Genomic DNA, 57,671 nt, shown 5'->3' with positions numbered 1-57,671 from the left:
TGTTGAGACTCGCCGGCCTGGAAGGAGGCACAGGTGGAGTCCAGGGATTCGATCCGTGCGCCCCGCGATAACGCTGGTAGATATCCGCCACGATGCCCCGGATTTCTTTCTCCGGAAAACCCGGTTCCGAGTAGCGGCGCAGGCATTCGGACTCCACCTCATACTCCGCAAAACCGGCACTGTTCAGCGCCGAAGCCAACTTCACCAAATAGCTGTGGCGGCCTCCGTCCATAAAAGAGTTATCCGATTCGAAACGGTCGATATAATTCGACAACGTCGTCTTTACCGGTTGCCCCGTCACATGTGCGGAAGGTCGGGCTGCCGGAGCTGCCTGTTGCTTTTCAGCCTTCAGTTCTTCGACAGGGATATGCACCACGCGCGATTCCTCTTTATAGAAAGCCTCCGGATCGTAACCCGCAAAGCAGCCGCGGTTGGCGTCCTTGCCCGAAATGTCCACTTTCACGCCCGGAAGGTCGTGTTCGATCATCCGGCTCACATACCCGAATGCCGACTGATGGTCCGCCAAAGAGCTATCCACCAGCACAAACAGTTTGTCACCCGTACCCGAAGGACTGACATGTCCCGCTTTCACATAATCGAGAGCCTCCGCCTGATGCAGAAAATCAAGCGCCGACCCCGGCACATCGTCCAGGTCGATCGGCACACACTGGCTGTAACGTACCATGTGCTCCAATTTACGGCCACCTTCCATCACGCCGCCCGCCACCAGCAGGGGCAGACGCTTCTTCGTGCTCTCGGCATGTTCCGCATCGTGGGCTGCCAAATAGCCGCGCAAACGTTCGACGGCAGCCTTGTGCTTTCCGTTCTTTACTCCGGCAAGGTAATCATCCAAAAAGATGGTTGCGCAGACCGCTGTCTTGAATGCCGATTCAAAGAATGAGCATTCCACTTGTTGTTTTTTCAATTCACTCATGAAACAAATTTTTAATGACACCTGATCAGGGTTCTCCCAAATGGTCTATCAATACGGAGACCTGCTTCGGCGTATACAATTTCTGAAACTTTACCCATCCTGCGGCTTCGAGCTTCGCTTTCAGCCCGCGGGAAGTGCGTATCCATTCCCACATACGTTTATAGGCAATCACCGGTGTCTGACCCGGAAAATACAATTGGGCAAATTCCGTTACCCCATACGCTCTCCCCCAGGGAGACATTTCTCTTTTTTTACCGTCCATACTGTTTTATTTTTTAGACAATTAAGTGACTACAATATACGTATAATATCCATACGTTATCCTCCGAAAGACAACTATTTACAGAAAAAGAAATACATACTGATCATTCCCTACCATCCGGCAGCTTCCGGTGAGAAACAAAGCATATATTATCTTTGTAATGTAGTTCAAAGAGAGCTACTTATTACACTAACCCTTAAACATTTAAAAGTATGTCAGTAAAGTACAAGCTGGTCCAGAAAAAGGACCTTACAAAAGGAGCGGCAGCGGATGCCAAGCGGTATTATGCCTCGGCTCCGGTCAGCGGCACAATGGATTTCGATTCGATCTGTGACGTGGTAGCCGATCGTTCGACGGCGAGCGACGGCGATGTTTCACTGGTGGTGCGCGGGCTGCTGCGTGCCATGGAAGAATCGCTGCTGCGCAACGAGGTCGTACAGTTGGGCAGGCTGGGGAATTTCCGCCTCTCGATCGGCAGCTCGGGAACGGTTGCAGAAAAGGATTTTCAGGCAAGCATGATCCGCAAGCCGAAGATCATCTTCACACCGGGCACGAAATTGCGGGCGATGATCGAAAAGGTCAGCCTCGAACGCATCGGCAAGGAACCGGAACAATCCGGAAGCGACGGGGAAGATGACCGTCCGGTCATTGAGTAACCTTTCTTTAAATCATTCACTTATAAACTTAAAAAAAGATGTCCAAATTCAAACGAATCATCGAATTTATTCTTGCATTGCTGAACTTTTTGTTTCACTTTAAACCATCGACAGATGATGAAGCAACTACCGTCACTCAAACCTATCCTAGCCCTGCTGCTCCGCCTGGCAAGGAAAGGGATCACACTCTATTTACACCTGTCCCTTAGGATCAGGCTGAAGTTATCGTAAGGGCGGTGGGATAAAACCCGCCCTTACCAAATTCATCAATTGTCAATTAAATCGCCACTCTTCCAGACAAAAATAGTATCTTTGTAAGGTCGAGATTAAAGAATCATATATGGAACCATTTATACATCTACACGTCCATACCCAGTATTCCCTGTTGGATGGGCAAGCCTCTATCGATGCTTTGATAGACAAGGCACAGAAAGACGGCATGAACGCGATTGCAGTGACCGATCACGGGAATATGTTCGGTATAAAAGAGTTCTTCAATAAAGTTTCCAAGAAGAACGGTAAGCCGCTCGGAGCTATCAAGGATCTTGAAAAGGAACTGAAGACGCTGAAGGCGAAAGAAGAACTTACGGCTGACGAACAGGCTCGGATAGAAGCAATCCCGGGATTGATAGAAGCTGAAAAGAAAAAGATATTCAAGCCCATCATCGGATGCGAGTGTTATTGTGCCCGCAACGGACGGCATAACAAGTCAACCAAGGAAGACCGTAGCGGTTACCACCTGATCGTGCTGGCTAAAAACCTGCGGGGATATAAAAACCTGATCAAGATGGTCTCCATCTCATGGACCGAAGGCTTCTATGGCCGTCCGCGTATCGACCACGAACTGCTGGAAAAATATCACGAAGACCTGATCGTCTGTTCCGCCTGTCTCGGAGGTGAGATTCCACAGCATATCATGCATGACCGGATAGACAAGGCGGAAGAATCGATCCTCTGGTTCAAGAACCTGTTCGGCGAAGACTATTACCTGGAAATGCAACGGCACGAGACACACGATCCGAATGCCGACTGCACCACGTATCCCAAACAGCAGGAAGTGAACAAGGTCTTGATCGAACTGGCTCACAAACACAATATCAAGCTGATCGCCACCAACGATGTGCATTTCGTCAACCAGGAAGATGCCGAGGCACACGACCGCCTGATCTGCCTCAGTACCGGCAAAGACCTCGACGACCCGACCCGTATGCGCTATTCCAAACAGGAATGGATGAAAACGACCGCCGAGATGAACGCCATCTTTGCCGATATTCCCGAAGTACTCAGCAATACGCTTGAGATAGCCGACAAAGTAGACTTCTACTCCATCGACAGCGGTCCTATCATGCCGACATTTGCCATACCTGAAGAATTCGGAACCGAAGAATCCTACCGCGCCAAGCTGACCGAACAGGATCTGTTCGAAGAGTTTACACGCGACGAGAACGGCAAAGTCGTCCTGAGCGAAGAAGATGCCAAAGATAAGATCAAGAAGCTGGGCGGATACGACAAACTCTACCGTATCAAGCTGGAAGCCGACTATCTGAAGAAACTGACCTACGACGGAGCCAGAGAATGCTATGGCGAAGATCTGTCGGAAGAAGTCAGGGAACGTCTGGATTTCGAGTTGCACATTATGAAGACAATGGGGTTCCCCGGATACTTCCTTATTGTGCAGGACTTTATTAAAGCAGCCCGCGAAGAACTGGGCGTATCGGTAGGTCCCGGACGTGGTTCGGCTGCCGGTTCGGCTGTGGCCTACTGCCTGGGGATCACCAAGATCGACCCGATCAAGTACGACCTGCTGTTCGAACGTTTCCTGAACCCCGACCGTATCTCCCTCCCCGATATCGATACCGACTTCGATGATGACGGACGCGGCGAGGTATTGCGCTGGGTAACGGAAAAATACGGAGCCGACCGCGTAGCACATATCATTACATACGGTACGATGGCAACCAAATCAGCCATCAAGGACGTTGCCCGCGTACAGAAACTTCCGCTTTCCGAATCGAACCGGCTGGCGAAGCTGGTACCGGACAAGATACCGGACATGAAAAAGTTCAAGCTGAAAGATGCGATCAACTATGTGCCCGAGCTGAAAGAAGCCGCCACCGGTAATGATCCGCTGGCACGCGATACATTAAAATATGCACAGATGCTGGAAGGCAACGTGCGTAACACGGGCGTGCATGCCTGCGGCGTTATCATCGGGCGTTACGATATTTCCGATGTCGTTCCGGTAAGTACGGCGAAAGACAAGGAAACCGGCGAAGAAATGCTGGTGACCCAATATGAAGGATCGGTGATCGAAGAGACCGGACTGATCAAGATGGACTTCCTGGGACTGAAAACGTTGTCAATCATCAAGGAAGCCATCGAAAACATACGGCTGACTACCGGTGAGGAGCTTGATATCGACCATATCAGCCTGGAGGATCCACCCACCTACAAGTTATACTGCGAAGGAAAAACAACCGGAACATTCCAGTTCGAATCCGCCGGTATGCAGAAATACCTGAAAGAATTGCAGCCGTCGAAATTCGAAGACCTGATTGCCATGAATGCCCTGTATCGCCCAGGCCCTATGGATTATATCCCTTCTTTCATTGCCCGTAAACAGGGAAAGGAAGAAATCAAATACGATATACCGGTGATGGAACGTTACCTGAAAGATACATACGGTATCACCGTCTATCAGGAACAGGTCATGCTTCTGTCACGTTTGCTGGCCAACTTTACCCGTGGTGAAAGTGATGCCCTCCGTAAAGCGATGGGTAAGAAACTGATTGAAAAGATGAACCACCTGAAATCGAAGTTCATGGCTGGTGGACAAGCAAACGGTTATAAACCGGAAACGCTGGAAAAGATTTGGGGAGACTGGGAAAAGTTCGCGTCGTATGCTTTCAATAAGAGTCACGCCACCTGCTATTCGTGGGTCGCTTACCAGACAGCTTTCCTGAAAGCGAACTATCCTTCGGAATACATGGCTGCCGTACTGAGCCGAAGTTTGTCGAATATCGTGGATATCACGAAGTTCATGGACGAATGCAAGGCGATGGGTATCCAGGTATTAGGCCCGGATGTGAACGAGTCGATCCTGAAATTCAGCGTAGACAAGGACAAGAACATCCGCTTCGGGCTGGGAGCCGTCAAAGGTGTCGGAGAATCGGCTGTACAGAATATTATCGAAGAGCGGAAGAAGAACGGTCCGTACAAAAACATTTTCGATTTTGTGGAGCGGGTGAACCTGACCGCCTGTAACAAGAAGAATATCGAATCGCTGGCTTTGGCGGGTGCATTCGACAACTTCGGCATACAACGCGAACAGTTCTTCGGGGAGACAGGGAAAGGGGAACTTTTCCTGGATACGCTGGTACGCTATGGCAACAAATACCAGATGGACAAGAGCACGGCAGCCAATTCATTGTTCGGCAGCGACGACCTTTCGATTGCCATCGCCAAACCGGAAATTCCGGTATGCCAGCGCTGGAGCGACCTGGAGCGCCTGAACAAAGAAAAGGAACTGGTCGGCATTTATCTTTCCGCCCACCCGCTGGATGAATACCGTATCGTGCTGACGTATGTATGCAACACGGGTATGGCAGAACTCAGCGACCGGGAAAGTCTGAAAGGGCGCGAGATACTGCTGGGCGGCATCGTCACCGATTTCCGGGAAGGGATGACCAAGACGGGCAAGCCTTACGGGGTAGTCAAGATAGAGGACTTTACCGGTAGCGGCGAGATCGCCTTGTTCGGCAACAACTATATAGAGTACAGCAAATACTGTAAACTGGGTATGTACCTGCTTATCACCGCCCGCGTGGAACCACGCCGCTGGAATGAGAACGAGCTCGATTTTAATATCGGCTCGATCCGCCTGTTGCAGGACGAGAAAGACAAGCTGATCGAGAAGATCAGCATTACCCTGCCGATACATGACCTTGACGAACCTACAGTCAATGAATTATCGGTGCTGATCAAGAACAATCCGGGTCAGAGCCTGTTATATTTCAGAGTAGTGGACGGAGAACACAATATCGCACAGAATTTCTTCTCACAGAATATCCGGTTGAACGTGACAAGCAAGCTGGTTGAATTCCTGCAGGAGAATGAGAATATTGATTTCAAAATTAACGGGTAAAGTTGTACGGTGCAGAAAGAATTAGTACTTTTGGCACCGCAAAAGGGAACAATTTAAATTAGATATACAATTATGGCACTAGAAGTTACAGATGCAAATTTTGAAGAGTTAGTAAACTCAGGTAAGCCTATGGTCCTTGACTTTTGGGCAGAATGGTGTGGTCCTTGCCGCATGGTCAGCCCGATCATCGATGAACTGGCAACCGAATATGAAGGACGCGTTACAATCGGTAAGATGGACGTAGACAACAACAACGACGTTGTCGGTCAGTTTGGAATCCGCAATATCCCGACCGTATTGTTCTTCAAGGACGGTAAGTTGGTAGACAAACAGGTAGGCGCAGCTCAGAAGCCTGTTTTTGTTGCTAAGATCGACGCTCTTTTATAATCATTTCATAGCGCGCAGCATTTCGCGCTTTCCCGGAGGGCCGGGTATTCTTTCAACGGAATACCCGGCCTTCTGCATCATACGGCGGACTACTCCTTTGGCACAATAGGTGGTAAGGATCCCTCCTTCCGACGTATGCGCATAGATTTTATCGAATATCTCCTGGCTCCACATCTCCGGCTGCTTGTCCGGGGCAAAGGCATCGAAATAGACGAGGTCGATGTCTTCGGGTAATTGGCAGGTATTGCTGTCCCCCTGTATCTTATGCAAAGTGAAACGGTCGGTAATCTTTGCCGCTTCATTCCAGGATGCGGCATGTAACGCGCCGAACCATTCTTTCTTTTCCGGACAGATCATGTCTCCGTAGTTCAATGCCCCGACCAATTCAGGGGCTAGCGGATAAAGCTCGACAGAGTAATAATTCACAGAACGGTTATTCTCTTCCGCATCCAGCAAGGTCAGGAAGGCATTCAACCCTGTCCCGAAACCGATTTCGAAGACGGTAATATCTTTTTTGGTCTGATGATGCAATCCGGCTTCAATAAAAACATGGCGCGACTCCTGTACCGCCCCGTTCACTGAGTGGTAGTGTTCGTCCATTTCCGGGATAAATAAAGTATGACTGCCGTCGGCTGTCTGCTGCAATTCGCGATTGATATGATTCTGTTCCACGATATATCTCTATTAATATTGCAAAGGTAGAGAAAATATTATCTTTGTAAAAAAATAGTCTGATGTACTGGAAATTCATTTGCTCCATCCTACTCTCCGTGATTTGTCCGCTGGTAATGACAGCACAAAAAACCTATTCCGTCAAAGGCATAGTAAAAGAAGCCGCCAGCGGGGAACCTATTCCCTACGCAACCGTGATCATATGGAATACGACACAGGGTACAGCCACCGACTCTGTCGGCCATTTTGAAATAACCGGAATCACGCCCGGCAGCTATCGCCTGCAAGCTTCGTTTCTGGGATATAAACCGACGGTAACGGCAGAATTCCGCGTCGCCAATAAAGACATCTTTTTCCCGATCGAGCTGGAACCTGCCAGCGAAAGCCTGCAGGAAGTGAGCGTCGTCGCCTCCCCGTTCCGTAAAACGGCTGAAAGTCCGCTCGGCTTGCGCGTCATAGGATTTAAAGAGATTGAAAAGAGTGCCGGCGGAAACCGGGATATATCACGCGTCGTCCAGTCTTTTCCCGGAGTGGCTTCGACGGCTGCATTCCGAAATGACTTGATGGTGAGAGGCGGGGGACCGTCAGAAAACCGTTTTTTCCTGGATGGGGTAGAAATTCCGAATATCAACCATTTCTCCACACAAGGGGCTTCAGGCGGACCGGTCGGGATCATTAATCCGGATTTCATACGTGAAGTGAATTTCTATTCGGCAGCTTTTCCGGCAGCCAGGGGAAACGCGCTGAGCTCCGTACTGGATTTCAAACTACAGGACGGGAATAAGGAAAAGTTCTCCTTACGCGGCGTATTGGGAGCTTCCGATATAGGGGTGTCAGTCAACGGACCTATGGGAGATAAAACGACTTACCAGGTATCCGTCAGGCGGTCATACCTGCAATTCCTGTTCGATATGATCGGGCTTCCTTTCCTGCCGACCTTCACGGACGCACAGTTCAAGATAAAACATTCTTTCAACAAGAAAAACGAACTGACATTTCTCGGTCTGGGAGCTATCGACGATATGAAACTGAATACCGGAATGAAAGACATGAGCGAGAAGAACCAGTATATCCTGGCTTACCTGCCGGTTGTCAAGCAAAAGACCTATACGCTGGGAGCCGTCTACAAGCATTATGCAGGAAAAAATATCTATTCGCTGATCGCCAGCCGCAGCCAGATGAACAACAAAAACATCAAATATCGTGATAATGACGAAAGTACGCCAGATAACCTGACGCTGAATTACCGTTCGGACGAGATCGAGAACAAATTCCGCAGTGAGAATATCTTCCGTCTCCCTTACATACAATTGCAGGTAGGCGGCAACGTCGACTACTCGGAATATACCAATCACACTTTTCAGAAACAATTTACGACCAATCCCTACGAGATTACCTACCGGACCGACCTGGGGATATGGAAATGGGGATTATATGCCACTGCCATCTATGAAAGCGACAATGAGCGTTTTACCGCATCATTGGGACTTCGTACGGATGCCAGCAATTATTCATCCGAAATGAATAACATGCTCGACCAATTGTCCCCGCGCCTGTCACTTTCCTACCGGATTGCCGGGGACGTTTACCTGAATGCCAATGCCGGACGTTATTACGAGCTTCCTCCTTACACCGTGATGGGTTTCAAAGACAATAACGGCAATTATATCAATAAGTCCAACGGCCTGCAATATATCCGCAGCGACCAGGCGGGTCTCGGACTGGAATACCGCCCTTCTTCTTATCTGAAATTCACGGCTGAGGGATTCTACAAGCATTATAATCGTTACCCGATGTCGGTCATCGACAGCATTCCGCTCGCCTCCAAAGGGACCGACTACGGTGTACTGGGAAATGAAGCCGTTACTTCCACAGCTACCGGACGCGCCTACGGGATGGAGCTGATGGGACGCTGGTACAATTATAAAGGGCTTACCTTCATCGCCTCCTATACGTATGTGAGAAGTGAATTTAAGGACGGCAGAAATACAGGCAAATACCTGCCTTCTGCCTGGGACAATAAGCACCTCTTCACATTCAGCGGGACGTATTCCCTCCCCCGTAACTGGGATATAGGAGCCAAACTCCGGGTAGTCGGCGGTGCTCCCTATACTCCTTACGACGTAGAAAAGAGCAGTTATGTGGAAGCGTGGGATGCCAGCGGTAGCCTTTACTACGATTACAGCCGCTTCAACAGCGAGCGCCTGAAACCGTTTACCCAGCTGGACCTGCGTGTGGACAAGACGTTTTACCTGAACAAAATCATGCTCGGCTTCTATATCGACCTGCAAAATGTACTTAATTCGAAATACAAAGAGCAGGATGTATACATAAAAACGGGAAAGATCGTAAATCCCGAAGCTCCCAGGGGTGAACAACGGTATGAACTGAAGCCTGTAGAACGTATGACTGGGACCTTATTACCCAGCATCGGCATCATGATTGAAATATGATACCCTTGATTTTCTTGCGTTTTTCTTTGCCATAGTTCTGCATACCTCACAAATAATGTCTATTTTTGTAGCCGGGATTAAGGACTGTAACAGATAAGGTATCAATGTTTAATACAACTTTAAGAAATAGAATACACCACATACGAATATTGTTTATACTTGTATGCTTATCGTTGACTATCCCATGTCATGCTGAAGAGGATACCCACCCCATTCTTATCATCAGCTCCTATAACCCGGACACCCGCAATACGACTCAGAACATCTCCGAATTTATGGAGGAATACAAACGTCTGGGGGGCACCGCACCGGTCATCATCGAAAACATGAACTGCAAAAGTTTGCCGGAGGCTCCTTTGTGGAAGAAAAAAATGGAAACCTTGCTGGAAAAATACAAGAACGAAAATACTCCGCAGATTATAGTTATCTTAGGGCAAGAAGGATGGGCTTCCTACCTCTCACAAGACCATCCGATTCTGATAGACATACCTGTCATATGCGGTATGGTCAGCAGCAATGCCGTCATACTGCCGGACTCCAGTACCAGGATGAGTGAATGGGAGCCGGAAAGCATAGATATCAAAAGTTATGCCGACAAAGGATATCATCTCACGGGATTTACCTATAATTACGATATAAAAAAGAACCTTAAACTGGCCCTGGACCTTTATCCTGCGACAAAACATTTCGCATTAATAACAGACAACAGCTACGGCGGTATCGCCCTGCAGGCACTGGTAAAAAAAGAGTTGAGAGAATTTCCGGAGCAAAGCCTGATCTTACTGGACGGACGAAAGAACAATATTTATACGATTGTCGAACAAATAAAAAAGCTACCCAAAGAAACTGTTATCTTGTTAGGTACATGGCGTGTAGATGTAAACGATGGCTATTATGTAGGTAATGCGACTTACACCATGATGTCCGGCAACCCGACTCTCCCGGCTTTCACTCTGACATCGATCGGACTCGGTCACTGGGCTATAGGAGGTTATATCCCTAAATACCGTCCGATAGGAAAAGATCTGGCCAGGCAGACTATCGATATCCAGACAAAAAAGGTACAGCTTACAGATATAGAGACGATAAATATACCTAACACCTACACTTTCGATGCCAAAAAGCTGAAAGAATTCAACATTGAAAAAGGTAGTTTACCCGATGATTCTATATTGATCAACACCGACGGGAATCTGTTCGTGAAGTACAGATTCGAGATTCTGTTGATCGTGGCCTGCGTATTATTGCTCTTCCTGGTCATGATCCTGTTCTTCCTGTTCAAAACCAACCGGCTGAAAGACAAACTGCTGGATATACAGAAAGACAATGTTATTATTATGAATAACATACAGTCTTCCATCCGCTTTATCAAACCGGATTACTCGGTGAAATGGGAAAACCAGATCAAAATGCCGTGCAGACCCCAATACGGTCCCACAAACTGTTGCCTGGTTAAAAACGGACAAAAGCCTTTCTGCGACGAATGTGCACTGATATCCGCCATGGAAAGTAAAAAGCCTTTCGAATTAACTAAACAATGTGCTCCGGGCGAATATACGCATGTATTTGCCAATCCGATCATAGACTCGAAAGACAATTTATTGGGTGTCGTATTCAAAAAAGAGAATGTCACCAGACAGAAACTGGCCGAAAACGAGCTGAGACTGGCAAAAGAGAAAGCGGAAGAATCCGACCACCTGAAATCGGCATTCCTTGCCAACATGAGCCATGAGATACGTACGCCTCTGAATGCGATCGTCGGTTTCTCCGGGTTGCTCGCCATGACTGACGAACTGGAAGAACGGGAAGAATATATCAGTATCATCAACAATAACAACGAGCTCCTGTTACAATTGATAAACGATATTCTCGACCTGGCAAAGATCGAGGCCAACACGCTTGAATTCGTCTACTCGGATGTCGACATCAATCAGTTGTTATGTGACATAGAACAAACATCGCGCCTGAAAGCAGCCGAGGGTGTAAAGGTTTCATTCACAGAAAAAATGTCGCATTGCATTATCAGGACCGACAAAAACCGCCTGTCGCAGGTTATGACCAACTTCATTAACAATGCGATCAAATTCACCAAAGAAGGAAGCATACGTTTCGGATACAAACATAAAGAAAACAAACTGAAATTCTTCGTAACCGATACGGGGTGCGGTATTGATAAAAGCATCAAGGACAGTGTCTTCCAACGTTTTGTCAAACTGGATAATTTCGCACAGGGGACAGGACTCGGGCTGTCTATCTGCCAGATGATCGTGCAGAAGCTGGAAGGAGAGATCGGTGTGGAATCGGAATTGGGAGAAGGATCGACTTTCTGGTTCACACTGCCTGATTCAGTGATCGAAGAGTCGCATATGGCGGTTCCCGGACCAGCCAGAATTGAAATACAGAGTAATGCTTCTACCGGCAGTGACAGTAAAAAGGCGACTTTGCTGATAGCCGAGGATAATGAAAGCAATTACATTTATATAAAAGCCATATTAAAAGAATACAACCTTATCCATGCGTGGAACGGGCAGGAAGCTGTAGAACTGTATAAGAAATATCATCCGGACATGATCCTGATGGACCTCAAAATGCCGCTCATGGACGGTTACCAGGCTACCCGGGAAATACGTGAGGACAACACGGTCATACCTATTATTGCTGTAACCGCTTTTGCATTTGCCGAAGATGAGCAACGCGTAAAGCAAAGCGGGTTCAATGATTATGTAGCCAAACCAATCAAGCCGGACAGCCTGAAACAGAAAATATCGGAACTTCTGTAGAGTTTTAGATAGAACGTGTACCGGGGAACTGCATAGTAAATGTCGTTCCTTTTTCCATCTCTGAAGTAACAGTAATATTTCCGCCATGCCGGTTCAATATTTGCCGGCAGACGCTCAATCCGATACCCGATCCTCCTTGTTTGGTAGTAAAGAAAGGTACAAATACCTTATCCAACGCTTCAGGAACAATACCGCTGCCATTATCTGTCACGGTAATTACCGGCATGCCGTCGCGTCTGAAAGCCTCTATGCGGATTTCAGGAAACTCATTGTCACAACAGGCTTCTACCGCGTTCTTTAACAAATTAATAAGGACTTGTTCGATCATGCTCCGATCGGCATACAACCGCAATTCGCTCGGGCGAATGGAGTAAACGACCTGTATGCCTTCTGCCGGAACCAGTTTCTGCAAGTCGCTGAACAAAGTCGATACCGGGAATATCTGCATGGTAGGAGTCGGGATGCGCGTCAACTTGCGGTAATTCTCCACAAAGTCGAGCAACCCTTTGCTACGACGGTGAATGGTTTGTATTGCCTGGAGCATAACTGCATAATCACGTTCATTCATTCCATTCAAAGTGGCCCGCTCGGTAACCGTTTCCGACAGGGAGATAATGGGAGCGATCGAGTTCATGATCTCATGCGTAAGCACACGGATCAGTTTCTGCCAGGCATCCGTTTCTGCCTCCGCTACCACTGCATTATAGAGCCGGGAACGGAATGCATTCAACGCCTCGTTCATCGAACGGGTCAGCTGGGCTTCGGCATCTCCCGAAGAAGGTACCGGGAAAGAAAGATTCAGGTCGCCGTAATGGATATTCGCTATCAGATGTTCCATCCGGCGGATTGCCTTCTGCTGGTCCAGGTACAGGGAAACAGCCAATATAATCAAGATAGCTCCCACCATAACCGATGTGAAGTAAAGACCTTTCAATAGCAAGAAAGCGACTGCCAGCGAAAGCAAGACAATCAGCAGGATCTTTATCGGGACGATATAACGTTTCATAGGCCCAGCTTATCCAGTTTCCGGTACAAGGCAAAACGAGTAATTCCCAATAATTCTGCAGCCCGCGTCACATTTCCTTCGGCACGCCGCAAAGCCCGTTCGATCGCTTCCTTCTCCAGGATACTCAGGTTAAGTTCTTCCAGGTCCGCAGTCTTGTTGGAGACCGTCGGCTGCAGCATAAAATTCTCCGGTCTCAGCATCGTACCGTCAGACAAAATCACAGCACGTTCGATCGCATGCTGCAACTCACGAACATTGCCGGGCCAGTTATAATTTTGCAACTTGCTCCGCGCGTCACGCGACAGTCCTCTGATCTCTTTCTTGTATTTCCGGGCATAACGTGCCAGGAAATAGTCAGCCAGCAGCTGGATATCATTACCACGTTCCCGCAATGGGGGAATATGCAGTTCGATCGTATTGATACGGTATAGTAAATCCTGGCGGAAAGTTCCCTGCCCTACCATCGCATGAATATTCATATTGGTTGCCGAGATCAGGCGGACATCGATAGAGATCGGACGGGTTGCACCCAAACGGGTGATCTGCTGTTTTTCTATGGCTGTCAGCAATTTGGCCTGCATGGGCATACTCAGGTTACCGATTTCATCGAGGAACAGTGTACCGCCGGTTGCCACCTCCATACGTCCCGGCTTATCGCGGCGGGCATCCGTAAAGGCTCCTTTCTCATATCCGAACAGTTCGCTTTCGAAAAGCTGTTCGGGAATACTCCCCAGGTCGATCCCGACAAAGACCTGGTTGTTACGCGGCGAATGATGATATAAAGCACGCGCCACAAGATCCTTGCCCGTGCCGTTCTCTCCCAGTATCAGGATATTCGCATCGGTATCGCGCAGCTTCTCTATGGTCGTGAATATCTCCTGCATGGCATTGCTTTCACCGATAATCTCAAACCCATCGTTTTCCGAGCTTTCAAGAGCAGCGACCTGACGCTTCAGCGACCGCACCTCGGTACGGCTCTCACGGAGTTTCAGGGCAGCGGACAAGGTGGCAAGCAACTTCTCTTTCTCCCAGGGTTTGGGTATAAAATCGGTAGCTCCGGCTTTGATGGCACGTACTGCCTTTTCGGTGTCTGCATAAGCGGTTATAAAAAGAACGACGGCGTCCGGATCAGTCTTTTTTATCTTCTCAAGCCAGAAGAAACCTTCCTGCCCACTGATAGCATCCCGCCGGAAATTCATATCCAGTAAAATAACATCGGGCACATAACTCTCCATAAAATGCTCGATCCGTTCCGGCTGTGTCGTTACACGTATCTGTTCGACATAAGGTTCCAACAACAGATTCAATGCAAAAAGCACATCTTCATTATCATCGATGATCAATATCTTCCCTTGTTTCATTCCTGTATCTGATTTGGTTGTAAAGATACGTATAAAAGTAGTTGCATGTGTGTGCGAATACGAACGTTTTTCGTGCGCTCACGCACTGTAAAAGAAGAAACATCCAACTATTACTTTCTACAAATCAGCAGATTACAAACATGGCATACTATTTGTATCCTATTTGGCATGAAACAGATAAAGAGTTACATAGTATCCATACTCCTTGCCGCACTGGCCACTTTCCCGGCTCACTCGCAGGATACACTACACCTGACCTTGTCAGAGACAGTACGCATCGCCCAGGAGCAATCTCCCCAGGCCATCGCCGCCCGCCATTCTTTCCGGGCTTCTTACTGGAACTGGCGTTCCTACCGGGCAAACATGTTGCCGAGTCTTACTTTCACCTCCGATCCTTCGCTGAACCGGTCGATCAGCTCGGTTACCTTGCCCGACGGAGGGGAAAGTTTCGTACATCGCAATCAGTTAATGATAGATGCCGGTTTAACGATCAACCAGAATATTCCGTTTACCGGGGGTAGCCTCTTCGTAAAAACCGCTTTACAACGGCTGGACCTGTTTTCAGAAAAAACCAGTTCATATAACAGTACACCGGTAGTAATAGGATATGAACAAAACCTGTTTGGATACAATCAGTTCAAGTGGGATCGAAAAGTCGAACCTATCCGCTATGCCGAATCCAAAAAGAATCTGGTGGAAACACTTGAACTGGTTGCCGCACAAGCAACCCAACAGTTCTTCCAACTGGCTACCGCACAAACTAACTGGGAGATCGCACAATACAACTATGCGAATGCCGACACCCTGTTCCAATATGCCAAAGGACGGTATAATATAGGTACAATCACAGAAAACGAAATGTTGCAACTGGAACTGAACCTGTTGACCGAACAGACCAATGTGATGAATGCCCGCATCGAAGTGGACGACTGCATCCAATCGCTACGTAGTTATCTGGGCATCAACAACGCCTCCGAACTAGTGGCCGATGTCAACGGAGAAATACCTCATTTCAGCGTTGAAGTAAAACAGGCATTGGAACTGGCCTACGCCAATAACCCCGAACCTGAATATCTGCAACGTCGCCGTCTGGAAAGTGAAAGCGCCGTGGCACAGGCAAAAGCCTCACGCGGTTTCAAAGCCGACCTTTATATGCAATTCGGTTTGACACAGACCAATGAAAAACTGAAAGAGGCCTATCGGAATCCGCTAGACCAGCAACTGGTCACCCTGGGTATACGCATCCCGATCCTCGACTGGGGTGTCGGTAAAGGAAAGGTAAAAGTAGCTCTCAGTAACCGAGACAAGACATACACGGAAGTAGAACAGTCACGCAACGATTTCGAACTGAACGTCATCAAGATGGTCAAACAGTTTAATCTGCAAGCTGATAAAGTGACCATCGCACAAAAGACAGATCAGACGGCTCAACGCAGAAACGATGTGGCACAAAAGTTATACATCCTCGGTAAATCAAGTATTCTCGACCTCAACGCTTCTATCAGCGAAAAAGATCGGGCACGACGAGAGTACATCTCTGCCTTATATAATTACTGGAGCCTCTATTACGGCCTGCGCAGCATGACCGGATACGACTTCGAGAAAAACAGAGAACTGACATTCGATTACGAACAATTAATGAAATAAGATAATGGATAAACCTATTGAAAAGAAACCCGTATATTACCGTTATCGCTGGCATATTGCCGGAGGTGCAGCCTTTATTATCCTTTTAGTGTACGTTTCTATCGTTGCCTCGGGAGGAAGGAAACTACGCACGGAAGCCGACAACCTCATCATCGGTGAAGCACTGGCGGATAAATTCCTCGAATATGTCGATGTGGAGGGTGTCGTCCAGCCCATTCTGACCATCCAGATAAATGCCCGGGAAGCCGGTAGTGTCGAGCGTATCGTTGCTGAAGAAGGAACGATGATGGATAAGGGCGACACCATCCTGGTCCTGAACAACCCGGACCTGATACGTACCATCGACGACCAGCGCGACGAATGGGAAAAACAATTGATCTCTTACCAGGAAAAAGAGATAGAGATGGAACAGAAAAGCCTGGATCTGCAGAAACAGACACTGCAAACGACCTACGAACTGAACCGCTTGAAAAAGAGCTTTGCCCTCGATGAAGAGGAGTTCCGTATGGGTGTGAAAAGCAAGGCACAACTGGAAGTACAGCGCGATGAATTTGAATATAAAACACAAAGTACGGCCCTGCAACTGGAAGGTCTCCGCCACGACAGTGCCGCTACGATCCTCCGCCGTGAACTGATGAAGAACGACCTGGAACGGGAACGAAAGAAGTTCGACCGTGCCCAGGAACGTATGGAGAACCTGATCGTCCGTGCCCCGCTGGCAGGACAGCTCAGTTTCGTTAAAGTAACTCCGGGACAGCAGGTACAAAGCACCGAAGCTATTGCCGAGATCAAGGTACTCGACCAGTTCAAGATTCATACTTCACTCAGTGAATATTATATCGACCGCATCACGACAGGTCTTCCTGCAACGATTACCTGGCAGGGAAAGAAGTATCCGCTGCGTATCACCAAAGTTGTACCGGAAGTAAAAGACCGTAATTTCGATGTCGACCTCGTCTTCACCGGCGAATCTCCCGATAATGTCCGTATCGGTAAGAGTTTCCGCGTACAGGTCGAACTGGGACAGCCGGAAGAGGCACTGGTCATCCCTCGGGGCGATTTCTTCCAGACTACCGGCGGCCAGTGGATCTATAAGCTGAATGAAGCCGGTACAAAAGCCCGCAAAGTAAATATCAGCATCGGACGCCAGAATCCGCAGCAGTATGAGATCACCGGCGGATTACAAGCAGGCGACAAGGTTATTGTCACCGGATATAGTACTTTTGGCGATGCAGAAGAATTGATCCTGAAATAAAAAAAGAAGAAAAGCAGATACCATGAAAATAATATTACTTGCCATACGCTCATTGAGCCGTTTCCGACTCTATACCCTAATTAACATCCTCGGATTGGCGATGAGCCTGGCATGTGTGATCATCTTATGCAGATACATCCACAGGGAGGTCAACACCGACCATTTTATCAAAGACCTGGACAGGGTTTATTATACCGTACTGGATCGTAATACTGACAAACAACCTTTTATTGCCAGCCGTTCAGACGAGGCACTCCCGGATATAGAGTCCGAGGCAGCCGTGGAAATAAGCAGTACGTTTATCCCTATGGCTCAAGACAGGATCAGCTATAATGACAAGAAATTCAATGTCAGGCTACTGGCAGTAGACAGCAACTATCTGAAAATAGTCACTTATTCCATCCTGAGGTCCAGTCGCAATACGTTATTCACCCAACCGGATGAGGCAGTACTGACCCGGGATTTTGCCCGAAAAGTATTTGGGGATACCGATCCGATAGGCAAAACGATCGTACATGCTTCCGGAAACATCGCGACCGTAACTGGTATCCTCGATGAACCGGGGACACACGTATCCTACCCGTTCGACCTGCTGGTATCAGCAGGGCTACAAGAGAACTGGAGAAGACTTAGTACCCAGCTGGTGCGCCTCAAACCCAACACGAATGCAGACGCGCTCAATAAACGGCTGGATCATTATACGGACGTACAATCCTGGAGATCAGGTATCCGCATGCAGCTATATTCGTTAAAGAAATTCTATTTCGACAAACAGATACGCTGTTACTACGACGCTTGCCAAAAAGGGAATCATTCCCATATCGTCATCCTATCGATCGTTGCCATGCTGTTGCTGATTGTCGGTGTATTCAATTTTGTGAATATTTATACCGTGTTGATGCTGAAACGTGCCCGGGAGTTCGGCATGAAGAAAGTATTCGGAGCAAACATCAGGCAGGTAGCCGTGCAGCTATACCTGGAGAATCTGTTTATGACTACCATCGCCCTTTTCATTGCCTGGATATTCATTGAACTGAGCCGGGATTTTGTCAACGGACTTTTAGGGATACCCTTCATCTCCAACATGTCATTCAGTATCCTGTTGTCATTAGGGATACTGTTCCTGCTGCCGGTCGTCACATCGGTCTATCCGTTCATACGTTACAATTATTCTGCGCCGATCACTTCGTTGCGTTCCATCAACCGGAGCGGAGGGTCTACCGTATCCCGTTCCATCTTTCTCGGGTTGCAATATACAATCACCATCACACTGATCGTCGTTTCCATCTTCTTTATCAAGCAGCTGAACTTCATGCTGAATGCAGACCTGGGATACCGGACGGAACACATCCTGAAAGCACAGCTCCTGCATTCACCCAATTCCGAAAAAGAGGCGGAAGAAGCCCGGCGGAAGGCTAAGTTAATCCACCAGAGAATAAGTACTTCCCCCCTATTCGATCCTTTTATATTCGGTGAACCGCCGTGCAGCGACACGCATTATACGACTCCCATCAAAGTGCCGGGAGGAGAATTCAAAGACATCGTCTGCAAAAGTGTTTCGGATGATTACTTCAAACTCTTCAATATCCAATTGAAGGACGGACGGTTATGGAACAAAGGAAACGAATCATACACGGACTGCAACGTCATTATCAATGAGACGGCACAAAAAGTGTTCAATATAAAAAGTCCGGACAATGCGGTTCTGGAAGCTGAGCGTCCTTTCATTTTCTCTTCGATGGAAGAGTTCAACAAAACCCCGAAATACAACGTAGTGGGCATCGTAAAAGATTTCAGTACCGGTCATTTGTCCAAAGCGACCTTGCCGATGATGTTTTATTATTATGAAGACGATCCCCGCCACCCCTTCATCGCTTATATTCCTGACGGGAAGGAACAGGAGGCTATTGCTTATCTGAAACAATTATATGAAGAGACGGAAGGGGATGAATTTGAGTATACTTTCGTGTCGGATGAGGTACGCAATATGTACGACAAGGATAAACAGGTCACGGGCATTTACACTGTTTTTGCGATCATTGCCATCCTTATTTCTTCGCTGGGATTATTCGGACTTTCCCTGTTCGACGTACAGCAACGTTATCAGGAAATCGCTATCCGCAAAGTGAACGGAGCAACTACATTCTCCATGATGAAGATGCTTCTGCTGAAATATTATATGCTATTGGGAATAGCCTTCCTGGTCGCGGCACCGATCGCCTGGCTGGCTATCAGCCGGTATCTGGAGGACTTCGCCCACAAAGCACCTGTTTCCTGGTGGATCTTTGCCGTCGCCCTGCTTATTACAGCCGGTATATCTTTGGCGACACTGATCTGGCAAATACGGAAAGCGGCACAGACCAATCCGGCTAAAGCAATGAAATCGGAATAAACGAACTTTACAATTTAATGACATGAAAATCATTCTGCTTGCCATACGCTCCTTGATGCGTTTCCGCTTATATACCGTTATCAATGTACTCGGTCTGGCATTAAGCCTCGCCTGCGTGATCATTATCAGCCGGTATGTTTATAGTGAAGCGACGACCGATCATTTCAATAAGAATCATGAACGGATGTTTCTGAGTGTACGCCACTGGGGAGACCAGAAACAGAAAGCTGTTCTTTTTACGACAGATAACGCACTTCTAAAGAAAAATTACGTCAACCCGCTGGATATTCCGGAGATAGAACAAAGAACCTCCTTTGTCTCCATCAGTAATACGGAAATTAAGGTAGATGAGAAACTATTCAAGGCACATATTCTCGCTACGGATACGTTCTTCCTTCGAATACTCGATTACCCGCTGATAGCTGGTAATCGCGAACAATTGTTAAGTACTCCTCAGGAAGCCGTCGTCACCCAGCAGTTCGCCCGAAGACTGTTCGGCAAAGAGAATCCGGTGGGCAAAAGCTTTGACTACAACGGAAATATACTAACCATCAAAGGCATTATCGGAGAAACGGAAACACAAAGCTCACTCCACTTCGACGTGCTTATATCCAAAGCACTGCAATGGCGTTGGCCGCCGGTCAACTACTTCAGCATCGCTCTTGCGCATCCCGGTGTCGACAGCAAGCAGATCAACGAGAAGCTAAAGGGAAACTTTCATAAGGCTGGTAGCAAATCTTTCTTCTTCCAGGTCATGCCTCTCGACAAGCTCTATATGGATAAAGCCATCGATAAAGGGCAGGATACATTCCGGCAAGGGAATGCCGACAGTGTGAAGATACTCACCTTCGTGGCCATACTCCTATTAGTCATCGGTGTGTTCAACTTCATCCATATCAGCTCAGTCGTCATCATCAAACGTGGGCGGGAACTGGGTATGAAGAAAGTGTTCGGGGCACGCCCCATGCAACTCTTCATCCAACTATATGCAGAGAATTGGGTACTGACCGCCATTGCGCTCTTCATCGGATGGGTGTTCATCGAAATCACGCAGCCGATACAGGTAAACCAGTTGGATATTATCGCCACAGTCGGTGCAACTTTCAATCTATTATTAACACTTGGGCTGCTGATCGGACTGCCATTACTCATTACGCTATACCCGTTTTTCAACTATAGCTACCGGCAAACCATCCGTTCACTGCAAGGAATCACACCCGGAAAAAACAAGATAGGCAGCCGCTCGCTCTTCCTGGTTGCTCAATACGTGATCACTTGTTGTCTGATTATCTCTTCCTTGTTCTTTATGAAGCAACTCGACTTCATGCTGAATGCCGACCTGGGATACCGTACACTGGATATTATAAAGGCCTGGTTCATGCGTCCCACTTCCCAAATGAGCTATGGAGAAGAGGACAAAAAACGTTCGGAAGCCGTGTCTTCCGCCATACGGGATGCCATCCAGGCATCTCCCCTCTTCCAATCATTCTCTTATGGGGAAAGCCCGTATGAGTTGGCAGACGATCCGTTCAGCAGGGTAAAGATGCGCGCTCTCGGAGGCGAATGGCACGAAGTGCTTCAAGTGAAGCTCTACAATAGTTTCTTTGATGTATATGAGATTCCGGTTTCAGCAGACCGGTATCCACAGAGTGAAAAAGAAGTGCTGATAAATGAAACTGCCAGGAAGCTATTCAGTCAGCAGGGACAAGCACCTACGGAACTGGAAACAGAGGGGTATGATGGTGTCAATTCATTGCTGATAAAGGGTTTCACTCCGGAATTTCAGGTAGTGCATCTCTCCCAGCATAACCAACCGATCGTTATGACTTTCAAAGATGTACAAAATGAACTGTTCTGGCCGGGGAAACTCATGGCATCTATTGTACCCGGACGCAGGCAGGAGGCAATTCAGTTCCTGAAAGAACTTCATGATAAGACGATCGGGGGAGAGTTCGAATATACTTTTGTTGAAGACGAGATCAGTGCCATGTATGAAAAGGACCGGCTGGTTGCCCGGATTTATTCGGTCTTTACGTTAATCTCCATCCTCATATCTTCTATGGGATTATTCAGCCTTTCTCTTTTTGATATTCAGCAGCGATATAAGGAGATAGCAATCCGCAAAGTAAACGGGGCGACGGTAGAAACGATCATAAATCTGTTATTACGAAAATATTACAGATTACTGGGATTGTCTTTCATCATCGCTACACCTCTTTCCTGGCTGGCTATCACGAAATATATGGAGAACTTTGCCAATAAAGCACCGTTATCCTGGTGGATTTTCGCTGTAGCCTTTCTTATCACCGCCTGCATATCTTTGCTCACGCTGATCTGGCAGATACGGAAAGCAGCACGGACAAATCCGGCGATATCTATCAAAACAGAATGACTTAAAAACAGCCCTATCAACACTGTAGTGCTACTCTTCCCCTAAAACGTAATAGAAAACAGCGCCTCCGCCTGGAACTTGCCGTAATCGATCGGCTGTATCAAGCGTACACCGGTGGTCAGAGGGAAGCTCATGCGGAATACATTCCAGTCGAATATCAGGTCGGTACCGAAAGAACTCTGTGTCGTCCAGTCGCGGCCCTTGGCTGCCTGGTTACGATTGAGGTCGTAAAACAGGTTGGCACGCAGACGGCGGATATACGCCAGTTGTCCGAGACTGAGGTCGGGAGAAAAGATAGAGAAAGCATAATCAGCCTTCAATGCAATCTGCTGACGGGTCTGATACATGAAATTATATCCGCGAGGTTTATCGATCAGATGTTTCGGCAAATACAAGACTTTATCATCCACACTCTGATACTGATATCCGGCACGCACCATCAATCCGTGATTGCGTAGAATACCAGGCCAGTAGGTCGTAAGCCGGGCGGCATACAGACTACCGTAATTTTCCTTGTTGAAAGGCGATTGCAGATATTGCAGACGCAACTGATATCCCCAACGGGGAAGAATATCGCGCAACGCTTTCTTCCGGTAACTGTAGAACAACACCTCCGGCAGGATATATTGGAAATTACTGTATGTACGGCTTTCATATTGCTGATACTTATCAGTGGTAAAAAAGTAAGCCACAGCCGGCTGAATCCCCCGAATATAATGATTACGTGTCAGATTGAAAGGAAGATAAACACGTGCCTCAGCCTCCAATAAAGTCCGCCTTACTGTTTTACCCTGTGCAAATACTTTGCCTTTCTCATCCGTCACCCAGCTAACATCAAACGCTTTTCCACCATAGTCGGCAGCTATGTCAATAACCGGAAACCAGCCTTTATACGTAAACGACAACTTTCCGTGATGCTCTCCCTTACGGTAATACCAACCCGCCTGCATAATAGCCGTATTCAACGTATTCTGTGACAAGACCATAACACCAGGTTTCACGATCGTACTCAAATCGTCCGCACCGGTATTCATTGCTTCCGCCACATCATAATAGAAAGGTGCCCAGCTATGCAGTTTAAACGTATGCAACCCTTTCCGGTAAGGACGCGGAGCAAACTCGACAGGAGCCAGCTCTGCCGAATCGAGATTGAACTGCTCCTGTTCCGTCAGAGAGGTAACCAGCGGAGAATGAAAAGGATCTCCCAAATCCGCCTTTTCCGCTTTCAGGCTATCGACCGGCAATGAACCGATACGGTATCCTTCTGCCTGGTAATCTGAATACAGCAACCGATCCTTTCCGGGAGAGAAAGTCGGGTCGAACGCCCCGAAGCGAGCAGAAGTCAGACGATAGACGGTTGTATCCGGCAGATTCAACGAATAAATATTGTTGGTTCCGTTTGCTCCCGACTCAAAATAGAGTTTGCCGTTATTCCAAAACGGAGCTGTGATGTTGACAGATGTAGTAGCCAACAGTTCACTCCATGCACCGGTTTGTGTATCCAGTTGCAGCAGGCTTATTCCGGTATCAGTAACAGCCACAGCAGTTATCCTTCCGCCATCGCCATAAGTCAGTTCTTTCAGAAAGGCATTATCGGGAACGGTGAAATAACGTTGTTCCTTCCCTGTCTCCAGGTCGACCAGCACCAACTGATTCTCGCCACTTACCGTAAAACGGGAGACGGCAGCCGTACGACTATCCTTATCGATAGCAGGAGCCAGATAACGCTGACGGGGAGTAAGCGTTGTCACCCGTCCGGTCTCCAGGTCATATTGTTTGATAACGGAATAATTCTCATGCGTCCAACGAAGGCCGGGCACGATCTCGGTCCAGTACAACCGTTTGCCAGCCAGGTTCAAACGGCTGTTGATCGTACCAAGATAACACAACCGTTTCTCTTTTCCATTCGTCACCGATACCAGCGAATTGATATCCTGTATCCCCGACTTAACGGCAACGATCGTCGAATCGTTCACTGCCTGCGGATAACGGTAAGAAGCATACATCTTCGGTTTCGGGGAAAGGAAAGCAGGAGTCACAGCCGCCGTATCCATCTTTTCCCATTCGTCTCGCAAGAAATCGAATGTTTCATTGTACAATCCGTCGATACTGATCCCTGCATGATGCTTGAAAGCATTACTGAACATAGGTATTGCGAAGAAACGGTCCACATAACGGGTAGTCGTCTTGTCCCATATATCCGCCCCGAAACGATGGCGGGCAAAAGAGGTCAGGTTGTATCCCAATGCATAATAATCGCCGGTATAATCCTTATAAGATCCTAGATACCATTTATCGAACGAATAATTCCTGCCTTCTCCCAACATCTGAGCACGGTAAGGCATACTAAATTCCGGCAACCGCCCTCTTCCCCCATTCGATAGGAAAGTCTCTGTCCCGACAGCATCTCCCTCCAGAAACCAGCTCGGCATAAAGAAAGCGGCTACTCCCGCAGCCTGCTCACCTATCACGTAATACAACGGTTTGAACCAGCCTCTCATCACCTTGCTTGTCTGAAGGACGTGACGCGATTCATGCAGCACCAGGTGTTTATCCCAGCTTACCCCATCCTGTTTGGAAGACGGTGTCGTGATCAGTTCCATACGGCGCGGTGCCCACGACACCAGTCCGTTGGACGACATATTAGCCGGGTGAAGAATCACCGGAAACTTTTTCTGCATACCGACACCTATCGTCTTCTGCAAATGCGGATAAGCATTCTCCAGATAAAGTGCATACTTATAAGCCATCGAATCATTTCCTTGCGGATAGACCAGATTGTAATGAGGCAACCGAACGATGTTCCATTTGAAACGTGCCGGATCAGCACCGTAATCCAGGAATTGTGCCTGCATGTTTAAACTAGTAAACAGACAGAAGATGACCAAACAGGCAAATCTCGATATCAATATTCGCATTATTTATAGAGTTACAGACCACAAAACTATAAAATATAACCAAGTAGCTTCACTTTTTCTACCGCAAAATTCTACCATCGTGCGCAAACGAACGCTATTCGTGCGGATACACACACCACTCCCAATAGCACACCCCGGATAACACTCACACTATTAACACATTATCCTTTTGGCACATCTTTTGTATTTTCAGTTACAATTATAATAAAGTATTCATGCTTAAACACTATGCATTGATTGCAACACGCAATCTTCTAAAATATAAAATCCAATCGATCGTCAGCATCATCGGTTTGGCGATGGGGTTCACCTGTTTTGCCCTGGCCACTCTATGGATCAGGCACGAAATGACCTACGAGAACTTTCACGAGGAAGCAGAACGCATTTTCCTGGTTCGTAACGAAGACAAAAACAGTAATGAGGGTTTGGCCACAGTCACCCCTTCCCCACTGGCAGCCTATCTGCAGGAAACATTTCCCGAAATAGAACAGGCCTGTAACGTGTCGGACAGTAAAATGGAATTCAAATACAAAGGGATCACTTATCTATCTTATCAGATCCAGATGGATTCCGCCTCCATGAAAATATTCCCGATCCGGTTGGTTAGTGGAAATGCCAATTTCCTTGTCAACGGCAGTAAAGAAATAGCCATCACAGAAGAGCTTGCCGAAAAACTATTCGGAAAAGAGAACCCGATAGGGAAAGAACTAAGCATATACGGTCAGGAAAGTCCCATTTGTGCAGTGGTCAAAGCCTGGGAGCCTCATACAAACATGCCTTTTGAAATAGTAAGAGCCAATTATACGATCCCGGTCTGGTACGCCTGCGGATGGACGACTTTTATCAAGCTAAGGAAAGAGACGGACATCAAGGCTTTCCGTAAAAAGATATATGAGCATACTATTGAAAAAGACAACGCCAAACTGGAACATTTCGTACTGACCCCGATCATACAGATGCGATACGACCATCCCATCCGGGAAGCGACCATCAAATTCAATCACATCCTGTTGTTTGCCTTATCGGGCGGTCTGGTCATCCTTTGTTCGCTGTTCAATTACCTGACTCTGTTCGTCAGCCGGATACGGATGCGCGGAAAGGAAATAGCCTTACGCAAAGTATGCGGCTCTTCAGATAAACATCTGATGGAGTTATTTTCTATAGAATATGTATTAACGCTATTGACTGCTATATTTATCGGGATGTTATTGATAGAATTGATACTACCCACTTTTCGGGAATTATCCGAAATAAAAACGACGACAAACGGAATCTACCTGGAAGCTATCGGCTATTCCCTTTTCGTAGCATCACTGTCGTTCCTTATTTCTCTGCTTCCTATCCATTATTTTCGCCGCCAATCGCTGAATGCAGCAATAAAAGGAACGGAAAAAGGGAAAGGGAAGAATTATTTCCAGAAATTCTTCCTGGTCTTACAGTTTATTATCAGTATCGGATTCATCTTCTGCACGCTTGTGATGATCAAACAGATACATTACTTATCACATACCGACCGTATAGTGGAACGGGGAGGAAGAGCCTCCATCACATTCAGTGCCAAATCGTCCGAAGCCAGCCTGCGGGAAGAACTAAAACAAATACCCATGATAACCGAAGTGCTTTCGGGTAATCACAACTCTTTTATACCTCAAAACGGAGCAAGCTATATTACGGTGAAAGAGTGGGATGATAAGCCTGCATCTGCCGATGAAGTACTTTTGGAGACAATTGCCAGCGGCGAAGGAATATGTAATTATTATAATCTGAAGCTACTGAAAGGCACTATGTTAAGGGATGACGACCGGAAAGAGAAAGTGATGATCAACGAAACGGCCGCCCGTCTGTTTGGCTGGGCAGATCCGATCGGAAAATCTTTCCTCAAAAGCGACTCTACCCGGGCACAGATTATCGGGGTAATACGCGATTTCTGTAAAGATTCGCCTACTATCCCCGTGAAACCGATGGTATTTACAGTACAAGAACTATTCTGGTCTATTAACTCCGGAGGCAATCTCCTTTTCATTTTCCGTGACGGACAATGGAAAGAATGCAAACAACGGATCGAGGCATTGATCAGGGAGAAATATCCGGATTTTACATTCTACAGATTATATAACACAGAAGAAGAGTTCAACAAATTCCTGCAATCGGAAAATGCTCTGATCAAATTACTCGACTTCGTTTCCATTGTCTGTATCCTTATCTCAGTTTTCGGGATATTCTCACTAGTCACTCTTAACTGCGAACAACGCCGGAAAGAGATCGCCATCCGTAAAGTGAACGGTGCAACAGTCGGAACCATCATCCATCTGTTCTTCAGAGAATATTTATTGCTACTTTGCGTAGCTGCAGCCATCGCATTCCCGGTCAGCTATCTGATCATGAAATCATGGCTGGAAAACTATGTTATACAAACAACTATTTCCTTCTGGATCTACCTGATATTATTTATATCTCTTGTCATGATCACAGTCACTTGCATATATTGGCGAATATGGAAGGCTGCAAGTAAAAATCCGGCAGAAGTTATTAAATTTGAATAATACAATATATATGAATATGATACAACACCATATCAAACTGGCCATACGTAACCTACTGAAATATAAGACGCAATCACTAATCAGTATCATCGGGTTAGCGGTTGGTGTCTGCTGTTTCGCCATCTGTTCCTATACGTTAAGAGTTGACTTAAACTGGAATCACAGCATCAAAGAGGTAGAAAGAATATGCATCGTTTTTACAGAAACAGAGAAAAGTACCCAGACAAGTTATTCACCTTTTGCCTCCGCTATGCTCGCAAAGGAGTATCCTGAAATAGAATCGGCTACCGCTTACAGCCAAGTACAACCCTACACGGAGAAGTTATGCGAAATCAGAAAGACGGATGGTACAGCCAATTATTTCAAAGAGTTGTTTGTCTTTGCCGACCATCATTTTCTTGACTTTTTCAATATACGGCTAATCAATGGAACCCCCAATGAAATAGATCAGACGCCCGATGCTATCCTAGTTACAGAGAAGACCGCCAATAGATTATTCGGAACAACGGATGTCATTGGTAAAACCTTCACCGATATTAATGATTTTGACGATACCCAAAAAGTATTTACCATCCGGGGAGTGATCGAAAACTTTCCAAAGCAAAGTGATCTGGAAAGATACAGCGGTATCGAACTGAATACAACAAATGAAGCAATCTGTTCTCCCGATAGATATATCTATTACGACGGGTTCAATTCATTCGTAAAAATCAAACCGGGTATAAATATCGACAAGCTAAACGAAAAGCTTAAAAAAAGCACGTTGAAATATCCTAAAAATAAAAATGAAATTGCAGAATCTATTGTTCAGTTAAAACCACTGACGAAGCGTAATACGCTCTACAAAAGAAATTTCTTTTCTGACTCAGGAACTATTTTCTTTATTATCGGACTGCTGGTACTACTGACAGCTCTCTTTAATTATGTACTGTTCATCATCGGACGGATGATGAACAGGATCAAGGAATGCGGCATCCGTCAAGTGAACGGAGCGACAAAGTGTTCTATATTCTATCTGCTTTTCATTGAAGCTTCCATCGCCTTTCTAATAGCCTGTACTTGTAGCTTCGCTATTGCAGAACTGGTCATTCCACATATTAACAGTCTTAATCCTGATTTTTCAATAGACAATAGTTACGTAGTACAACTTCTTACCCAATACAGCATTATCGGTTTGGGTGGTATTGCGCTTCTGTGTCTGATCGTTATTCATAATCTGGGTAAGATATCCCTTATACAAAGTCTGTTCAGTAATCAGATCATACGCCGCCATAGTGTTTTACGGAATATATTCATATCCATACAACTCGTTATCTGCTTCCTGTTCCTGGGAACGACCTGGTTTATCAAACAACAAAGCGATCTGATTGAATACCGGCTAACGAACGGACTGAGTGAAACCGACAAAACCTCAACATTCGACGTATCCCTCAACGGAGATAAGCTTACTCCCCACCGTCCGGAAATACTACAAAAATTACAGCAAGACCCAAAAGTCGAAATCGTTTGTCGTAACGGAATGGGATTTTCCGGAGCCTGGCAGTTGAGAGAAGGAAGTTTTTCGTGGGAAGGGATCAGTGATGAGGTAGCGAAAAGCACCATGGGCCATATCTATACCGATCCATCTTTCTTTGAACTTGTCAACCAAAAATTACGTGACGGGCGTTTATACAACTCAGAAGAAACAGACAAAGCAGTTGTCAACGAATCTTTTGCACGGTTATTCAATCGAAATCCTATCGGCATGCAAATAAATGTGAGATATTGGGGTACGGAAATGAGTAATTTCCAGGTGGTCGGAATCGTTTCAGATTTTATGAATAATCGGTATGAAATGAATACCCGCCCGGTTCTTCCCTGCATTTATATGCCATTCCCTGAAAACAGTATTAACATGAGCTGCTTAATAAAAATCAAGCCTGAATATAGGAAGGAATTTCCGGAGATCATGAAAGCCGAACTATCCAAATATGTCAATCAGGCCACTCCAACTTATATTTTCTCCATGAAAGATGATTCCGGTTTTTATGTGAGTAGAGAACAGAATATATTCAAACTGACAACCATATTTTCCATAATATCTATTATCATCAGCCTACTGGGAATATACGCATCGGTTACTTTATCTACCGACAGAAGGAAAAAGGAAGTAGCCATCCGTAAGATCAATGGAGCGACACCTGCTACAATTGTTCATATGTTTTGCAAAAGCAACCTGTTGCAATTGTTTGTTTCTGCATGCATTGCTTTTCCCATATTGATATTGTTACTAAAATCGTGGTTGGAAAGTTATGCTGAGAGAATCTCCATCGGTATTCTACCTTTTATCCTGATATTCCTGCTTATGGCAGCAATCGTTGCCTTCACGATAATATGGCAGCTTTGGAGAATAGCCCGGATCAACCCGGCAGAAGTTATTAAATCCGAATAAACAGAAATATTATGAATATGCTACGACATTATATCAAACTGGCGATACGCAACCTGATAAAATACAAATCGCAATCCGTTATCAGCATCATCGGACTGGCTATCGGTTTTACCTGTTTTGCCTTGTCTACCTTATGGATACGTTACGAGCAGACTTACGATACCTTTCATGACGGTGCCGATAGAATCTATTTCGTACGACCGGAATCATATATGTACAGCAGCGGTTTGTCGGAAATAAGTCCTTATCCGCTGGCTGGTTTCCTGAAAGCGACATTTCCAGAGGTAGAGGATGCTTGCAATATGCAGGCATGGTACACCTCCTTCAAATATAAAGGGAAAGAATACAAGTCTTTTAAGATAGGAGTCGATTCTGCAACCGTTCAGATGTTCAATATACAGATAGTAAGTGGCAGCAAGGATTTCATGATCCGGGATAACAACCAGGTAGCTATTACCGAACAACTCGCCAGTCGACTGTTCGGAAAAGAGGATCCTATCGGCAAAACACTCGATATCTATGGAGAGAAATCAATATGTGCAGTCGTTAAAGCTTGGGATACGCATAGCAATTTACCATTCGAACTACTCGAATCGAATGGGGCGGATAAGGAATGGAATGTCTCTTCCTGGCAGACATATATCAAACTACGGAAAGGAACGGATATAAAAGCATTTAGAAAAAAACTTCTGGAATATAAAACCAAACCGGACCAGACATTTTCCATCGATAAAATCGTATTGACTCCTATCACTTCTATGCGTTATGACCGCCCCAGCCGGCAGGAAACAGTCAAATATGAACATATTTTCCTCTTCGCTTCTGCCGGAGGATTGGTTATCTTATGTGCATTATTCAATTACCTGACTTTATTCATTACACGGATCCGGATGCGTAGCCGTGAAATAGCCTTACGGAAAGTCTGCGGTTCTTCGGACAGAAATCAGATGGTCTTGTTTGGAGTCGAATATTCGATCACGCTATTGTTGGCTCTATTTATAGGCCTCATCTTGATCGAATTGACTTTACCGACATTCCGGGAACTATCCGATATTAAGCTGGATAACCCGGATATATATCTGAAAGCTATCGAATATGCAGCAGTCGTAGCCGTCTTTTCATTCTTGTTATCATTATATCCGATTTACTATTTCAGGAAAAAGACATTGAATGCCATGTTAAAAGGTTCAACCGGAGGAAGAAATAAAAACATATTCCAGAAGATCAGTATGATTACACAGTTCATAATCAGTATCTGTTTTATATTCTGTGCTGTCATACTGATGAAACAGATTCATTATCTGAACAAGGCCGATTTCGGATTGGAACGGACGAACCGGGCTTTTATCTCCGTATATCCTGTAATAGACGGACTTAAAGAAGAGATAACAAAAATCCCGTTTATCACTGAAATATTCCCTGATAATATATCACCGATCTTTCCCCGTTACGGCCGTTCCTACCGGACAGTTGGGGAATGGGAAGGACGCCAGGATTCTACAGCCTCCGTCAATTTCGAGATGTTTGACTGCAACCAGGCGTATTTCAATTTTTATGGATTACAACTTCTCGAAGGTGCGATCCCTGCCGACGGCGACGATGTACATATATTAATCAATCAGGCCGGAATAAAATCTTTAAACATAGACCATCCCATCGGAAAGACAATAAAAAAGGGAGAAAGCAACTGGGTGATAGCCGGTGTTATTAAAGATTTCTATATTGCACCTCCGACGGTACCATGTAGTCCTATCGTTATGATATTTAAAAAAGAAACAGATTTTAGTTCCAACGGTTCAATCCTGTTCAAATATCAAGAAGGAAGCTGGAACAATTGTAAAGAGAGGTTGGAGACATTGGTCAAAAAATTAAATCCGAACGTCAGAAGTTGCCAGATCTGCAATATGGAAGAAGAATATGAGAAATTCCTTAAATCGGAAAACGCATTGCTGATGATGTTGGATTTCGTCACCCTGGTTTGTGTGTTGATCTCTCTGTTCGGTGTTTTCTCACTCGTCACCCTCGACTGTGAAAAACGCAGGAAGGAAATAGCCATACGCAAAGTGAACGGTGCAGAGACCAGTCATATCATGAAAGCATTCCTACTGAAATATATGTTCTTGTTACTGATAGCCTCTGCCATTGCATTCCCCATCGGTTACCTCATCATGAAACCCTGGATAGAAAGCTATGTCCTTCAAACAAATATCGATTTCTGGATTTATCCGGCAATATGGCTGTCACTGGCTTTACTCATTATCACATGTACCGGCTGGCGCATATGGAATGCGGCTAATCAGAATCCGGCGGAAGTGGTTAAATCTGAATAAGCGGAAATATGAAGATCATCTTATTAGCCATACGAACTCTCCTTCGATTCCGTCTTTATACGGCAATCAATATACTGGGCCTGGCATTCAGCCTGGCCTGTTGTATCCTGATATCCCGCTATATTTACGGAGAAATGACAACCGACCATTTTATTCCGGATGTAGACAGAGTCTGCTATACCGTCATGGAAGATGAAGTCTCTCACCAGAAAAGACTTTTCGGCCTGCTGCCGGAATATGGCTATGAGCCTAATCCGCTGGACGATCCGGCCGTGGAAATAGCATCTACCTTGTTTCAACTCTCGGCAGACCAAATCACGGTCGGCAACAAGCTATATAATGTATCTTCTCTGGCCACAGACACCAATTATCTGAAGATAGTGCCGGTCCCAATAATAAAAAGTACCGGAAAGAAGCTATTAAGCAATCCGAAAGACGCGGCAATCTCTGAAAACCTGGCGCAGTTATTATTCGGAGAAGAAGACCCGCTGGGCCGGCAAATCACCACCTCAATGGGCGAGATTGTAACTGTTTCAGCCATCCTAGGGCAGCCGGATACCCGCTTCTCCATGCCTTTCGACCTATTGATTTCAAACGAATCAGCCGACTACAGAAAACATATAGCCTCCCAGTCACTGCTCAGATTGCATAAAGGCAACTCAGTAGCATCCGTCAATAAGAAATACGGACTTTTCCATAAAATAGGCAACTACCACAACCGCGTGCGTATCAATCTCTATTCGTTGCAAGAGCTCTACTTCGACCGGCAGATTGTTACAAACCATAACCACCGGCTGACAGGAAACTATACACATATACTTATCCTGACCACAATCGACGTATTAATCATGCTGATAGGATTATTCAACTTCATCAATGTTTATACAGTATTAATCCAAAAGCGAGCACGTGAGTTTGGAATGAAAAAAGCATTCGGTGCAAACAGCCGGCAGGTAGCCGCTCAGCTATATGCGGAGAATATGTGCATGACTTGCATCGCCTTGTTTCTGGCATGGGTACTTATCGAGATTGGTACAATGATGGCTAATACGTATCTTACCATTCATATTCCTTCGCATGTATTATTTGATACAGGCCTTTCTGTGGGTATCCTGTTCGTATTGCCACTCATTACGGCTATATATCCTTTCTTCCAATATAATTATGCTTCGCCCATCACCTCTCTGAAGATGATTGGAAGATGCGGAGAGTCTACGGTATCCAGAAAGATATTCCTTTGCCTGCAATATATTATAACGCTGGCACTGACCGTTGTATCCATCTATGCTATCCGGCAACTGAATTCCATGCTGAACACAGATCCTGGATACAAAACGAATAATATCATAAAGATTTCATCCCCAGGAAATCCAATCGGCAGCGATATGTCTATGTGGAACAAATACAATCAGATCGCCCATCAGTTGGACAGAGAGATGGACAATAACCCGTCGCTCATCAAGCTTCACTGCTATTCACCCGGTCCAATCAGTCGTGTGGGTCAGACTATTTGGGCACATATCGCTGGAAAGGATTGGCAAAATATAGGGACCAAGGTCAGCAACGAAAACTTCTTCCGCATCCTGGGGATAGAAGCCATTGAGGGACGGCTATGGAACAACTCCGACGACGATATGGATCTGTCCATTGTCATCAATGAATCAGCGAAAAAACAACTGGGTATCACCGACATCAACACTACGCCAGTCATTCTAGATCATTTGCTGGTTTACAGTCCACAGACAAAAGAACAGCCGGCTCCCAGATATAAAGTGATTGGTGTTATCAAGAACATCTGTACGCAACATCTGTCTAAAGGATACGAACCGATAATTTACTTTTTATACAATAAAGGGTTCTCACAAGGCATGCTGGTTAGTCTCGTTCCGGAAAAGAAACAAGAAGCAATTGATTTTCTTCAGAAGATATACAGCGAGGCGTGTGGAAACGGACTTTCCTATACATTCTTGAAAGATGAAGTGCAGGCTATTTATAAAGAAGACAAGCAGTTGGTTGGTATTGCCTCTTTCTTTGCAGTTATAGCGATATTGATCTCGTCTATGGGGTTGTTCAGTTTATCATTGTTTGATATTCAGCAACGATTCCACGAAATATCCATCCGAAAGATAAACGGAGCAACGGCCGGAGCTATATGGCAGATACTGCTGGTTAAATACGGCCGGTTATATGGCATAGCCTGCCTAATCAGTTTACCTCTGTCGTGGCTAGCCATCACACTATACATGGTCGACTTTGTCTATAAAGTAAGTATAGCCTGGTGGATATTCGCGGCGGCTATACTTCTGACCGGCGGTATTTCATTCCTTACGCTGGTCTGGCAAATACAAAAGGCTGCCCGCACAAACCCAATAGACATCATACGCTCCGAATAACAATAAAACAATGTAGATATGAAACAGTTCTTATATTTACTCGCAGGCCTTTTATTCTTTGCTTCCTGCAATAAGCAGAAAAACAAAGATGGCATACATACTTATAAAGCCAGTACGAAGATTACAGCCAAATTATCCGGCGACGTTGTCTTCGCAGGCAACAGCACATATAATTATTATGACATAGCAATCACCGACGATTACTATGCCTTTCTCGACTATTACAGCGATACAATCCTGCAAGTGAGAAAGAAAAGTGATTTCTCACTACATCAGATCGGGCCTAGAGAGAGAAATACATTCTCTACGGCCTATCCCTCCTTTACCAAATATGATTATGTCAATCATAAAAACAGGATTTCTATCTGGGATAATGAGTCGTATCTGTTGAAGCGCATAGACCTGGATCAAAACCAGACCACTCCTATGATCTCCATAGATTCCATTCCTATGACAGATTTTGTCTCCTGGAATGCCAACACCAACTGTTGCATCACGTCCAAAGAATTGTACGCCGTATCATTCATTCCTGGCAAACCGCAGGTTTTCTTCTCATCCAACAAGATCACCGGAGAATATGCCGTGCCCGGCTATCCTCCAATCACTGTTCCTATTCCGGAAGGAGTGTTGAAGCAGGCATATAATAGTGATCTGGTTGTCAATGAAGAAAAAGGGGTGATTGTCGCCGCCCTGCGCTTCATCGATTGCATCAATTTCTATGATTTGAATTGCGATATGACATCTTCAATCTCCTTCGCCGACTATTATACCATACCAGTTGCCGATATAACAAACACCTATCTGGATGCCGAAAACAGTAAGAAATGCTTCATCGACATCTGCTGTTCGGACAAATACGTCTTCTGCCTGTTTGACGGCACAACAGACTTCACCGGCAACTCCATCATCTACGTATTCGACTGGCAAGGAAAGCAGAAAGCCGTATTGCAGGCTGACCGCAACCTGAGAAAGATTGCAATAGAGAAAGCGGGAGACTACTTGCTGGCTTTGTCTCCCGATGAAGAAGGAGGCAGGAATGTTATTAAATACAATCTAAAAGGTAAACTATAAAACGGAATAAACTTGTTATTAATGCTCATAGCCATGTTGAAACACTACATTGTCATAGCCCTACGAAATTTCATCAAGTACAAATTGCAGTCTATTGTCAGTATTGTCGGGCTGGCAATCGGTCTGGTCTGTTTTGCGTATGGGATCAACTGGCTGAAGTATGAGACTTCCTACGACGGATTTTATCCGCAATCGAAACAAATATACATGGTTTACGGAGTGGATAAGCAGACCGGTAAAAAGTCTGAACATCTCCCGCTGATATTGGCACGCCGGTTAAAACAGGATTTTCCGGAGATAAAAGAGACCACACAGATATACGGACTGTTCGGATCCGACTTCTACTATAACGGAGAACGCTTATCCGAACCTGAAGAAGTATTTATCGATGAATATTTTTTCTCGTTCTTCCCACGGAAAGTGATTTGCGGAAGACAAGACAAAATACTGCAATCTCTTAATGAAATAGCAGTAACCCGCTCCCTGGCTGTCAAACTTTTCGGATCACCGGAAAACGCATTGGATAAGATATTGAGCAACGGCTACAGGGAAAGTCTCAGGATCGTTTCCGTATTGGAAGACACGCCGAATAACTCCCTGTTGAAAGGGGATATATTCGAACTGGACTATTTCGACCGGGAAGGAGAAAGAAGCCGGTCCGAAGAAGAGCAATGGAGTTATATGAATGTGAAAGTATATCTGTTGCTGGATAAAAACACTCATATCGACAAATTCGAAAAGAAGATCACCGATTATACGACTGTCCATAAATATAATGAAACAATCTCGCTGAAACTGCTCCCTGTCACAGACATCCGGCATACATTCGGCAGTGAACTATCCTTCAACCTGACTTATATTCGTACGTTTGCCATAACAGGACTATTGTTGTTATTATGCGTATTCTTCAATTTTATCAACTTGCAAATCAACCGGACTTACATTCGGATGCGGGAAATGAAGTTGCGCAGTGCAATCGGAGCCGGCAAACAAGATATGCTCTGCCAGTTATTGCTCGAATATTCATTATTGATATTCATCGCCATCTTACTGGCATGGAGTCTGATGGAGATAACATCACCATTATTCAGGCTCGTTTTTGACACGTCGATAGAGGGTAAGGAGCTGTATGCCGATATGATAAAGATCGCATTACTCAGCTGGCTGAGCACCCTTTGCATCTCATTACCGCTGTCATTTCGTTTCATCCGTACCTCCCAGTTATTGGTATCCGGAGGTGTCGCGCCTCATCAAAAAGGTTGGTTCCGCAAAATAGCCATGACTATCCAGTTGGGCATTTGTGTATTTTTCCTGATGAGTGCTTTTATCCTGATCCGGCAGACCACACTGATGGGAAACAAGGATTTAGGGTTTGAGAAAGAGGGTCTGATACAGATCACGATGTTAAATGACGACAGAGAAGGCACTGCTCGTGAAATCGCCTCATTACCCATTGTGAAAGAACTGGTACTGGCTAAATTCTTCTCTATCGTGCACGAGCCTTTCACCCAGAATGATGTAGAATGGGAAGGGAAAAGCCCGAATGCCAAAGCTGACTTCCAGATACTGGAAGTCAGTAAGAATTTCCTGCACGCTTTCCGGATACCATTATTGAAAGGCAGGTTACTCGAAGATACAGACCTGGTAAAAGGCAACAGACGTTTGATGAGCTCCAAAGCACTAATAAACGAAGAGGCAGCACGTATCATGGGATATACCGATCCGATCGGTAAAAAGCTCAGTTTCTGGAACAACCAACAACAGGATGTGGAAATTGTCGGAGTAGTAAAAGATTTTCAGTCAGCCAGTCTGCGAAAACCGATTCTCCCCGTTATCATTATTTTACACCCTGCCCCATGGAGTAGTTATTGTTATTATGTCAAAGTAAATCCCGGAGATGAGAAAAATGCCATCAAAGCGATCAGGAGCGCATACAAAAAGCATGCTTTTTCTTACGATAAGCAACCGGAGATTACAACAGTAAAAGATGTATTAAAAGATTTAAGCCGTTCGGAAGATGCCAGCTTGCAGTTGTTCTCTTTGCTGGCTATACTTTGTACGCTCATCTCCATCTTCGGACTTTATTCCATATCGTCATCCAATATTGCCCAACGGCGCAAGGAAGTAGCCGTCCGGAAAGTGATGGGAGCTACCTCCCGAACAATCATCCGTATGTTCATACGGGAATACCTGTCGATAGCCATCATTGCCAATCTGACAGCTCTTCCTCTGGCATGGCTGTTCATGCACGGTTGGCTGGAACAATATCCTTACCGGATTAATATCCAGGCATGGATGTATATCACTATCTTGTTGTTTACAATTATCCTGATCATATCCACCGTACTCTATCAGACACTCAAAGCGTCTGAAACGAATCCGGCGGAAGTCATTAAAAGCGAATAAAATCATGCAAAACAAAACACGACACTACTTCAAAGTTACTTTTCGGGAATTAGTCAAATATAAAACCCAGTCGATCGTCAGCATCATCGGGCTGGCAATAGGTTTCACAGCCTTTGTACTGGGTGGCTACTGGTTATGGTGGGAGACGCATTTCGATAATTTCCATCCGAACGGCGACCGGCTTTATTGCCTGACCACGTCCGGTATCGTAAAAACAGCAACGGGAGCCGATGCCGACCTGGACCAGTTACATGTCAACGACCTGGCTGAGATAAAGAAGCTGGTGCCGGAGATCGAACAGATCTGTACACTCAACAACCTATTTTATGTGACAAAGATTAACAACGTCAGTCAAACGGTATATGGGTTAGTCTGCGACCACACCTTCTTTGACTTCTTCAAAGCCGATTTCATCGCCGGAACTTACAAAGGGACTTATCCGGATGGTACGTCCGTTATCCTCACCGAGAGTACAGCCAAAAAATTCTTCGGAACGACTGATTGCGTCGGAAAGCTGTTCGAGCTGAATGATCAATACCGTCCGGTCGTGGCCGGAGTCATAAAAAACTATCCGGATAATTCAGATTTGATATTCCAGTTTCTGAAGATTGACGAAGTTCAGCCTATAATGCATGTAAACCGTTATGCCACATATGTCCGGTTATCTGAAAACGCCGATGTCGATAAGGTCAAAGAGAAACTGGCCGTTTATAAAAGCCACGCGGAAGATCCCTGGGGAATGGAGCACATCGACCAGTGGAAAATCAATTTACGAACACTTCCGGAAGTTCATCTGCATGCTCACCCGGAGCTGGAAAGCCGGATACGCAATATTCACATTCTGGCGTTGGCTGGATTTATGGCCTTTCTTAGCGCATTAATGAATCTATTGGTGCTCTTTATCGGCCAGCAACAACGCAAGCAAGTAAAGAACCATACTTATCTGTGTATCGGTGCATCTCCTAAAGATATGTTACTGAAAGGCTGGACAGAGTTATTCTTTCCGATGGCGATAGCTTATCTTTTGGCTTTCTGTCTGATAGAGGTAATCTTTCCCTATTACGAGAATTATACGGCGTGGAACCATTACGGCATTTATGAAGGGATATCGAGGCATATCGACAAGTCGGCATTATTCTTTAATGCATTTCTATCGATTATTGCCAGCACATTCATATTCTGGTTGCTGACATTTCTTCCTATACGGAATGTGTTGTGTAACCGGAAAACAAATCCTGTATTCTTCAAGCGGGGATTAATCATCGGACAGGTATTTATCGGTTCCTTATTTTTCATTACTTCGCTGGTCCTTTTCCAACAATTACATTTTATATTAACCAAAGACAAGGGAGTGAATTATGAAAATGTAATTCAGGTCGATATGGGATTTGACAACGCTTATGAGCAGGATCTCAAAACACTAATGCCTGAGCTACAAAATCATCCGTATATAACCGATGCATGCTATACGATAACCAATGCCAACCTGTTTACCGAACAGGGAGAATTTTATGGTGCCTACGTTACCCATTTTGCTTTCGACCCAACCGATCCGGACCCTAAAAGGGAAGACCGTGTAATGGTCGTCAGCAAAGAGTTCTTTTCTTTCTTCAAACTGAAGTTAAAGCAAGGGAATTGGATCGGCGACAGTAATCCGGATGATTACATTGTTAACGAAACCGGATATAAAGAACTGGGTTATAAGGATTTGTTGGAACGACCGATATATGGCGGAGAAATAAAGACCCATCTAAAAGTATGCGGAGTCATGGAAGATTATATCTATGCTCCCTTACAATATCCGGTCAGCAAAGTATTCTTTCGTCTGCATGTCGATAATGATTTTGCAAATGCCAATCCAATCCAGTATTTCTATGTCCGCTATATGCCGGGACACAAGAAAGATGTATTGGAACATATCTCAAAAGTTACGGAGAAGTTTAATACCAACGGAATGACTGAGCAGAATATGTGTACAGAGCTATCCGATCTGGTAGATAAGTTCAACCGCCCCGAAAAAGTGATCTTCAGTGTATTCAGTATCATCGCTATCGTCTGTATCCTGATTTCCACTTTCGGCATTTACTCGCTGGTCAGCCTGTCAGCCCAGCAGCGCAAAAAGGAGATCGCCATCCGTAAAGTGAACGGAGCCACTTTCTCCCATATCCTGCAACTGTTTTTCCGGGAATACCTGCTATTGGTCATTATCAGCAACCTGTTTGCCCTGCCGCTGGGATATATCCTGATGAAACGCTGGCTGGAAACCTATGCCAATCACATCAATCTGACGGCAGGACCTTTCATAGCCGTATTATTCATTACTTGTATAATTGTATTGTTATCTATCTTCCGCCAGGTGAAAGAAGCAGCACAGGCGAATCCGGCAGAAGCGGTAAAAAGCGAATAAAAAACAGCACATTATATGTTACGACATTACATCACCGTTGCCTTACGCAACTTACTTAAACACAAAGGACAAACACTTATATCCATCATCGGCCTTGCCGTTGGTCTGCTTTGCTTTGCATTATGCACCTATCTGATACGTTATTGGATGAACGAGGATGATGGATTCGCCAACAAAGAACGGATTGCGGAAATCGTATTGGTAAGTGAAAACGAATATCTTATTTCCGGAACCCCCGCTTCTTTAGCAATAGACATCCGCAACAAACAGTTCTCCGGTATCGAACGTATTACCAGAGCCAGCTATAACCGACCAGAAAACCTCTCTTTCGAAGTATCGGAAACAAAAGTTCTCCCTTACAAACTATACGCCATGGAAGCCGACACGAATTTCCTTGCCGTCTTCGAAAGACAATTGGTTGCCGGCAATCCTTCCATCGTCAGCACACAACCGAACATGCTTTTGCTCAGCCAAACAGCAGCCAAAAGAATCTATGGCGATAAGAATCCGATAGGCAAGAAAGTCATCAGCCAAGATCAGAAAGCATATACTATTGGTGGCATATTCAACGACTTCCCTACCAACAGCAGCATCAGCCCTTTTGAACCTATAGAGGTATTGAAACTCTCCGTCCTCGACGGATTCCTGGAGCAGCGGCTTGAAGGCAGAACCGGATGCCTCACCTATGCCCTCACCTCCCCCGGCTTCAAACCGAATGATCTGGACAAACAATTACTCAACACTGGCATGGAGGTTTTACTTTTCGACAAAGAACCCAACCCGGCCAGAGCCTATCCGCTCGGACAAACGAAATATAAAAATACAGGGAATAAAATCTTCTTCGGCTTTATCTTCCTAATCGGCCTGCTGATCTTCTTATCGGCCTTGCTAAATTATTTCTCTTTCACAACCGGCAACTTCTACAACCGGATCAAGGAGTTCAGCATCCGAAAAGGTATCGGCGAAGAGCGGAAAAGCCTGTTCTTCCTACTTTTCTCTGAAACTCTTTTATCCTTATTATTGACGGCTATATTGGCGTTATGCCTGACGGAATTGTTCGTACCCGGATTCCAATTCAACTTCTTTCGAGTGCATATCAAATTTGACAGCTGGGTATTGGCCAGACAAATCGGTGAATATCTATTGTTCTGCATTGCTCTGTCTGTCCTTATCTGCGCAACCATTAGTGTACGGTTAAATAAAATATCGCTGATAGAAGGGATTCGCTTCTCCCGGCACCGGGTGCGGAATGTCTTATTGGGCATTCAATATTTTATCGCCCTCTTCTTTCTTACCGGGGCGGCAGCTGCCACCTTGCAAACCTGGGCTGGAGAGCAACAGCTATTCAGTTCAGTCAGCGGCGAAGAAAAAGAAAGGATATTTTTCGTCCGCACCGACCACGAGTATCTGGAGTCAACCTACGATGTGCTGCTCTCCAAATGGAAATCCAATAGCATGATAGAAGACGTATTGGAGGTAGATAACAAATTAGCCAACACCCGGATAAATAGTTATACATGGGACGACAACGACCGAGGAACCCCGGGCGGCATTATATATGCATCAGCCAATATCTCCTCTTTCCTTCATCTTCAGCCGATTGTAGGTTCATTGCTATTAGACGAACAAAGCCTGTTGGTCAATGAAACATTCATGAACACACTGCAAGACAATCCGATCAATAAGCTTGTTCGGATAAACAACGACCCCAAAGAATATAAAATCAACGGAGTCACCAGCTCTCTGCTCCGTTTCGTCGACGGCTCAGAATATTTCGCATCCCTGGCAATCGGCTTGTTGCAAGGACAAGGGAATTGTTATGTACGTATCCAACCGGACAAAGAGAAAGAGGAAAAGGCGTATCTCGAACAAACTATCAAAGAATTTCTTCCGGAAAGTATTCAGCCGGAAATATATACTTTAAAAGAGGAATGCAAACAGATTCAGACCACCGAGCGTACATTGCGCAACGTATTTTCCTTTTTTGCCATTGTTTGCTTGATTATCACCTTATTGGGTATTTACTCAGCCATCTCGCAGGATACGGAACGCAGACAGAAGGAAGTAGCCATACGCAAAATCAACGGGGCTTCGTTGAGTAACATCCTGACTTTGTTCACAAAGTTGTATCTAAGATTACTGCTGATTGCCACCCTCTTCGTCTTCCCTATTATATGGATGGTAACGGACACTATATTGAAGGATTGGATTATCCGGTTCAACTACAACAGTCCTTTCTTTTGGATCGGTATCTTCCTGGTTATAACCTTCTTTACGGCTATTAATATCTTGACAAAAATATTGAGAACGGCACGCATTAATCCGGCAGAAATAATAAAGGCGGAGTAACAGCACTATTTATGCAACATATTCCCCGATTTGGAGGATAAACACGATAAGGCACACACCTGCCTATAAAATGGAAGCCTTCCAGGGTAAGTGCCCGATGAGTGTCGTTCGTTTCCACATACAAGACTTTACTATATTTCCGTTGGCGGATTAATATGCATCAAGATTAGAAAAAGGTGAAACCTTTTTCAGTTGACAAGTGACAGTTGACAGATGGACTTCGCGCTCGGAGATAGAAATAATTGAACTATTCTGTGTCTATCTAACAGATAACCCTTCACCTGTCACGGCTTGTATCTATCTGTATATCTGATTTTTCCAGTGACACGTCTTTGTGAAGGCTAAAAATCACAAATCAAAGTAGGGTCTTTTGAAATGTTAAGACAAGACTTTTAAAATCAAAAGAAGGGAGCTTTATTTTCAAAAGAGCTATCTTTTTTTCGGAAAGACTTAAGTCTTTTCTTCAATGGGTAGGCACTCGTAAAAAAGGAGTAGGCACCCGTTCGTATTGACTCCGGCACTCATTTGAAATAGCTCCGGCAGCCACTGGTAATGACTCCGGCAGCCACAGATATTGGCTCCGGCAGCTATAAAAAAAAGACTTACAATACAAAGTGAAGACGATTTGTTGTCGGTGAAACGTCACGTTTCACCTCAATCAACTGTTTAACACCCCTATACAATACCGGTGACAGGTGAAGGCTATGGTCGAAATTCTCCCTGTAGGTATGAAAAAGCAGAGATACGATAATAGGAAGATATATGAACTATTTCAATAAGAACCAGGTACGCGGATAACGCAGATTAGCCGGATCAAAACGGATTAAATGATCCGATCCGTTCAAATCCGCTCAATCCGCGTTATCCGCGTACCTGGTTCTTTTATTGCGACAAATAGATTCAAAACTGACAATAATTGAACCTCGATCATAGAAATCGGTTAATTATTTTATCTTTGTAGAACCTTTTTAAAACAGGACAGTCATGGATAGAAAAAAGCTACCGATAGGCATCAGCGATTACAAGCGGATGATCAGCGAAGATTATTATTATGTAGATAAGACAGACTTTATCCGTCAGATAGTTGAAGACGGGAGCCTGATCACCCTGTTGCCGCGTCCGCGCCGCTTCGGTAAGACGCTCAACCTTTCTACACTACGTTACTTCTTCGAGAAGACGGAAGGCAATGTGTTCCGTCCGCTGTTTAAAGACAAAAGCATCGAAGGGTGGAAAGATTTTGATAAGTATCAGGGGAAATATCCGGTGATAATGATCACGCTGAAAGATTGCAAAGCAGATACCTTTGAAGGGGTATTGGAGTTGCTGGCTTTTGAATTGCAGTCGGAATTTATACGACACAAATATCTACTCGACAGTCCGCAGATTGAAAAGGCTTATATCTCAGTCTTTGAAGCCATCCGCGAAAGCCGGGCTACGGAAACACAAATGCAAAACTCACTGGGTATGTTGTCGACCATGCTTACCGACTACTGGGGTATGCCCCCGCTGGTCCTGCTCGACGAATACGACACTCCCATACACGTGGCCTTCGACAAAGGCTACTACGACCGGATGATCGGCTTTATGCGCAACTTTATGAGTACGGTGTTCAAAGACAATACGGATATCTTCCGTGGCGTAATCACAGGTATTCTCAGGGTAAGCAAGGAGTCGATATTCAGTGGGCTGAATAATATAGACGTAGATACGATTCTTGAAACTCCGATGTGTACTTCCTTTGGTTTTACGCAGGAGGAAACAGACCGGATACTGGATGATTACTCACTCGGCAGCTATAAAGAAGAGGTGAAAGAATGGTATAACGGCTACCTGTTCGGTGGAGAAACGGTTTACAACCCCTGGTCGGTATTATCTTATATAAATAAAGGTGGCGTACTAGCCCCCTACTGGGTAAACACCGGTTCCGATGTCTTGCTACGCCATCTGCTGGCCGACGGCCCCGCACAGATACGCGACGGCGTGGAAGCCCTGATACAAGGCGATCCGGTCCGCAGTGTGATTAACGACAAGCTGGCGTTTCCGGATTTATTGGCCAAGCCGGTCAATATCTGGTCGTTTATGTTATTCAGCGGTTACCTGAAAGCCTATGATCCGATACTGACACCGGAAGACTTGACGGAATATACCTTACAGGTTCCTAACCGGGAAGTGAAGACTGTATTTCGTACCATTATTCAAAGTTGGATAGACGGAGGACCGGTGAAGAACGACCGCCTCGAACGGATGCTGCAAGCCCTGGACGAAAACAATATGCCGATCTTCCAACGGCTGTTGAACGATTTTGTGGTAAATACGCTTTCCTATTATGATACTTCCGGACGCGATCCGGAGAAAGTCTACCAGGCTTTCTTACTGGGAATGCTGGTGAGTACGGGAGCTTATGAGATAAGCAGCAACCGCGAGTCGGGTCTGGGACGTTATGATATCCTGATGCGGCCGCGTAATATCCAAAAACGGGGTATCATCATGGAACTCAAGCTGTATGACCCGATGTTCGACAAGTCGGTAGACGACGTGCTGGATTCCGCTCTCCAACAAATCGAAGACAAACAATATGCAGCCACCCTGCATGCCGCAGGTGTCACCGATATCCTCCAAATGGCCATCACCTTCGACGGCAAACGGGTATGGATAAAAACTCGAATATAGAAAGTTTTGAACCTACTTTTGTATATTCATTTGAACAGGATGTATAAATCTTATAATTATCAACTATATGAAGACAAACTTTTTATTCACATTGTTAACCGGACTATTGCTTTTCACAGCCTGTTCGGAAAAACCGGCCACGACTTATACCATAAACGGTACTATTCCGGATAATTCGCTGGACGGACAAATGATCTATATCTATAACCGCGATGGCAAGAGCAATATAGATAGTACAAACGTCACAGGAAATACTTTCACCTTCACAGGAAAGATGGACACCCCCGCTTATTGCCAAATCACCGCCAGCCGGGAATATTATGTCAATTTCATTCTTGAGAACGGGACGATCAACCTCGATCTGAGTAAACCGGTATCCCCGTCAGGAAGTCCTTTAAATGATGAATTCGCACGTTTCTTCGCTAAGCAGGATAGCATGTCGAACCTGATCGATTCCAAACGACAGGAGCTCATGAAACAAACGGAGGATAAAGAAGAACGCATGAAGTTACAGAAAGATTTTTTCCAGCAAGAATGGAAACCGGCTTATCTGGCTATACTCGACGGATTCTTCAACAAAAACCTGAATAACCCGATCGGAATCAGGGCCCTGCACTATATGGACGGCTATCTCTCTCCCGACCAGGTAAAGGCTAAAATAACTCAACTGAGCGAGCCGATGCGCAACACTCCCGATATGCAAGATATGATACAGCGCTTCGAAGCCATAGAAAAGACTGCCGAAGGAAAACCCTTCGTCGACTTTACGATCGAAACGGAAGACGGAAGCAAAGTCTCATTATCCGACTACGTAGGAAAAGGCAAATACACGCTGGTCGATTTTTGGGCAAGCTGGTGCGGTCCCTGCCGCGCAGAAACACCCGTTTTGTCAGAAGTTTATAATCAATACAAAGCCAAAGGACTGGAAGTCTTAGGCGTTGCCGTATGGGACGATCAGGAAAATACAAAGAAGGCTATAGAAGAATTGAAAATTACCTGGCCACAAATACTGAATGCCGGTGAAACACCGACCAAACTATACGGTATCAACGGCATACCTCATATCATCCTGTTCGGTCCCGACGGCACAATCGTTGCACGCGACCTGCGTGGCGACGGACTGAAAGCAAAGGTAAAAGAAGTGATCGAAACTAAATAAATCGAAACACGATGCAGTATTTCAACTTCCCGCACATTTCTATATTAGATTATGTACGGGAAGTTGAACTTTTTAGATGAGTAAACAAGTAATTATATTATTATTGATCTGCCTGAGCAATACGGAATATCTATATGCCCAATGGACAGAAAAGGATTCGGTATGGCTTCAGAAAATTCTCTCCGGCAAAGAGAAACTGGAACTCAATCCCGAAGCGCTGAAAGCGATCCAGTCAGGTACACTGATCAATACGGAAGAACCGGCTTCCCATATGCTCCTGTCACCGGAACAGTCTCCCGCACAATCCATCCAAAAAGATTTCACCGAGTTCGTCCGTCCGCAAAACGCTGAAGAGCATAACCCAAACCGAAAAGTAGCGTTGAAAGACCTTCCCCCGTCCGTATTCAGGTTATATGGGATGAATAAGCCATTGCCCAAGGTTAAAATGTTAGGTTCTTTCCAGGTATCTCCCGGTATCCGTGCCGAAGCCCGGAAACCGTCAGGCATCTCATTCGACGATCTGCTGCAACAGGTATTTATGCCCAGTGCACGTTACAAACGTAAAAATGCACAACGCTGGAGGACTCAAAAATTTTACAATAGTTATCCATAACGACAGTAGTAGGATATTTTTTTATACTTTTGTTACCTTATTAATAAACATAAGGTCGAATTTATAAATATACAACTTAAAGGATAAAATGGAGAAAATCATTTCGTATCCGCTTTCAGCTATCTACTATCTGTTATTTGGAATAACACTGGGATTCTTTCATATAGTGCAGTGGGTTTGCTTCAACCTTTTTGGTTACAAGGCACACAAAAAGAGTGTGGATGTTCTGAGTTTTTTCCTGGTGGCAAATACCTACGTACTGGGAACAAGATACAAAGTAAGCGGATTGGAAAAGCTCCCCGCCGATTCTCCCCTTATAATAGCTTCAAACCACCAAAGCCTCTACGATATTACCTCCATCTGCTGGTTCATGCGCAAGGTACATCCTAAGTTCATCAGTAAAATCGAACTCGGCAAAGGCATCCCCAGCATTTCGTACAACCTGAATCATGGTGGCTCCGTGCTTATCGACCGGAAAGACGCAAAACAGGCATTGACAGCGATCCGGGTTATGGCTGAATATATTGAAACGAACAAACGCTCGGCGGTAATATTTCCGGAAGGGACGCGAAGCAAAACAGGCAAACCCCGTCCTTTTGCCGAAAACGGACTAAAAATACTCTGCAAATATGCCCCCTCAGCCTATATAGTACCGGTCACCATCAACAACGCATGGAAAGTGACCAAATGGGGATCTTTCCCCTTAGGACTCGGCAATCGCATCGAACTCATCATCCACGACCCCGTTCCTGTGAAAGCAAAACCTTTCGCCGAACTCTTTGCTGAAACGGAGCAAACAGTGACCGGCAGTATTAAATTATAATTTTTTTTGTCTGCCATGCAGTATTTTAAGATTTCGTCCGTTTTATTATAAAGACTATTAATAATAAATCGGATTAGATGCAGCATTTCATTGATATATTGCGTCTTTGGATTAAGATATAAAACGAAAAATAGCAGACAATTATGACTAAATTACAGATATTAGCACTTTTGCTAGCCTCGATTGCCTTATTATTCTTTACCTCCTGCGACAATGACAGTTTTCAGGAGCCGGATGTATATAAGGTAACCCCTGATCTGCGCGCCAGGATCAACCAGGGTATGAAGCTGACTTCCAAATCCGACAGAAAAATATTCAACGCAAAATATGACCGGTTCGTGGAGAAATGCGATGAGTTATCTTATATAAGCAATCCGCACACCTATATGGAAACAGAGGAATATCAGGACTTCAAAGAATTTGTCCTTTCTTCCTCCCCTAACCTGTCGTATCTGGTGATGGATAAATTTCTGAAAGGAGGAATAGGCTTTTTTTCTTACATCATCAATGATATTCTCATGGCTTCAAAACCTGCGATAGCCGACCAAATCTCGGAACAAATAAAAGCAGCAGGAACTTTGGAGGAAAGTTTTTTCGTCTATCCGCAATTGTGCTTGGACATTTGGGTGGATGCATTGGAAAATCAATAAAAAACAGAATACCTCTTTATGAAGAAGAGAGCTGAAAAAATATGGACTCTTTTAGTCTGCATCCTGTTATTCGCCAACGGGATGGTCAGTTGCGACTCTTCCGATTTGGACAAACTTCCGCAAAATGAGAACCCGGAAGTGGCTTTTGTCAATGATGAGGTTCCTCAGAGATTATCCCTTAATAATGCCCGGTTAAAACGGGTCGTGCCCTCTTCTTTCGATTCTGTTTATTCCGGTAAAGTATATGAATATAACAGTGATGGCAAGTTGGCCCGGATTTCCGACTGTATGTATAACGGAACGGAAGTAACCGATACGCTGGAATATAATATATACCAATATGACCAGGAAGACCAGTTAGTGCTTACTTCCAGTTTTACTGCCAATAAGAATGCACCGTCAGGATTTATCAACCTGCAGACACAGGTCTATATCTATTCCAAAGAGGGGAAGCTGGAGAAAAGCATCACTTATTATCCGGCTATTTCCCAATCCGAATATAACCTCTATAAATACAAAAACAATATGCTGGACCGGAAAGAACATTACGGGACTTCCGGAGTGCTGGAGAGTTATACGACCTATACCTACGACAAGGTCGGTAAATTGATCCTGGAACGATATTACGTAGCTAATAACCAACTGATCAATTACATTCAACATTCTTTCACCGACGGTTTGAATACACGTTCGGTAACTTTCTCCGCAACCGGAGAAGCTCTCAGGAAAGTTATCAACACCTATGATAGCAATTATAACCTTATCCGCTCAGAGTCGAAGGAACTCGTTTCGTACAGTTCACGGTCTGATTTCACGGCACAATATGAATATGAATAACGCTCAATTTCACGATTCATATTGTGCCATTATGTAACTATCACTTATTCTGTTCCAGCCACCAGTCGATCATCTTACGGGCCAGACTGAGTTTTCGGGGAAGCTCCGGCAGATTCTCTTTGGTAAAGAATGCTCCCTCACTCAGTTCTTCATCCTGAAGACGGATCGTCCCACTGACATAATCAGCTATAAATCCGACCATCAGGTTACTCGGATAAGGCCAGGGCTGATTTCCGAAATAAGAAATATTGGTAATCTCCAGTCCTGTTTCTTCCATAACTTCCCTTCTTACGCATTCCTCCAGCGTCTCCCCCGTTTCCAAAAAACCGGCAACCAGCCCATGAAATGATCCTTTGAAATTGCGGGCATGGACCAACAGGATTGAATCTTCTTTACGTATCAGTACCAATATCGCCGGAGACACAACCGGATATATTTCATATTTACAGGCGGGACATTGCTTGGATATAGCAGTCTGCATGACTGTTTTCGTTCCGCAAGCCGGACAAAAACGGCTGTGCCGATCCCAATAAATCAATTCGTAAGCCTTTCCAGACAGAGTATGTAACCTGCCATCGAGATAATCGTATGAGGCACGCAATCCCATCGGAAGGAAATCGGGCGTCTCTTCCAACGGAGCTTCTACAACGGCAGTCCGACAGGGTATATCCTGAAACAAACTGACTTCCAATACATTTTCTACCGGAACAGGAGGATGGATACTACAAGGAATTGTATAGGTTTCACCTTCTTTCTTCAGCAGTAACTGGTCGTTGAAGAAAATAAACCAGTACGCAGGTGCATTATTTATATTGCTCATCACTTTTTACTTTTGAACGCACAAATATACAGACTAATATAAGATATGATTCAAAAAAACATCTCTATTTAAAATATTCCTCCACGTCAATCGTCTACAAGAATAGAAGGCATGTCTTACTAAACAGATTTTTTAATTTAATATGGAAACAGAAAATGTTCGGAAGAAAGAGAAAAGAAGTTATATCTTTACAAGTCTTTGCATATGAGTGTAGTGGATGCGGACGTTGTGTAAAGAGATGCCGCAGAGAGGTTTTGAAGATAGTGAACAATGGCAGTTGCAGTTATGCTACAATAATGAATCCGGAAAGTTGTGTCGGATGCGGTAATTGTGTAAAAATCTGCCAGACACATGCCATAGAGTTAATAACAGAATAATAAACAATGTAAATTATATCACAATGAGAAAATCAGGTAAATTCAGAGGAGGGCTTGCTTTCCTGTTCTTTATAGGTGTATTCGCGCTAGCAGCACTGGCAGTCATGTTTTTATGGAATTGGCTGATCCCTTCCATTATCGGTTGGTCGGTAATCAATTACTGGCAGGCTATAGGTCTTATGGCACTTACCCGTCTGTTACTGGGGGGGGGTGGAAAGTTCGGACCTTTCGGTCCATTCGGTCCTCATGGCGGAGGCTTTTTCTTCGGTAGTCGGAAAGAGAAGGCTCAGTTCCGGGAGCAAATGAAAAATATGTCATGGGAGGAGCGTCGGGAACAAATCCGCAAGCACATGGCAGATTTCCATAATGACAGATTCAATATGCAGGACCCTACTTCAGGTAGCCAGCCCCAATGAAAGAGTTATCGACAAATACATCCGCCGGTACTGAGCAGAATACACGTGTTGCAAATATCTTCCGGAAATATCAGGCGCAGCTGAAAGACTTCATCAACAAACGGGTCTCATCCAGGGAGGACAGTGAAGATATTTTGCAAAACGTATTCTACCAGTTCATGAAAAGCGACCAGGAGGAAAACCCGATCGAACAGATCGCCGCCTGGTTGTATTCGGTTGCCCGCAACCAGATCATCGACCGGAGCCGGAAACGCCGTGAGGAAGAGATGCCGTATCTTTCTACAAACGAAGACGACGGTACTTTTCTGAAAGAGCTTTCCGAATTGATGCCCGATGAAGATCAGTCGCCGGAAATGGATTTCATCCGTTCCACCGTGTGGGAAGAGCTGGAACATGCTTTGCTCGAATTACCGGATGAACAGCGGACCGTCTTCGAGCTGACGGAGCTGGAAGGCATTCCGTTCAAAGAGATCGCGGAATCGACCGGTATTCCGGTCAATACGTTGATTTCCAGGAAACGGTATGCAGTATTATTCCTTCGGAAAAGGTTATATAATTTATATGAGGATATTCTATAGACTGTACTATTAACGCAATTATCAAAATGACACTACCCTACCAAGTAATTGGGATTACTATACCAGGTAAATGAAAATACCCGACCGGGTAATATATTTTAACATTACGATTTATTCCCTTGACATTATATGTGCGTTTCCGAACTTGATTCGTGCGGATATGCACGACCTTCAACTATCTAATAGCTTTTATACAACTACATATCAACCATTTACAAATGTGGCACAGCTTTTGTACTCTATATAATAAATTAAAATTCTTATACGCATGATTAAGACAGTAGCATTAGAAAAAATCTTCCGCACAGAAGAAGTGGAAACATGGGCTTTGAATAAGGTGAATATCGAAGTGAAAGAAGGAGAGTTTGTAGCAATTATGGGACCTTCCGGTTGCGGTAAGTCTACGCTACTGAACATTTTGGGATTACTGGATAACCCGAGTTCCGGTGAATATTATCTGAATGGGACAGAAGTTTCTAAATTCACGGAAGCCCAGCGTACCAAGTTACGTAAAGGAATTATCGGATTTGTATTCCAGAGTTTCAACCTGATCGACGAACTGAATGTATACGAGAATATAGAACTCCCGTTGCTTTACATGGGAGTTTCAGCAGCAGAACGCAAACAGAAAGTCAGAGAGGCAATGGAACGTATGGCAATTGTCCATCGCGAGAAACATTTTCCCCAACAGTTGTCCGGGGGTCAGCAGCAACGTGTCGCCATTGCACGCGCCGTCGTTGCCAATCCGAAACTGATCCTTGCCGATGAGCCGACCGGTAACCTGGACAGTAAGAACGGACAGGAAGTCATGAACCTGCTCAACGAGCTGAATAAAGAAGGAACAACCATCGTCATGGTGACGCACAGCCAACACGATGCCGGGTATGCATCACGTGTCATCAATCTGTTTGACGGGCAGGTGGTTACTGAAACCGTCATTTGAGATATGCAAGTGTTACAAAAGTAAAAGAGTAGGCAGCAACAAGTTAATAGATGTTGCTGCCTACGAAGTTTTCGTACACCTTTTTCTTCCAATACTAAATAAACTTGTATATTTCCACCAGGAACTATAAATCTGATTATACATGAAAGCATTTAATTTATTATTCGGTATTATCTTTACCGTTTCATCTGTTTACGGACAACAAACGGTTACCATCGAAGGTGATATACAAAACATGCCGGACAGCCTTACAATCGGTTGTCGGGAAATGAAAGGAGAAAGTATGCAACTCTACACAGACGATTTATTCAGTATGGTAAACGGTAAATTCAAAATTACCAAAGAAGTCAGTCAGACAACACGGATGTTTCTCCACATCAACAATACCGGCTATGAGTTTTGGGTGAAACCGGGAGCTAATATAAAAATAACAGGTTCAGCCCCCTATATACAAACATGGCAGACAAAAAGCGATATTCCAATCCCCGAACAGATAGAACTAAACCGTTTCAGAGCAGCCACACGGGAAGAAAACATACGCATACATGACCTGACACAGGAGTTTATGAAGCAAGTAGCTTTAGGACAAAAGGATTCTGTGAGTCGCCAAAAGCGTAATGCGTTGCGCCTGCAAGCAAACAGCATCCATGATCAGGATATTCTATACAAAGAATTACTGCTTATGCTGGATAATCCGATCACAACCGCGGGACTACAAGAATTAAGAGATGCTGCGAAATGTTTTCAAGCGGGTAAATTCAACGACAAGGCCTTGATAGTCTCTGTTTTCGACAAACTGACGGACGAGCAAAAGCAATCAGTATTAGGAAAAGAAATTTCTTCGCTCTTGACTATTTCTTCTACCGTAAAAGAGGGAGATCCAATTGCCGATGCCGAATTGAAAGATATAGCAGGAAATATTCATCATCTTTCCGACTATAAAGGGCAATATATCCTTTTGGATTTCTGGAGTCGGGTTTGCGGACCTTGTGTTGCCGCCCTGCCTGAATTAGAGACAATTGCCAAACAATACAAAGGAAAAGTTGTAGTAGTCAGCCTATCTGTAGACATAGAATCTGTTTGGAAAGAAGAATGCAAAAGGTCTGTCGATAACTGGTTGCAACTGTCCGACGGATTGGGCATGAGTGGTTTAGCCGCCCATTATGGGGTACGTTCTCTTCCCACTTTCGTTTATATATCTCCGGAAGGCACTATCCTTCAGATAAAATCAGGTTATCGGGATGGTGCTCTTATAGAAGATATAAAAGAATTAATAAGCAATAAACAAACAAACTAATTAATATACCTATGAAACACATTATCAGTTCATTCTTATTACTCCTTTACAGCACAGGCTTGCTGGCCCAGGAACGTGTGATAGAACAACCAGCATTTGAAGTGCGTAGTAGCAACACACTCGAATTTCAGAAAATAGTATTGAGCGACACGGCCACCGTGCTTTATATCGATGCTTATTACCGACCCAAATTCTGGATTAAGATTGTCGACGAAACGACATTGGAGAGCAACGGCAAAAGTTACCGAATCAAAAGTGGCGATGGCATCACGCTGAATGAGGAGTTTTGGATGCCGGAATCGGGAACAGCCTCTTTCCGCCTGATCTTCCCTCCTCTTCCCAAAGATACAAAAACGTTTGATTTTATTGAGGGGAATGATAAAGGGGCTTTCAAAGTATGGGGTATACACCTGGACGGAGAGTATCCGAAGAGCCATCTTACCGATGTTAAGCTCCCGGAGAAAACACTGACGCTGGAAAAACCGGAACTCAAATCGGGTATAGCCACACTGACCGGAAAATTTATCGGTTACAGAGAAGGTATGGACGATGAAGTTCCTATCTGGGTATTCGATATTCTTACAGGTGGTGCAGACCAAAATACGGTAAAAATCCAACCGGACGGCAGTTTTAAACTGGAAGTTCCTCTACTTCATATCTCCAATGTCGTACTTTCCGGAAATTCTACTCATACCAGCCTTTATCTGAAACCGGGAGAGACAACCTCTGTAGAAATCAATATGCCGGAGATCTGTCGTTCACAGTCTAAAATACAATCATCCAAACCCTCACTGGGTACTAAGTTCAAATTCACCGGCGCATTGGCAGACTTAAATAATGAATTGGCTAACAATCCGGTAATAGGTCCAGCATTTGCTCCTCGCAGTCAGGAAGAATATCAACAGATGATGAAAGACATCAGTACAATGACGATTGACCAATACAAAACGTACTGGATGGAAAAATATCAAAAGGCTAGAGAAAAAATCGACAAACTGACTGGAATCAGTAACGCCCAACGTCAACTACTTAACATAAGACTCAAACATGATTTAGCAGAGAAGCTACTCAGCTACAGCATGATGGAATATGCTTACCGACAAACCAATAACATACCGCGCGACTCGGTATTGACAGATTATGTTAAACCTGTTCCGGATGCAGAATATTTCAGTTCATTGCCTGAACTCATTTCTGATGGTTCTTATATGGTTTATAATGGTAGCTTCGGCTATCTACTACAATATCTCAGATACGCCAATTTCACCGGAAAGGAAATCAAACTGAATAGCGGAGAACAATTCCCTGACAACACCACCGACCTTATTCAAGTAATGGGCACAGACAAAGGGTTCCTTTTTGATATGTTGGCAGCTTACAGAATAGCGACTTCCATTAAAGAATTTAATCCGCTGAACGAGCAACAGTTGGCTAAGACCAACGAACTGAATCCTGTTCTTAAAGAGGCTATCCTCGCCATGAATGAAAAACTAAAACAGACAATTGAAGAGAATAAAAAGAAATCCGGTTACACCGTCAACCGGGTAAATATTGCCGATATTCCTGCCGAAGAACTTTTCAATGCCATCACAACACCTTATCGGGGAAAAGTGGTATTCGTTGACTTTTGGGCAACCTGGTGTGGCCCTTGTCGTATGGCCATGAAAGAGGCAGAGCCGGCAAAGAAAGCGTTTGAAGGGAAAGATGTTGTCTTCCTCTATCTGGCCGGAGAAAATTCACCCAAAGGAACCTGGGAGCAAATGATTCCCGACATCAAAGGCGAGCACTATCGCGTAACCGATAGCCAGTGGGAATTCCTGGGCAAGAAATTCGGCGTTAAGGGTGTCCCCTCTTATATGCTTTTAGGCAAAGACGGCGCACCGGTTCATTTCCAGGTAGGCTTCATGGGAGTGGAGAAGATGAAGGAGATGATCGAGAAAGAATTGGAGAAGTAAAATCCAGAATAAAATAAATTAATAAAAGCGGAGTCTCTTCAAAGATCTCCGCTTTTTTTGTGGTAAAACTAAAAAAGCGTAATATTGCATTTCATAAACATAACACACTTAATCGATCATATGAGGAATCTAAAACAATTGGCATTTTTTATCTGTCTGAGTGCTTATTGCACACTCTCTGCGCAGGAGACCAAAAAGGCAATGACATTCGACGAAATGGTTAGCTGGAAACGCATTACAGAACAGGCTATATCCCACGACGGGAAATGGGTTGCCTGTAAAATGGAACCCTGGAGGGGGGATGCCAGTATCTTCGTCTACAACGCCAAAGGGGAAATGACAGCCTCTTTTCTTCCGGCAGGTCATGCCGAATTTTCCGCCTCATCCAAATACCTGCTGGTTACAAAAAAGCCGGAACTGGAAAAAGTGGAAGCACTGAAACTGAAAAAGACAAAAGAAACAGATATGCCTTCGGACGAATTGATTATCTTCAATCTTCCGGAGAAAAAAGAGACAATCGATTCCTTGAAATCATACAAACTATCGGAAAGTGCTGATTGGATCGCTTACAAACGGAGCAGTAAATCGGATACCGTATTGCATGTCCGTGCGTTGGACGGAAGTAAAGAAATATCGTTCTCCGATGTAAATGAATTTGGCTTTGCCAGGAAAAGCAATGTCTTGTATTATTCGACTGATTCAACCGTATGTACATATACTCCCGACAAAGGCAGTTCCCTGATTTTCGAGGGGAAAGGTGTTTTCTCTCAAATAACATTCAATGAAACAGGAAGTAAGATTGCTTTTCTTCATTGCCCGGACAAAGATTCCACAAATACATTATATTCACTCTATCTGGCTGAGAACAATGCTCCTGCACGTTTAGTAGCAGACAAAAAGGCTGCTTTCCTGCCTGCCGGTTGGGTGATCAGCGGAAACGGAAATCTGCGTTTTTCTAAAAATTCCGAACGCATTTTCTTCGGTACGGCACCAGCCCCATTGCAAAAAGACACCACCCGACTGGATGATAACTATCCAAACGTACAGATATGGAAATGGGATGAAGAGATCCAATATACGCAACAGGTATACAACAAGCAAAAAGACTTGAAAAAAACGTATGCCGCAGTGTATAATATCAACAGCAACAAGTTGTTCCAACTTGCCGATAAAAAAATCCCGAATTTGCTGACTGACGATGAAGGCAATGCTACAATCGCCTTATTGTCAACCAATTTACCCTATGCAACTGAACAAATGTGGGAAGGCAGAAGCCGTTATGACATATACACGATCAATTTGGAAACAGGAGACCGCAAACAGATCAAGGAAGCGGCAAACACG

37 protein-coding genes (2 of these 37 cut by a window edge) are annotated in these 57,671 nt (G+C 45.0%); 30 read left to right on the top strand and 7 right to left on the bottom strand.

All coding sequences use genetic code 11. The features are described from left to right. Both DXD68_RS19905 and DXD68_RS19900 read right to left on the bottom strand, forming a co-directional pair. Positions 1 to 934, bottom strand: the 5' end (the start) of a protein-coding gene (locus DXD68_RS19905; RefSeq protein ID WP_122363239.1) for a DUF3987 domain-containing protein. It extends 1,451 nt beyond the left edge of the window; the window shows 934 of its 2,385 coding nt (coding positions 1-934); it begins with the start codon at positions 932 to 934; the stop codon falls past the left edge of the window. A gap of 25 nt (positions 935 to 959) precedes the next feature. Beyond that, positions 960 to 1,196 (bottom strand): DUF4248 domain-containing protein, encoded by a 237-nt coding sequence (locus DXD68_RS19900; protein WP_122363238.1) that lies wholly within the window; start codon positions 1,194 to 1,196, stop codon positions 960 to 962. 212 nt (positions 1,197 to 1,408) lie between these two features. On the opposite strand from DXD68_RS19900, the gene DXD68_RS19895 reads away from it, so the two are divergent. The 3 genes from DXD68_RS19895 to trxA all read left to right on the top strand — a co-directional run bounded on the left by DXD68_RS19895 (position 1,409) and on the right by trxA (position 6,383). Then, the gene (locus tag DXD68_RS19895) at positions 1,409 to 1,852 is read left to right on the top strand and encodes an HU family DNA-binding protein (RefSeq protein WP_122363237.1); all 444 of its coding nucleotides are present in this window, start codon (positions 1,409 to 1,411) and stop codon (positions 1,850 to 1,852) included. A 340-nt stretch (positions 1,853 to 2,192) separates the two neighbouring features. After that, a complete protein-coding gene (gene dnaE / locus DXD68_RS19890) occupies positions 2,193 to 5,996 on the top strand; it encodes a DNA polymerase III subunit alpha (protein WP_122363236.1) in 3,804 nt (1,267 codons plus the stop codon). Positions 5,997 to 6,068: 72 nt separating this feature from the next. Beyond that, a complete protein-coding gene (gene trxA, locus DXD68_RS19885) occupies positions 6,069 to 6,383 on the top strand; it encodes a thioredoxin (protein WP_122363235.1) in 315 nt (104 codons plus the stop codon). Here the strand turns inward: trxA and mnmD are convergent, their stop codons facing one another. Continuing rightward, complete coding sequence (mnmD, locus tag DXD68_RS19880) at positions 6,384 to 7,040, bottom strand: tRNA (5-methylaminomethyl-2-thiouridine)(34)-methyltransferase MnmD (protein WP_199715781.1); 657 nt, start codon at positions 7,038 to 7,040, stop codon at positions 6,384 to 6,386. A 131-nt stretch (positions 7,041 to 7,171) separates the two neighbouring features. Between mnmD and DXD68_RS19875 the strand changes: the two genes are divergently transcribed. Together DXD68_RS19875 and DXD68_RS19870 are read left to right on the top strand one after the other, a co-directional pair. Beyond that, entirely contained in the window at positions 7,172 to 9,508 is a 2,337-nt protein-coding gene (locus tag DXD68_RS19875) for a TonB-dependent receptor (protein ID WP_410510736.1), read from the top strand. 104 nt (positions 9,509 to 9,612) lie between these two features. After that, positions 9,613 to 12,288 (top strand): response regulator, encoded by a 2,676-nt coding sequence (locus tag DXD68_RS19870; protein ID WP_122363232.1) that lies wholly within the window; start codon positions 9,613 to 9,615, stop codon positions 12,286 to 12,288. Positions 12,289 to 12,292: 4 nt separating this feature from the next. Here DXD68_RS19870 and DXD68_RS19865 read toward each other — a convergent pair whose 3' ends face one another. Both DXD68_RS19865 and DXD68_RS19860 read right to left on the bottom strand, forming a co-directional pair. Further along, positions 12,293 to 13,294 (bottom strand): sensor histidine kinase, encoded by a 1,002-nt coding sequence (locus DXD68_RS19865; protein WP_122363231.1) that lies wholly within the window; start codon positions 13,292 to 13,294, stop codon positions 12,293 to 12,295. Continuing rightward, on the bottom strand, positions 13,291 to 14,655 hold the full coding sequence (locus DXD68_RS19860; protein ID WP_122363230.1) for a sigma-54-dependent transcriptional regulator: 1,365 nt from the start codon (positions 14,653 to 14,655) through the stop codon (positions 13,291 to 13,293). Before DXD68_RS19860 ends, DXD68_RS19865 begins: the two co-directional genes overlap by 4 nt. A gap of 168 nt (positions 14,656 to 14,823) precedes the next feature. Between DXD68_RS19860 and DXD68_RS19855 the strand changes: the two genes are divergently transcribed. Genes DXD68_RS19855 through DXD68_RS19840 form a run of 4 tightly spaced genes read left to right on the top strand, consistent with a single transcriptional unit; the run spans position 14,824 to position 22,341 of the window. After that, positions 14,824 to 16,302: a TolC family protein gene (locus tag DXD68_RS19855; protein ID WP_122363229.1), complete on the top strand. Its 1,479-nt coding sequence runs from the start codon at positions 14,824 to 14,826 to the stop codon at positions 16,300 to 16,302. A 4-nt stretch (positions 16,303 to 16,306) separates the two neighbouring features. Continuing rightward, positions 16,307 to 17,557: an efflux RND transporter periplasmic adaptor subunit gene (locus tag DXD68_RS19850; RefSeq protein WP_122363228.1), complete on the top strand. Its 1,251-nt coding sequence runs from the start codon at positions 16,307 to 16,309 to the stop codon at positions 17,555 to 17,557. Between the two features lie 22 nt (positions 17,558 to 17,579). After that, positions 17,580 to 19,949, top strand: a complete 2,370-nt coding sequence (locus DXD68_RS19845) for an ABC transporter permease (RefSeq protein ID WP_122363227.1) — start codon at positions 17,580 to 17,582, stop codon at positions 19,947 to 19,949. Between the two features lie 22 nt (positions 19,950 to 19,971). After that, a complete protein-coding gene (locus DXD68_RS19840; RefSeq protein WP_122363226.1) occupies positions 19,972 to 22,341 on the top strand; it encodes an ABC transporter permease in 2,370 nt (789 codons plus the stop codon). 41 nt (positions 22,342 to 22,382) lie between these two features. On the opposite strand, the gene DXD68_RS19835 is transcribed toward DXD68_RS19840, so the two are convergent. Next, the gene (locus DXD68_RS19835) at positions 22,383 to 25,253 is read right to left on the bottom strand and encodes a TolB family protein (RefSeq protein WP_199715779.1); all 2,871 of its coding nucleotides are present in this window, start codon (positions 25,251 to 25,253) and stop codon (positions 22,383 to 22,385) included. A 221-nt stretch (positions 25,254 to 25,474) separates the two neighbouring features. Here DXD68_RS19835 and DXD68_RS19830 point away from each other — a divergent pair, with 221 nt between their 5' ends. The 14 genes from DXD68_RS19830 to DXD68_RS19765 all read left to right on the top strand — a co-directional run bounded on the left by DXD68_RS19830 (position 25,475) and on the right by DXD68_RS19765 (position 49,941). After that, complete coding sequence (locus tag DXD68_RS19830; RefSeq protein ID WP_122363224.1) at positions 25,475 to 27,802, top strand: ABC transporter permease; 2,328 nt, start codon at positions 25,475 to 25,477, stop codon at positions 27,800 to 27,802. Between the two features lie 10 nt (positions 27,803 to 27,812). Further along, positions 27,813 to 30,233 carry an ABC transporter permease gene (locus DXD68_RS19825; RefSeq protein ID WP_122363223.1) on the top strand — a complete coding sequence of 807 codons (2,421 nt, stop codon included), beginning with the start codon at positions 27,813 to 27,815 and terminating at the stop codon, positions 30,231 to 30,233. Between the two features lie 11 nt (positions 30,234 to 30,244). Then, entirely contained in the window at positions 30,245 to 32,563 is a 2,319-nt protein-coding gene (locus DXD68_RS19820; protein WP_199715775.1) for an ABC transporter permease, read from the top strand. An 8-nt stretch (positions 32,564 to 32,571) separates the two neighbouring features. Continuing rightward, positions 32,572 to 34,956 carry an ABC transporter permease gene (locus tag DXD68_RS19815; RefSeq protein WP_122363222.1) on the top strand — a complete coding sequence of 795 codons (2,385 nt, stop codon included), beginning with the start codon at positions 32,572 to 32,574 and terminating at the stop codon, positions 34,954 to 34,956. Between the two features lie 18 nt (positions 34,957 to 34,974). Next, positions 34,975 to 36,027 carry a BF3164 family lipoprotein gene (locus DXD68_RS19810; protein WP_122363221.1) on the top strand — a complete coding sequence of 351 codons (1,053 nt, stop codon included), beginning with the start codon at positions 34,975 to 34,977 and terminating at the stop codon, positions 36,025 to 36,027. 33 nt (positions 36,028 to 36,060) lie between these two features. Further along, complete coding sequence (locus DXD68_RS19805) at positions 36,061 to 38,433, top strand: ABC transporter permease (RefSeq protein ID WP_122363276.1); 2,373 nt, start codon at positions 36,061 to 36,063, stop codon at positions 38,431 to 38,433. Between the two features lie 4 nt (positions 38,434 to 38,437). Further along, positions 38,438 to 40,840, top strand: a complete 2,403-nt coding sequence (locus DXD68_RS19800) for an FtsX-like permease family protein (protein WP_122363220.1) — start codon at positions 38,438 to 38,440, stop codon at positions 40,838 to 40,840. Between the two features lie 15 nt (positions 40,841 to 40,855). Beyond that, positions 40,856 to 43,189, top strand: a complete 2,334-nt coding sequence (locus DXD68_RS19795) for an ABC transporter permease (protein ID WP_122363219.1) — start codon at positions 40,856 to 40,858, stop codon at positions 43,187 to 43,189. A gap of 984 nt (positions 43,190 to 44,173) precedes the next feature. Then, a complete protein-coding gene (locus DXD68_RS19790) occupies positions 44,174 to 45,859 on the top strand; it encodes an AAA family ATPase (protein ID WP_122363218.1) in 1,686 nt (561 codons plus the stop codon). Between the two features lie 67 nt (positions 45,860 to 45,926). Continuing rightward, positions 45,927 to 47,018 (top strand): TlpA disulfide reductase family protein, encoded by a 1,092-nt coding sequence (locus tag DXD68_RS19785; RefSeq protein WP_122363217.1) that lies wholly within the window; start codon positions 45,927 to 45,929, stop codon positions 47,016 to 47,018. Between the two features lie 76 nt (positions 47,019 to 47,094). Further along, on the top strand, positions 47,095 to 47,631 hold the full coding sequence (locus DXD68_RS19780; RefSeq protein WP_122363216.1) for a DUF4858 domain-containing protein: 537 nt from the start codon (positions 47,095 to 47,097) through the stop codon (positions 47,629 to 47,631). 88 nt (positions 47,632 to 47,719) lie between these two features. Continuing rightward, complete coding sequence (locus DXD68_RS19775; protein WP_122363215.1) at positions 47,720 to 48,454, top strand: lysophospholipid acyltransferase family protein; 735 nt, start codon at positions 47,720 to 47,722, stop codon at positions 48,452 to 48,454. 143 nt (positions 48,455 to 48,597) lie between these two features. Further along, entirely contained in the window at positions 48,598 to 49,104 is a 507-nt protein-coding gene (locus DXD68_RS19770) for a hypothetical protein (protein WP_122363214.1), read from the top strand. A gap of 18 nt (positions 49,105 to 49,122) precedes the next feature. Continuing rightward, positions 49,123 to 49,941, top strand: coding sequence for a hypothetical protein (locus DXD68_RS19765; RefSeq protein WP_122363213.1), 819 nt, complete (start codon positions 49,123 to 49,125; stop codon positions 49,939 to 49,941). Positions 49,942 to 49,981: 40 nt separating this feature from the next. Here the strand turns inward: DXD68_RS19765 and nudC are convergent, their stop codons facing one another. Further along, a complete protein-coding gene (gene nudC / locus DXD68_RS19760; protein WP_122363212.1) occupies positions 49,982 to 50,761 on the bottom strand; it encodes an NAD(+) diphosphatase in 780 nt (259 codons plus the stop codon). 155 nt (positions 50,762 to 50,916) lie between these two features. Here nudC and DXD68_RS19755 point away from each other — a divergent pair, with 155 nt between their 5' ends. The 7 genes from DXD68_RS19755 to DXD68_RS19725 all read left to right on the top strand — a co-directional run. Then, the gene (locus tag DXD68_RS19755) at positions 50,917 to 51,138 is read left to right on the top strand and encodes a 4Fe-4S binding protein (RefSeq protein WP_122363211.1); all 222 of its coding nucleotides are present in this window, start codon (positions 50,917 to 50,919) and stop codon (positions 51,136 to 51,138) included. Between the two features lie 23 nt (positions 51,139 to 51,161). Further along, entirely contained in the window at positions 51,162 to 51,554 is a 393-nt protein-coding gene (locus DXD68_RS19750; RefSeq protein ID WP_122363210.1) for a hypothetical protein, read from the top strand. Continuing rightward, the gene (locus DXD68_RS19745) at positions 51,551 to 52,132 is read left to right on the top strand and encodes an RNA polymerase sigma factor (RefSeq protein WP_122363209.1); all 582 of its coding nucleotides are present in this window, start codon (positions 51,551 to 51,553) and stop codon (positions 52,130 to 52,132) included. The genes DXD68_RS19750 and DXD68_RS19745 overlap by 4 nt, the downstream gene beginning before the upstream one ends. 268 nt (positions 52,133 to 52,400) lie before the next feature. Further along, positions 52,401 to 53,075, top strand: coding sequence for an ABC transporter ATP-binding protein (locus DXD68_RS19740; protein ID WP_122363208.1), 675 nt, complete (start codon positions 52,401 to 52,403; stop codon positions 53,073 to 53,075). Positions 53,076 to 53,217: 142 nt separating this feature from the next. Next, the gene (locus DXD68_RS19735; RefSeq protein ID WP_122363207.1) at positions 53,218 to 54,372 is read left to right on the top strand and encodes a TlpA family protein disulfide reductase; all 1,155 of its coding nucleotides are present in this window, start codon (positions 53,218 to 53,220) and stop codon (positions 54,370 to 54,372) included. A gap of 11 nt (positions 54,373 to 54,383) precedes the next feature. After that, the gene (locus DXD68_RS19730) at positions 54,384 to 56,327 is read left to right on the top strand and encodes a TlpA family protein disulfide reductase (protein WP_122363206.1); all 1,944 of its coding nucleotides are present in this window, start codon (positions 54,384 to 54,386) and stop codon (positions 56,325 to 56,327) included. A gap of 120 nt (positions 56,328 to 56,447) precedes the next feature. Then, on the top strand, positions 56,448 to 57,671 hold the 5' portion of the coding sequence (locus DXD68_RS19725) for a prolyl oligopeptidase family serine peptidase (RefSeq protein WP_122363205.1). The gene runs 1,464 nt beyond the window's last position; 1,224 of the gene's 2,688 nt are visible here — the first part of the coding sequence; the start codon lies at positions 56,448 to 56,450; its stop codon lies beyond the right edge, outside the window.

The organism is Parabacteroides sp. TM07-1AC (assembly GCF_003480915.1).
Lineage (GTDB): Bacteria > Bacteroidota > Bacteroidia > Bacteroidales > Tannerellaceae > Parabacteroides > Parabacteroides chongii.
Note: the sequence above shows the minus strand (reverse complement) of the source record. Positions and strands in the feature narration are given on the sequence as shown.

Bases quoted from the DNA above. Each gene is read 5' to 3' on its own strand.
- DXD68_RS19745 (WP_122363209.1), top strand. From the start codon at position 51,551: ATGAAAGAGTTATCGACAAATACATCCGCCGGTACTGAGCAGAATACA.
- DXD68_RS19755 (WP_122363211.1), top strand. From the start codon at position 50,917: ATGTTCGGAAGAAAGAGAAAAGAAGTTATATCTTTACAAGTCTTTGCA.
- DXD68_RS19845 (WP_122363227.1), top strand. From the start codon at position 17,580: ATGAAAATAATATTACTTGCCATACGCTCATTGAGCCGTTTCCGACTC.
- DXD68_RS19775 (WP_122363215.1), top strand. From the start codon at position 47,720: ATGGAGAAAATCATTTCGTATCCGCTTTCAGCTATCTACTATCTGTTA.
- DXD68_RS19815 (WP_122363222.1), top strand. From the start codon at position 32,572: ATGAAGATCATCTTATTAGCCATACGAACTCTCCTTCGATTCCGTCTT.
- DXD68_RS19810 (WP_122363221.1), top strand. From the start codon at position 34,975: ATGAAACAGTTCTTATATTTACTCGCAGGCCTTTTATTCTTTGCTTCC.
- DXD68_RS19865 (WP_122363231.1), bottom strand. From the start codon at position 13,294: ATGAAACGTTATATCGTCCCGATAAAGATCCTGCTGATTGTCTTGCTT.
- DXD68_RS19850 (WP_122363228.1), top strand. From the start codon at position 16,307: ATGGATAAACCTATTGAAAAGAAACCCGTATATTACCGTTATCGCTGG.
- DXD68_RS19730 (WP_122363206.1), top strand. From the start codon at position 54,384: ATGAAACACATTATCAGTTCATTCTTATTACTCCTTTACAGCACAGGC.
- DXD68_RS19750 (WP_122363210.1), top strand. From the start codon at position 51,162: ATGAGAAAATCAGGTAAATTCAGAGGAGGGCTTGCTTTCCTGTTCTTT.
- DXD68_RS19900 (WP_122363238.1), bottom strand. From the start codon at position 1,196: ATGGACGGTAAAAAAAGAGAAATGTCTCCCTGGGGGAGAGCGTATGGG.
- DXD68_RS19735 (WP_122363207.1), top strand. From the start codon at position 53,218: ATGAAAGCATTTAATTTATTATTCGGTATTATCTTTACCGTTTCATCT.
- DXD68_RS19780 (WP_122363216.1), top strand. From the start codon at position 47,095: ATGAGTAAACAAGTAATTATATTATTATTGATCTGCCTGAGCAATACG.
- DXD68_RS19860 (WP_122363230.1), bottom strand. From the start codon at position 14,655: ATGAAACAAGGGAAGATATTGATCATCGATGATAATGAAGATGTGCTT.
- nudC (WP_122363212.1), bottom strand. From the start codon at position 50,761: ATGAGCAATATAAATAATGCACCTGCGTACTGGTTTATTTTCTTCAAC.
- DXD68_RS19870 (WP_122363232.1), top strand. From the start codon at position 9,613: ATGTTTAATACAACTTTAAGAAATAGAATACACCACATACGAATATTG.
- DXD68_RS19840 (WP_122363226.1), top strand. From the start codon at position 19,972: ATGAAAATCATTCTGCTTGCCATACGCTCCTTGATGCGTTTCCGCTTA.
- DXD68_RS19770 (WP_122363214.1), top strand. From the start codon at position 48,598: ATGACTAAATTACAGATATTAGCACTTTTGCTAGCCTCGATTGCCTTA.
- DXD68_RS19740 (WP_122363208.1), top strand. From the start codon at position 52,401: ATGATTAAGACAGTAGCATTAGAAAAAATCTTCCGCACAGAAGAAGTG.
- DXD68_RS19820 (WP_199715775.1), top strand. From the start codon at position 30,245: ATGAATATGCTACGACATTATATCAAACTGGCGATACGCAACCTGATA.
- DXD68_RS19800 (WP_122363220.1), top strand. From the start codon at position 38,438: ATGCAAAACAAAACACGACACTACTTCAAAGTTACTTTTCGGGAATTA.
- dnaE (WP_122363236.1), top strand. From the start codon at position 2,193: ATGGAACCATTTATACATCTACACGTCCATACCCAGTATTCCCTGTTG.
- DXD68_RS19785 (WP_122363217.1), top strand. From the start codon at position 45,927: ATGAAGACAAACTTTTTATTCACATTGTTAACCGGACTATTGCTTTTC.
- DXD68_RS19830 (WP_122363224.1), top strand. From the start codon at position 25,475: ATGCTTAAACACTATGCATTGATTGCAACACGCAATCTTCTAAAATAT.
- DXD68_RS19805 (WP_122363276.1), top strand. From the start codon at position 36,061: ATGTTGAAACACTACATTGTCATAGCCCTACGAAATTTCATCAAGTAC.
- DXD68_RS19825 (WP_122363223.1), top strand. From the start codon at position 27,813: ATGAATATGATACAACACCATATCAAACTGGCCATACGTAACCTACTG.
- DXD68_RS19875 (WP_410510736.1), top strand. From the start codon at position 7,172: ATGACAGCACAAAAAACCTATTCCGTCAAAGGCATAGTAAAAGAAGCC.
- DXD68_RS19765 (WP_122363213.1), top strand. From the start codon at position 49,123: ATGAAGAAGAGAGCTGAAAAAATATGGACTCTTTTAGTCTGCATCCTG.
- DXD68_RS19790 (WP_122363218.1), top strand. From the start codon at position 44,174: ATGGATAGAAAAAAGCTACCGATAGGCATCAGCGATTACAAGCGGATG.
- trxA (WP_122363235.1), top strand. From the start codon at position 6,069: ATGGCACTAGAAGTTACAGATGCAAATTTTGAAGAGTTAGTAAACTCA.
- DXD68_RS19895 (WP_122363237.1), top strand. From the start codon at position 1,409: ATGTCAGTAAAGTACAAGCTGGTCCAGAAAAAGGACCTTACAAAAGGA.
- DXD68_RS19855 (WP_122363229.1), top strand. From the start codon at position 14,824: ATGAAACAGATAAAGAGTTACATAGTATCCATACTCCTTGCCGCACTG.
- DXD68_RS19795 (WP_122363219.1), top strand. From the start codon at position 40,856: ATGTTACGACATTACATCACCGTTGCCTTACGCAACTTACTTAAACAC.